Source organism: Streptomyces sp. NPDC089919 (assembly GCF_040684615.1).
GTDB lineage: Bacteria > Actinomycetota > Actinomycetes > Streptomycetales > Streptomycetaceae > Streptomyces.
This window is the reverse complement of record NZ_JBFBGK010000012.1, coordinates 1-56022: the sequence shown is the minus strand read 5'-3', so window position 1 is coordinate 56022 and position 56022 is coordinate 1. Positions and strand designations below refer to the sequence as shown.

Below are 56022 nucleotides of genomic sequence, written 5' to 3'. Positions count from 1 at the left end.
CGAAATGGCCGCGCACTCCCTGCGGTTCCTGCGCGATGGAGCGAAGCGATGACCACCCTGTACGCCGAGTACGCGGCCCCGGACCGGGCCACCACACCCCTGGAGGCGGAGCTCGACGCGGACGGCCGCAGCTGGCTCGCGGCGGCCGCCGCCGACGCCCGCTGGGAGCTGCGCTTCGCCGAGGCCGGCCGCCGCACCACCGCCCCGGACGCGGCCCGGGTGCTGCTGCTGGCGGCGGTGGCGCCAGACGCCGCCACCGTCGTACGGCTCTACCGGCAGGGCACCGCCGCCGAGCGGCGGGCCGTCCTGCGCGCCCTGCCCCACCTGGACCTGGCCCCCGCCGACGGGGTGCCGCTGGTCGAGGACGCGCTGCGGGCCAACGACACGCACCTGGTGGCCGCCGCGGTCGGCCCCTACGCGGCCCGGCACCTGGACCCGCACGCCTGGCGGCACGCGGTCCTCAAGTGCCTCTTCGCTGGCGTGCCGGTGGCGGCCGTGGCCGCCCTGGCCGGCCGGGCCGCCGGCGACGGCGAACTGCGCCGGATGCTGACCGACTTCGCCGCCGAGCGCACCGCCGCCGGGCGGCCGGTGCCGGAGGACCTGCGGCACGTGCTCAACCTGACCAGCGAGGAGCTGTAAATGCGTATCTTCGACCCGCACATCCACATGAGCTCGCGCACCACCGACGACTACCAGGCCATGTACGCGGCCGGGGTGCGGGCCGTGGTCGAACCGTCCTTCTGGCTGGGTCAGCCGCGCACCTCGCCGCAGTCGTTCTTCGACTACTTCGACGCCCTCCTGGGCTGGGAGCCCTTCCGCGCGGCGCAGTACGGGATATCCCACCACTGCACCATCGCGCTCAACCCCAAGGAGGCCAACGACCCGCGCTGCACCCCGGTCCTGGAGGAGCTGCCCCGCTACCTCGTCAAGGACCAGGTCGTCGCGGTCGGCGAGATCGGCTACGACTCGATGACCCCGGCCGAGGACACCGCGATGGGCGTCCAGCTGGAGCTGGCCGCCGAGTACGGCCTGCCGGCCCTGGTGCACACCCCGCACCGGGACAAGCTCGAGGGCCTGCGCCGCACCGTCGACGTGGTCCGCGAGTCGGCCCTGGGCATCGAGCGGGCCCTGCTGGACCACCTGAACGAGGGCACCGTCAAGGAGGCCAAGGACAGCGGCGCCTGGCTCGGCTTCTCCGTCTACCCCGACACCAAGATGGACGAGGAGCGCATGGTCGCCGTCCTCAAGGAGTACGGGCCGGAGAAGGTGCTGGTGAACTCCGCCGCCGACTGGGGCAAGAGCGACCCGCTCAAGACCCGCAAGGTCGGCGAGGCGATGCTGGCCGCCGGCTTCGACGAGGACACCGTTGACCTGGTCCTGTGGCGCAACCCGGTCGCCTTCTACTCGCTGAGCGGGCGGCTGCGCCTGGACGCCCCCGAGGCCCCGGCCGGCGCCACCCACGAGGGCAACTCCATCCTGCGCGGGGCCCCCAAGGGCGCCGACGCGGCCGCCCCCGCCGTTCCCGTCGGGGTGTAGCGCGGTGCGCTTCCGCCATCACGACGGCACGACCGTCCACCTCGCGTACTGCACCAACGTGCACCCGGCCGAATCCCTGGACGGCGTGCTGGCCCAGCTGGGCGCGTACTGCGAGCCGGTGCGCCGGCGGCTGGGCCGGGAGCGCCTGGGCATCGGGCTGTGGCTGGCCGTGGACGCCGCCCGCAGCCTCGACGCCGACCCGCGCGCCCTGGCCGGGCTGCGCGCCGAGCTCGAGCGCCGGGGCCTGGAGGTCGTCACCCTCAACGGCTTCCCCTACGAGGGCTTCGGCGCCGAGCAGGTCAAGTACCGCGTCTACCGGCCCGACTGGGCCGAGCGGGAGCGCCTGGAGTACACCCTGGCGCTGGCCCGGGTACTGGCCGCACTGCTTCCCGAGGACGCGGCGGAGGGCACCATCTCCACCCTGCCGCTGGCCTGGCGCACGGTCCACGACGAGCAGCGCGCGGCCCGCGCGCACGCCGCCCTGGCCGAGCTCGGCGGCCGCCTCGACGACCTGGCCGAGGCCACCGGCCGCTCGATCCGGGTGGCGCTGGAGCCGGAACCGGGCTGCGCGGTGGAGACCACCGCCGAGGCGATCGGGCCGCTGACGGCGATCGGCCACGAGCGGATCGGCATCTGCGTGGACACCTGCCACCTGGCCACCTCCTTCGAGGAGCCGGCCGGGGCGCTGGCCGCGCTGGCCGCCGCCGGGGTGCCGGTCGTCAAGAGCCAGCTGTCGGCCGCCCTGCACGCCGAGCACCCCGGCCGGCCCGAGGTGCGCGAGGCGCTGGCCGCCTTCGCCGAGCCGCGGTTCCTGCACCAGACCCGCACCCGGGCCGCCGACGGGCTGCGCGGCACCGACGACCTGGGGCCCGCGCTGGCCGGCGGGGCGCTGCCCGACACCGGCCCCTGGCGCTCGCACTTCCACGTGCCGCTGCACGCCGCCCCGGCCGCCCCGCTGACCTCCACCCTGCCGGTCCTGAAGGAGGCCCTGGGGTCGCTGGTCGGCGGCGAGCGCCCGCTGACCCGCCACCTCGAAGTGGAGACGTACACCTGGCAGGCGCTGCCGCCCGCGCTGCGCCCGCACACCGACGAGCAGCTCGCCGACGGCATCGCCGCCGAACTGCTGCTCGCCCGCGACCTGCTGACCGACCACGGCCTGAAGGAACTGCCTTGAGCCCCGACGCGAGCCCGCACTCCGACGCACGTCCCGCCCCGCTGCTGGTCCTGGACGTGGTGGGCCTCACCCCCCGGCTGCTGGAGCACATGCCGAACCTGGCGGCCCTGGCCGACGCGGGCTCCAGCGCCCCGCTGGCGACCGTGCTGCCCGCGGTCACCTGCTCCGTGCAGGCCACCTTCCTGACCGGCGCCACCCCCGCCGAGCACGGCATCGTCGGCAACGGCTGGTACTTCCGGGAGCTGGGCGAGGTGCTGCTGTGGCGGCAGAGCCACGAGCTGATCGAGGGCGAGCGGGTCTGGGACGCGGCCCGCCGCGCGCACCCCGGTTACACGGTCGCCAACGTCTGCTGGTGGTACGCGATGGGCGCGGACACCGACTGGACGGTCACCCCGCGGCCGGTCTACTACGCCGACGGCCGCAAGGAGCCCGACTGCTACACCCGGCCGGCGGCCCTGCACGACGAACTGACCGCCAAGCTCGGCACCTTCCCGCTCTTCACCTACTGGGGCCCCACCGCCGGCCTGCCCTCCAGCGAGTGGATCATCGGGGCGACCCGGCACCTCATGGCGACCCGGGACCCCGACCTCACCCTGGCCTACCTGCCCCACCTCGACTACGACCTCCAGCGCTTCGGCCCCGACGACCCGCGCTCGCACCGGGCCGCCGCCGAGCTGGACGCGGCGATCGGCCCGCTGCTGGCCGACGCCTACGCCCAGGGCCGCACCGTGGTCGCGCTGTCCGAGTACGGCATCACCAACGCCCGCCGGCCCGTCGACATCAACCGGGCGCTGCGCCGGGCCGGCCTGCTGGAGGTGCACACCCAGGACGGCATGGAGTACTTGGACCCGCACGCCTCCCGGGCCTTCGCCGTCGCCGACCACCAGATCGCGCACGTCTACGTCCGCCGCCCCGAGGACCTGGCCGCCACCCGGGAGGCGCTGGCCGGGCTGCCGGGCCTGGCGGCCCTGCTGGACGAGGACGGCAAGAAGGCCAACGGCCTGGACCACCCCCGCTCCGGCGAGCTGGTGGCCCTCGCCGAGCCGGACGCCTGGTTCACGTACTACTACTGGCTCGACGACGCCATGGCGCCGGACTTCGCGCAGCTGGTGGAGATCCACCGCAAGCCCGGCTACGACCCCGCCGAGCTCTTCATGGACCCCAACGACCCGTACGTGAAGCTGAAGGCGGGCCGCGCGCTGGCGCGCAAGAAGCTCGGCCTGCGCTACCGGATGGCGGTGGTCCCGCTCGATCCGGAACCGGTGCGCGGCAGCCACGGCCGGCTGCCCGCCGACCCGGCCGACGGCCCGCTGCTGCTGTGCTCGCGCCCCGGCGCGGTGGCCGCGACGGTCGCCGCCACCGAGGTCAAGGGCCTCCTGCTGGACCTCGCCGGCCTGCCCGCCGCGACGCCGCTGCGCGCCGTGGCGGGGTAGCGGGCCCCTGGTCGCGCCCCCGCCGGCCCGTTCGCAAAAGGGCGAACGGGCCGGCGGCCGCTCCTCCTCGCCGAGGCGGTGGACGCGTAGCTCGTGCCCGCGCCCGACAGGCAGCCGCTCCGACGCCGCAGCTCGGACGACGGTGAGTCAGATCACCGGGGGGCGTCCCAGTCGGGTCATCCGCCATACGGTCCGCCACCGCATGGGCCGTCGGGGCGGGCAGGGCACCCGTACGCCTTCGAAGAAGCCGGCCCACCAGGCGGTCAGGCCCGACAGCGGTGGCCGCTGCGCGAGCGTGTACGCGGCCCATGCCCCCAGGTAGACCGGGACCAGGACGGCCGGCAGGTGTCGTTTGGCCAGCCAGACCCGGTTGCGGCCGGTGTTGCGGTAGTACACCGCGTGCCGGGAGGCCTCGGTGCGTGGGTGTTGCAGCACCATGTCGGCCCGGTAGTCGATGTCCCAGCCGGCGTCCAGGGCCCGCCAGGCGAAGTCGGTTTCCTCATGGGCGTAGAAGAACGGGGCGGGGAAGTCGCCGACCTGGTCGATCACGCTCATGCGGATGGCGTGGCCGCCGCCGAGGAAGGTGGTCACCGGCCCGGACGCCATGGGGTTCTTGCCGCCCAGTCGGGGGACGTGACGGCGCTGACTGGCTCCGGTCTCGTCCGCGATGCGGAAGCCGGCGACGCCCAGGCGCGGCCTGGCGGCGAAGGCTTCCCGCACCAGGCGGAAGGTGTCGGTGCGGGGCAGCAGCCCGTCGTCGTCCAGGACCACCACGACGTCCACGCCGCCCCTTTCGCGCAGCCATGCCACGCCGGCGTTGCGGCCGCCGGGGATGCCCAGGTTCTCCGGCAGCTCGACGCCGTCGACGCCGTCGGGCAGCGGGGGGAGGGGCACGCCCTGACCGAGGATGACGACGGTGGCCGGGTCTCCTTCCTGGGCGGCGACCGAGGCGAGGAGGTCTGCCAGTTCTGCGGGCCGATCGCCCATGGTCAGGACCACGACCCCGATCTTCGGCATGGTGCTGTTGTTCCTTTCAGGTGCTGAGCAGTTCGGTGGCGCGCTGGTTCAGGCCTGCCGCGCCGCTCACGCCGCGCTTGCGATAGCCGGCCGTCACGGACTGGATCCCCCGGAGGGCCTTGCGGTTGCGGTCGGAGGCCGCGCCGCCCATGAAGTCCAGGGCCTTGGCCCACAGGCCCACGGCTTCTTCGTACCGGTGCTGTCCGGCCACCGAGCGGCCGAGGTCGGCCATGGTCAGGCCGTGCTTGAGCTGGTAGGTGTCCGGGGTGCGGCCTGCCAGGGACCGCCGGTAGTGCCGTTCCGCGGCGGTGTGGTCCTTCAGCAGGGTGAGCGTCTTGCCGATGTGGGAGGCGACCGTGGCAGTCACCGGGCCTGACGCAGCGGCGTAGGCCGGGACGGCCTCGCGGGTGTCGGTCACCGCGTCCTCGGCGGCCAGCAGCGCCCGTGCCGCCCTGGCGCCCTGCCCGTTGGCACCGTACGCCCGGGCGCACGTCACCAGCAGCAGAGCCTCGGTCTGCCGGTCGATCTTCCCCACCGCCCGGAACGTGGCGGCGACCGCCTCGTGGTCGTAGGCCAGCGGCAGGCCGACAGCGGCGGCCGTGAAGGCGGCGCCGAGGAAGGCGCGGCGATGTTGCATGACGGACCTCCCGAGATCGGCGACGGCGGCCAGCGGATCGGCTTCCAGGGCCGCGCCCTCGGCAGCGGAGCCTAGACCGATCTCGGCGACCGTCACGCGCCGCTTCATCCTGCGGGTGAGGGCTTCAGCGAGGTAGAGCGGAGTCTGTCCGGAAGGGGTGCCGCCGGCGACCCAGTAGGCGATGGCGGACGGTCCGGTGCTCAGCTTCTGGCCGGCCTCGGCTGCAACGGAGCGGATCTCCCTGGCCAGCGACAACGTCCAGACCGGCAGCATGATCACCCTCGGACCGGGCATCGCCGTCGGCCGGCACTCCGTCATCGCGGCGAGCGTCTGCCTGGGCAGTAGCGTCATCCCCGCCGGCAGCGTCGTCCGCTCCGCCACACCCGAGGCGGTGATCGAACCCCGCCGCATGTGAGTGGGTGCCGCTGACCGGTCCGCACGGTGACGCGGACGACGCTCGCCGGGGCGGCCGCCCCGGTGCCGCGGGTTGCCCGCCGCTGCCGGCGCCGGCCTCCGGCGCAGGCCCCGTCCCGGCCACGAGGCCGTGGCTGTGAGCAGTGCCTTCGCCCCTGTGCAGCCCGTTCACGATCAAGGGTGACGGCCGCTTCGAGTGGCCGTCATCGGGCGCCTCCAGCAACTGTCCAGCAGCGCTCTGGGGGTGGTCCAGAGCACGGTCTGAGGATCGACAGGTGTAGTTCTGCTGTGGCCGAGAAGACGCCAAAGGGGTCCCTGCCCGTGAAGAAGATGCCTTCGCCGGCCGCGCTGTCCGAGCGCGCCGGTCGGATTTCCGAGCGCACCCGCGCCGAGAACTGGAAGAAGCCTCCGCGCCGCATCGAGAAGTCGGAGTGCATCACGTGCGACACGTGCCTGCGCGCCTGCCCCGAGGAGTTCGGGGCCATCTTCGATCGCGGCCTCGACGTGGTGATCATCCCTGAGCTGTGCTCGGGCTGCCCCGCGTGCGTCCTCGAGTGCCCCGTCGACTGCATCTACATCGACGAGGACTGGAGCCCCACCGACGACTCGATGTGGAACCACATCGAGCTGACCGCCGAGGGCACGTCATGAGCGCCCCCAACGAGCGCGGCCGCACCCGCCGCCAGATCAACGCCGAGAAGCGGATCAGCCGCCGGCCCAGCCGGCTCGGCACCATCGCCGGCGCCACCCGCAAGCCCGACCGCGAGGCCGAGCCCGACGCCGGTTTCCCGGGCCTCCTCAAGCGCGCCTGGCTGCGCGCCGGGGAGGAAGCCGAGCTGCGCGACTTCGTCGAGTCGCTGCTGACCCTCGACGGCTACGTCCCCGCCGACGTCCAGCTGCGCGCCCTGTCCACCACGGACGAGGCCGCGCTCAAGGCCCTGACCGGTCTGAGCTGGCGCGCCGAGGACCCGGCGGCCGAGGCCCCGTACGTCGGCGAGAACCCCGACGAGGTCCTGCACCTGGGCGAGATCGGCCTCTCCACCAGCGGCCGCATCCTGCTCAGCGTCCCCTCGCAGGGGCCGCTCGCCCCGGAGAAGCTGGTCGGCGGCATCCGCCGGGTGCCGTGGACCCGCGCCACCGTCGCCGCGTACCAGCAGGAGCTGGAGCGGATCGCCGCCCGCACCGCCGAGTCCGTGGCCGACGCCCGGCTGTGGCTCGCCAAGCAGGGCCCCGACGGCCGCTTCGAGCTGCTGGAGCAGGCCAAGGAAGCGGCCCTGCGCAACGCGCCGTTCGTCCTCTACCAGGACGAGAAGCTGTACACGAACTTCCGCGAGCAGAACACGCTCGCCGGCAAGACCCTGTGGCCGGGCCACCCCGACTGCGCGCTCAGCAGCCTGCAGAACCTGCCGCTGCCGCTGTGGTCCGACCACGACGTGCAGGTCGTCGTCTGCATCACGCTGCTGATCCGCTCGGCCGGCCCCGGCCGCGTCGAGGAGGCCAACGGCACCCAGCTGTCGGTCGACCACCTCGGCCACATGCTGGAGCGGGTCCGCACCGGCTACAACGGCATCCCCGGCGGCACCGAGGTGGCCCCGGCCGCCTCCGGCACCGTCCAGGACCTCAGCGACCTCGCGCTCGCCCTCAAGGCCCGCCGCCAGGTCGTCATGACCGAGGGCAGCGCCCAGCTGTACCGCGAGATCCACAGCGCCCTCATGCACAAGATCGAGCGGGTCGCCGAGGCCCCGGCCGAGGGCGCCGCCGCCCACGACGCCGCCCTCGCCGCCCGCCTGACGGAGCGGCTGCCGCTGACCGGCGCCACCCTCGCCGAGGTCGGCGCCGACCTGGCGGCGAACCCCGGCTGGCTGGCCGAGCCGCACGCCGGCTTCGGCACCGGCCTGGAGTCGCTGGTCTACGAGGCGGTGGCCGCCGCGGCCGAGGTCTTCGAGGCCGACTTCGCCATGAGCCGCGGCATGCGCTCGCTGCCCGGGCTGATCGAGGCGCTGCGCGCCGAGGCCTGGGCGGACCTGGTCGACTGGGACATCACCAACTTCTTCTGCTGCGTGGTGCCCGGCCCCAACGCCCGCCGGCACTTCGGCGACTCGCTCGCCGCGGTGGCCGACACCGCCTGGGCGATGTCCTCCCGGATGCAGTACAACTCCTGGCACTTCGTCCCGGGCAACGGGCCGCGCACCCCCGAGGTCGTCGCCCGCGACCACTTCGTGCCGCCGGTCATCCCGGACATCGCCTTCTACTCCGACCAGCACCACCACGGTCACGTCAACAACAAGGTCCGCTTCACGGTCCGCTCCCCGCAGTCCGTCGACATCGACGGGCAGCGCTTCAACGGGTTCATGGACCTGCGCCTGCTGCGCTGCGACGGCACGCCGTACAACGAGCAGGACATGATCGCCGCCCACCGGGTGTCGGCCTTCGTCGCCCACGCCACCACCCTGGCCGCGGAGATGGCCGCGGCCGGCCGCGAGTTCGAGGTCACCGCCTTCGACTCCGCCTGGCACTGGACGGCCGTCACGGGCGCCGAGCCCACCCAGGGCACCGGGGACGGGCCGGTCCGCCGTGCGTCCTGACGCCCACGGCGGGCCCCGCGCCCCACGCCGCTGAAGGGAGAGCCGATGAACGCCCGTGGCCTGGCCCACACCAAGCACCTGCTGCGCAGGGGCGAGCTGTCCGTGCTGGAGCACGTCCAGTCCGTCCTGACCGCGATCCACGAGCAGGACGTGCTGGGCGCGTACGTCGCGGTCGCGGGCGACTCGGCCCTCCGGGCGGCGGAAGCGGCCGACGCCCGCATCCGGGCGCGCGGCGTCGAGGCGTGGTGGGACATGCCGCTGCTGGGGGTGACCGTCTCGGTCAAGGACCTCCTGCAGACCCGCGACCTGCCCACCACCCGCGGCTCCCTGCTGCCCAACGACCGTCCCCGCGAGGACGCCCCGGCGGTGGCGCGGCTGCGCGCCGCCGGGGCGGTCGTGGTCGGCAAGACCACCACCTCCGAGTACGGCTGGAGCGCGTCCACCGTCGGCCGCCTCGCCCCGCCCACCCGCAACCCGTACGACCCGCGGCTGTCCGCCGGCGGGTCCAGCGGCGGGGCCGGGGCGGCGGTGGCCGCCGGGCTGTGCGACGGCGCGCTGGGCACCGACGGCTCCGGCTCCATCCGCATCCCGGCCGCCTTCTGCGGCGTGGTCGGCTACAAGCCGTCCTTCGGCCGGGTCCCCTACTACCGGGGCGGCGCCGAACGGCTGGCCCACCAGGGCCCGCTGGCCCGGTCCGTCGCCGACGCCGCGCTGCTGGGCCAGGTCATCTCGGGACCGCACCCCGACGACCCGGACTCCGGCCTCGGCTCCCTGGACGCCCCGCGCGACCTGCGGGCGCTGCGGATCGGCTGGATCGAGTACCAGGGCACCACCGACGAGGTCCGCAAGGTCACCGAGCGGGCCAAGGACGCGCTGGCCGCCCAGGGCCACCGCATCGAGCACGTCGAGGTGCGCTGCAACGACATCTACCCCGCGCTGGTCGACATCGTCGCCGCCTCCGAGGCCGCCGGCACCCCGCCGGAGCACGAGGAGTTCATCGACCAGGGCCGCCTGGAGGTCGTCCGGCACGGCCGGACCGTCAGCGGCGCCGCCGTGATGCGCGCCGAGGAGGTCCGCCAGTCGCTGCGCACCACCTTGCGCTCGGTCATGGACCGCTACGACCTGCTGGCCATGGCGACCGTGCCCGAGGAGCCCTTCGAGGCCGGGGCCATCGGGCCGGCCTGGGCGGCCGACCCGCGCGACCTGCTGTGGCTGGCCTGGGCGCCGGCCTCGTACCCCTTCAACATGACGGGCCAGCCGGCCGTCTCGCTGCCCGCCGGGCTCACCGCCTCCGGGCTGCCGGCCGGGGTCCAGCTCGTCGCCCCGGTGGGCGCCGACGACCTGGTCCTGACCGTCGCCCGGCGGCTGGAGGAGGAGCTGGGCCCGCTGCCCGCCCCGCCCCCCGCTCTCACCGCGCTCTCCCTCGCCGAAAGGACCAGCTGAACCATGTACGCCAGGTCATGGTCGACCCCCGCCGTCGAGGGCAGCGTGGGGAGCCATTCCTTCGTCGCCGGGCACGGCCTGTGGACCGAGGAGCAGACGGCCGCCGCCGCGCAGATCGAAGCCGGCCTGGGCGAGCTGGACTTCGTCCGCCTGGTCTTCGGCGACCCGCACGGCCTGGTCCGCATGAAGACGCTGACCGCCCGCGCCTTCGCCGGGGTGCTGCGCAACGGCATGAACTTCAGCCCGGGCCCCTTCCTGAAGGACACCGCCTGCACCACCGCCGTCAACTACCGGGCCGACGAGCCCGGCATCGGCGTCGAGGAGATCGCGGGCCTGGGCAACTTCGTGCTGGTCCCCGACCCGCTGACCTTCCTGCCGCTGCCCGGCGACGGCCCGCGCACCGCCTGGGTCATCGGCGACGAGTACCTGCGCGACGGCACCCCGCACCCGCTGTCCTCCCGCGGCGTGCTGCGCCGCACCCTGGCCCGGTACGCCGACCGCGGGCTGGCCCCCGTCCTCGGCCTCGAGGTCGAGTGGTACCTGACCCGCCGGCTCGACGACGACCCGGGCAACGCCGGCAACGGCTTCGGCCGCCAGGGGCCCGCGCCCCGCGTCGCCGCCATGAACTCCGGCTTCCAGTTCAACTGGGAGTCCGCCTACGACTCGGTCGCCCACCTCACCGACCCGCTCGCCCTGGACCTGCTGCGGCTCGGCCTGCCGCTGCGCTCCATGGAGCACGAGATGGGCCCCGGCCAGGTCGAGACCACCTTCGACCCCATGTCGGCGCTGGACACCGCCGACGCCATGCTGCTGCTGCGCACCTACACCAAGCAGTGGTGCGCCCGCCGCGGCCACCACGCCTCCTTCATGTCGCTGCCGCTGATCGACGGCGCCGACCCCAGCGGCTGGCACCTGAACCAGTCCGTGGTGGAGAGCGCCACCGGCCGCAACATCTTCAGCGCCGAGGGCCCCGCCACCGGCATGTCCCCGAACAGCAAGGCCTACTCCGAGGGCCTGCTGGACTGGCTGCGCGACCTGTTCATCCTCTCCGTGCCCTCCGTCAACGGCTACCACCGCCTGGGCACCGGCCACGCGCTGTCGCCCACCAAGGTCGGCGTGAGCCTGGAGTCGCGCACCGCGATGCTGCGGATCGTCGGCAGCGGCAACGGCGCGCACATCGAGAACCGCATCGGCGAGCCCTGCGCCAACCCGTACCTGAACATCGCCGCCCAGCTCTTCGCCGGGCTGGAGGGCCTGGACGGCCCCTCGGGGGCGGCGGCCGACGGCCCCCGCGAGGGCTCGGACACCGTCCCGCAGTCCCTGCGCGAGGCCCTGGAGGCCTTCCGCACCGGGCGGGCCGCACAGCTGCTGGGCGGGCCGCTGGCCACCGTCCTCACCAAGGTCAAGGAGAGCGAGGTGCGCCGCTACGAGGCCTGGGCGCTGGGCGCGTCCCCGGTGCCGGGCCAGGTCACCGAATGGGAGCAGCGCGAGTACTTCGCGGCCTTCTGACCCCCGGCCGGCGCCGCCGTGCCGGGAGGCCGGCCCGGCGCCGGTCCCGGCCGGGCCCGGTCTCCCTCACCGGCCCGCCCGCCCGTGTCCCACCGTTCCCTCCGACGAAGGCCTGTGATGATCCCTCGTTTCACGCTCCCCGAGATGGCGGCGCTCCTCTCGGACGAATTCCGCTACGAGACCTACGTACGCGTCGAGATCCTCGCCACCGAGGCCCAGGTCAAGCTGGGCCGGGTGCCCGCCGAGGTGCTGGACGACATGCGCCGGGCGCCCGTCCCGACGCCCGAGAAGGTCATCGAGATCCAGCGGCAGCGCGACCACGAGGTGCTGTCCTTCCTGGCCGCCTACTGCGAGGACATGCCCGAGTCCTCGGCCCGCTGGGTGCACCTCGGCATGACCAGCTACGACCTGGTCGACACGGCCCTCGGCCACATCCTGGCCGGCGCCTCCGACGTGCTGATCACCGCCGTCGAGCGGCTGCGCCGGGTCCTGACCGACCGGGCCGCCGAGCACTGGGACACCCCCACCGTCGGCCGCACCCACGGCATCCACGCCGAGCCCACCACCTTCGGCCACAAGCTCGCCGGCTTCGCCTTCGCGATCGACCGCTCGCTGGCCCGCCTGCGGGCCGCCCGCGAGGCCGTGGCCGTGGGCACCGTCTCCGGCTCGGTCGGCACGTACGCGCTGATCGACCCGGCCGTGGAGGCCTACGTCTGCCAGGAGCTGGGCCTGGGCATCGAGCCCTGCCCCAGCCAGGTCGTCGCCCGCGACCGGCACGCCCAGCTGATCCAGGCCGTCGCCCTGCTCGGCGCCTGCGTCGAGCAGATCGCCCTGGAGTTCCGGCTGCTGCAGCGCACCGAGGTCCGCGAGGTCGAGGAGCGCCGCACCGCCGCCTACCAGGGCTCCAGCGCCATGCCCCACAAGGCCAACCCGTCCGGCAGCGAGATGCTGGTGGGCCTGGCCCGGCTGCTGCGCGGGTACGCCACCACCGTCCTGGAGGACGTCGCGCTCTGGCACGAGCGGGACATCGCCCACCAGGCCGTGGAGAAGGTCGTGCTGCCCGACGCGCTGACCGTCGCCCACTTCCAGGTCACCAAGGCCGCGGACATGATCGAGAACCTGCACGTGGACACCGGCCGGATGCGCGCCGGCATCGACCACACCAACGGCCTCGTGTGGAGTTCGTCCGTCCTGGTAGAGCTCCTGGAGCGGGGCGTGGAGCGGGAGCAGGCCTACCGCGCCGTCCAGGCCGCCGCCCGCCGCACCGCCGAACAGGGCGAGAACTTCGCCGACGCGCTGCGCGCGGAGGGCATCGAGACGGCTCCCCGCCGTCCCGAGGACTTCCTCGTCAACCACCATGTCATCCACAACCGGCTGGAGGAGCTGCGCGAGCAGGCGGGCTGAACCCGCCGGGCGACCGCACTCCCCCCGCCCCAACCACCACGGAGTCAGATCATGAGCTGGGCCGAGAACGCCGCCACCTTCCTGAAGAACGACCACGTGATGCTGACCCCGCTCAGCGCGCCCGACCGCGAGGACATCCGCGCCGTCGCCATGGACCCCGACATCTGGCGCTACTTCACCGTCACCGTCGGGGACGACGCGGACTTCGAGAAGTTCTTCGACTCGAACCTCGCCGAGCACCGGGCCGGCCGCCGCGCCGTGTACGTGATCCGCGACCGCAAGACCGGCAAGGTCGCGGGCAGCATGAGCCTGCTGAGCTTCGCCGAGAAGGACCGCCGCCTCGAGATCGGCGCCTCCTGGCTCGGCAAGGACTTCCGCGGCCAGGGCGTCAACCACTGGGCCAAGTACGCCCTGCTCAAGCACGCCTTCGAGACCCTGGAGGCGGAGCGCGTCGAGTTCAAGACCGACGTCCTCAACCTCCAGGCCCGCAAGGGGCTCGCCAACATCGGCGCCACCGAGGAAGGCGTGCTGCGCAGCTTCAACTACATGCCCGGCGGCCGCCGCCGCGACGCGGTCTTCTACAGCATCCTGCGCGCCGAGTGGCCCCAGGTCGAGAAGCTGCTCCTGGAGGGTCCGAAGCCGAAGACGGCCTCGGCATGAGAGTCCACCCCAGCGGGCTCGTCCAGCTGGCCGGCACGCCCCGCGAGCTCGGCCGCGCCCACGGCGCGGCCCTCGCGGGGCCCCTGCGGGAGTTCCTGGACGACGGCCTGGCCCGGCTCAACCACCTCAGCGACCAGCCGCTGACCCTGGCCGGGCTGCGGCCCTCGATCGAGGTCTACCGGGCCGAGGTCCGCGCCGCCCTGCCCGACCTCGCCGAGGAGGTGACCGGCCTTGCGGAGGGCGCCGGGCTCACCGAGGACGAGGGCTGGCTGCTCCAGCTGCGCCGCGAGGTCCTGGGGTACACGGGCGTGCCCGCCACCGGCGACTGCTCCTCGTACGCCCGTACCTGCCCCAAGTGCGTGCCGGTGCTGGCCCAGACCGTCGACCAGCCCGGCAACCTCGACACCCACATCAACGTGCTGCGGGTGGCCAAGGACGGCTCGCCGCGCCGGGTGCTGGTGCTCAGCTTCGCCGGACTCCTGGGATTCATGGGGCTCAACAGTGACGGGCTCGCGATCGGCTTGAACCTCGTCACCGACGGGATCTGGCGCCCGGGCGTCCCGCCGTACATGGCGCTGCGCCACCTCCTGGACAGTGCGAAGGACGTGGGGGAGGCGCTGGAGGTGCTGGCCGGGCTGAGGCTGTCCAGCTCCCGGAACCTGATCATGTGCGACCGCGACCGGGTGGTGTTCGTCGAGGCGCAGGGCACCGAGCTGCGCGTCACCGAGCCCCGCACCCAGCGGGCCGCCCACACCAACCACTACCTGCACCCGGACTTCACCGGCCAGGACCGGCAGACGCCCTTCGACCGGATCTCCTCCGACGCCCGGCTGGAGGCCGCGGCCACCGGGCTGGCCGCCCTGCCCATACAGGCGGGCGCCGAGGAGCACTTCGACGTGCTGTGCAAACCCCCGCTGTGCATCCCGGACGACGGGAACATCCGGATGGAGCGCACGGTCGCCGCCGCGGTCCTCCTCCCGGTCGCCGGCGAGCTGCACCTGCGGCCCGGGGACCCCTCCCTGTCGGACACGAAGGTGTTCACCGTCTAGGACGCTGCATCAGGACTCGACCGCCGGTGGGTAGCTTCGTCGCTGGGACGCGCCCCGGTCCGGTCCGACCGGGGTGCACGCCAGGTCCCGCCGACGCACGCCCCCGGTGCCGACGACCGGGCGTGCAGGACTCACGGGGGAGGCATGACTCAGATTCCGTCGCAGGCGCTGCTCGAGCCCCATATATCCGTCCCGATATCCGTCCCACCCGCCCCGCACCCGATCCGGCTGGTCAAGGACGGGGTGCCGGGCGGGTCGCCGGGCGTTCCGGTCCGCACCGCCTCGGTGCCGGCGGGCCGGCGCATCCTGGTCGTGGACGGGGAGGCGGACATGGCCGACTCCCTGGTCACCCAGCTGCGCCGGCACGGCCACGAATCCATCGGGGTCAAGCGCGGCAGCGCGGCCCTCCAGGCGTACGAGGACGTGGACCTGGTCCTGCTCGACCTGGAACTGCCCGACCTCGACGGACTCGAGGTCTGCCGGGCGATCCGCGCGGTCAGCCGGGTGCCGGTCATCATCGTCACCGCCCGCCAGTCCGAACTGGACTGCGTCCTGGGCCTCCAGGCGGGCGCCGACGACTACGTGACCAAGCCGTACGGGCTGCGCGAGCTGATGGCCCGCATCGAGGCGGTGATGCGGCGCGCCCAGTGGCAGCCGGCCGCCGCCCAGGAGATCCGGCACGGCCGGCTGCACATCGACGTCAGCTCCCGCGAGGTGACGGTGGGCGGCGAGGAGGTCGCGCTGACCCGCAAGGAGTTCGACCTCCTGTGCCTGCTGGCCTCCCACCCGGACGCGGTCGTCCCCCGCAAGCAGCTCCTCCAGCAGGTCTGGGGCAACTCCTGGTCCCGCCGCACCGTCGACACCCACGTCTCCAGCCTCCGCGGCAAACTCGGCGACAGCGCCTGGGTCATCACGATCCGCGGCGTGGGCTTCAAACTGGGCATGGCGTAAGGGGCCCTCTTTTTTGTGCCGAAGCCGCACGGTCCCGCAGGGGGCGGTGCGGCTTCGTGCTGCGCGGCCCGGGTCCGGCTCTCCGGCGTGGTGCCGCGCCCGGCTGCCCCTGATCGGCCTGCCGGACCGGGCGGCCCACCGGGCTGAGCGCTGCTGTCGGCCCCGCCGTCGTCCGGAGCATTGCTCCGCTGTCCGCGTCAGCCGACCGAGTGCCCGCTCCTCCCCGACCTCGGCCACAACACGCCCGCCCCATCGATGCCTGCCCTGCGGTACCCGGTGACCGGAGGCACGCCGACCACCCACCGGCCCCGGCCACGCTGATCAGTTGCAGCCCAGGACGGTCCGGCTGCCGCCAGCTGGGGATCAGGCCCCGACGGGGGGCCGCAGCGCCCCCGGGGCGCGAGGACACCACGGCCCCTGCGGCCCCTCGACGGCCTTCAGCAGCCGTCGCCGCTGTGGTGTCACTGCTGCTTGCCGCCCTTCGGATGAACCGCGGTCTGGCAGCTTCCAGCGGCGGGAAACCACCGGGTGGCCCGAGCCCGGCACGGACAGTGCGTTTTCCTTCTTAAGAGGGGGACACGGCGATCCGGGTCCCGACCTGCGGAGATGGCCTTTCCTATCACCGCCCTAGGGCGGTGAAACACCGCTCCAGGGCGGTGACGACTCAACTAGAAGTGCATCTTGCACGACGATCCTCCTGAAAAGTCACGTAGCTCGTTCGGGTATGCACTCAGAGTGGATTCGTCACCCCTGCCGAGGTACGTTGACTAAACATTCTGTGCATTCAGGCGGGGGTGTCGAGCGTGCCGGAAGACAGCCGTAGATGAGCGGTGCCACCCAGGGCGAGCCCGGAGGCCAACGCCCCACCGCCCCCTACGCGTACGGTGGCCGGCACAGCACGCTGTCGCAGACCTACGTGGGGGCCTTCCTGGAATGCCCCTCCTTCACCGCCGCTGACAAGCAGGTCGCCTGCTGGTACCTCACGCAGTCGACGGGCCACGGTGAGCCGGTCGAGGAGACCCAGGCTCGGATAGCCGAGCGGCTGGGGCTGAACGCCAAGGCACTGCAGAAGATCGTCGCCAAGCTGACGGCGCACCGGATACTCGGAGCGCGGGGGAGTGTCGGGCGCACCCGCTTCTACGCCGTCAATCCCTTCCTCGGCGGACACGGGCCGGGCCGGCAGCAGCGAGAAGTCATCAAGGCGTGGCGGCCGCCGGTCATTCCGGGCTTCTGCAACGGCGACGTGGACCCGGGCGCCGCCCCAGTGCCCGAGGACGTCGCGGCCCCTACGATCCGTCCCATGGAACACCGGGAGTCGGCGTGAACATGGACCGAGGCGAGAGCGTCATCGCCATGCTCCGCATCACCAGGGAACTCACCCCCAGCCAACGCCTGGTCGTCATGCAGTACGCGGCGGAGGTCCAGGACCCTGGCGGAACCGTCCGCAGGAAAGGCCAGGACCTCGCCGCCGACATCGGCATGGCGCCGCAGATGTACTCGCGCGTCCGCCTGGAGCTCGTCAGGGCCGGCTGGCTCCGGGAGGACGAGAACGCCCGCATCGGGAACGTGCGCTACTACCGGCTCACCGCGAAGGCCGACGGGCCCGTGTCCAACGTCGTTCCACTGCAGCCCGCGTGATGCCGGGCGCTGCAACGGGACCCGAGCCGTAGAGCTCGGCGTCTGCTACCCCTTGAGGGACGCCACCCGGCGGGCTCTGGTGCCGAGGGTTCGGACGGCGGGTACGCGGGCGTGTGGCTTCAGGCGGCGGAGCATCAGGTCGAAGTGTTCGTCGCCGCGGGCGGAGGACAGGCCTTCGTACTCGTCGAGGAAGCGGCCCCAGGACTCGCAGGCCGCCTCGACGTGGCCGAGGGAGAGCTGGCGCTGGGCCAGCACGCCGTACGCGTGCAGGCGGCCCTGCCTTTCCTGTGGGACCTGGAGGCGGATGGACTCGCGCAGGGTCCGCACCGAGCCCGTCACGTCCTTCGTCTCGTTCTGGACGTGCGCGACGTGGAACAGGTACGCCGTCCGGTCGTAGCCGCCGATCGAGTCGCGCCGGTCGTCGGCGCGGGACAGGGCGCCCTCGGCCTCGCGCAGGCGCGTGAAGGCCTGGCGGCGGTCGCCGACCATGGCCGCGCCGTGCGCCTGCTGGCCGCGGAGGAAGGCGACCAGCCGGGGCCCGGCGGCGGGTGCGGCCTCGGCGGCGGAGTCTGCGAGTTGCAGGGCGCGTCGGCCGTAGCCGAGGTTCGAGGCCTGCAGCGACATGCCGCGCAGGGTGCGGCAGTACGTGAGGTGGTCCTCGGCCTCACCGGCCAGCTTGAGGGCGGAGACGTAGTACTGCTGGCCGAGCCGGTGCTCCCGCTCGTACATGGCCATCCAGCCGGTCAGGTAGACGAGGTCGGCCGCCGCGGCCAGCAGGCTCCGGCGGACGGGGGCTGCCGCCTCGGCCTTCAGCCACGGCCCGACCGTGTTGACGAGGAACGCGGCGGCCATCGGCCGGGCGTGCCCGGCGCCGAGTTCGTCGAGGATGTCGGCGATCCGGTCCGTCATCGACCGCACGGCCGCTACCTGCCCCTGTCCGACCCGGGTGGTGGCCTTCCCCGGGCGGACCGGCTCCGGCCCGTCGGCCCGGGCGAGGCCCGGGAAGAGCGGTACGGCCAGTGCGGCGGCGAACACCCCCGCAGCGATCACCCGGCGGCGGGCCGGGTCCATGTCGGCCCGCCCGAGGTCCACCAGCTCCCGCACGCTGTCCGCCTCCTGGCCCGGCGGCTCGGCGAACCCGGCCTCGGCGAAGGTGACCGGCCGCTTCAGCTTCCGCTCGAAGGCCTCGATCACGAGGGCTCTGACCTGCGGCCGCGGCTGGTGCCCGGCGACCCACTGGGAGACAGCCGGCTGACCGTACATCAGGGCCAGCCCGGCCTCGGCGCCGATCCGGTTGACGATCGAGGCGAGCTGGCTGCGCGACCAACGGGCCTGCTCGAGAAGAGCGGCCAAGCCGTGGTTGGGCGCAGGCGTGCGTCGTGCCATGAGCAACTCCCGGCGGTGTGCATGGCATGCATGGAGTTCCGACCTCTCCACGGTACTCGCGGAGGGTGATCGTGCGGTTACCTCTTCGCAAGCACCCGTATCCGGGCGGGGACGCGGGCGCACGTCCGAGAGGCAGGAGAGCACAGGTATGAGCACGACCGGTGGCGAGGGGGCCGAAGGGGTGGCGCTCGTGGCCAGGGCGTTGGTGCCGTACGGGCAGAAGCCGGGGGCGGAGGCGATCGTGGGGCTGACGGACGCGCTGTTGCGGTACGGCGGCGGGCTGCTGCCGGCGGTGGCCGGGCTGGAGCCGGACGACCGGCTCCGGGGAGCGCTGAAGGACTGGCGCACCCTCACCGGCCGCGGCCCGGCCGACGAGGCGCTGGGCAGCTGGAACTTCTGCCGCGGCGTCGCCCGCACCGTCCGCACCTTCCACCAGGCCCTCGGCCTTCCGGTCCCCCGGCCGGGGGCGGTGGCGGGCAGTGGTCCCGCCCAGCCCGACGTCCGGCCGGTGCCCGGCACCGGGGTACCCGCCCTGCGGGCCGCCATCGCGGCCCACGCACCGCAGCTCCTGGCGGAGTTCGAGGCCGACTGGCGGGCCCGGGTCGCCGACACCTACGACGTCGACGCGGCGCCCGGCTTCCTGGCCCGCTGGCGGGACGCCTACGCCGCGGCCGCTACCAGCCCCGTTCCGTAGGCGGCAAGGCCGTTGAGTGGTGGGATTCGGCGGCGCGGAGTTCTTCGGCGAAGAGTTGCCAGAGTTCGGCGTGGCCGCTCATGAGTTCGGCCATCTGGCCCGTGCAGTGGGGCGGGAGGTTGGCGATGATGCGCTGGCGGTCGCGGGCCAGCTGCTGGCAGGCGTCGAGCATGCGCAGGATGGAGCGGCCGACCTCGTTGAGGCGCAGGGACGGGTCCCGGCGCAGTGCGTCGAAGATCATGAAGAGTTCGCCGGGGGAGCGGGATTCCGCGCCGGTCCGGGCGTCCTCCTCCTCGCGCGGCGCGGCCGGTGCCGCCCCCCGCTGGCGCGGCGGTACCGGGTCGTCCCCGCGCAGCAGCCGGTCGCGTACGTCGGCCACGGTCGCCGGGGAGATGCCGGCCTGCCGGGCGATGGTGCGCAGCGAGGCCTTGGGGTCGCTGCGCAGCAGCTGGCCGGCGAGCTCGCGGCCCTGCGCGGTGCTCAGCGGCCGGGCCCGGCCGTCCAGGCCGACCCGGCGTTCGCAGTGCGGCAGCCCCTGGGTGCCCAGCCGGATCTCGGAGACCTTCTTGGCGGAGAGCCCGGCGACCACCGCGATCGCCCGGTCCGACCAGTGCGGCCGGGCGGTGACGATCCGCTCCGCCGCGGCGAAGCGGTCGGCCTGGGACAGCGGCCGGCCCTGCGTCACGTTCATCGCGACGGCGAGCAGGGCCGCGTCCTCCCTGGTGCCGTCGAAGTAGCGGGCCTCGATGGTCTCGCGGCCCTTGAGGGCGGCGGCCCGCAGCCGGTGCAGGCCGTCGATGACGGTCATGGTCGGCCGGTGCACCACGATCGGCGGCAACCGGGTCTCCAGGCCGGCGAGGGTCAGCGCCCACTCGCCGTCCACCCCGGCCGTACGCGGCGTGAAGGACACGGTGAGGTCGGCGATCAGCACCTGCTCGACGGGTGCCTCGCGCAGGACCGCGTCGCGCAGTGCGAGCAGCCGCTCCGAGCTGTTGTCGTGGGGTATGCCCAGAACCTGGTTGGCAAGCACCGCGGCTCCTCGTTGACACAAGCGGTCGGGCAGCCCGGTCGTGTCCGCAAAGTACCGCCGTCCGCCCGAAGGGCGGGCCCCGCGACTCCCCCAGCTACCGCTGGGAGGTGCCCCCAGGTGCCGTGCATCGCAAGGCGGAGGGTCGCCCGATTACTGGACGTACTTGGGCGTGCCCGACAACGCAGCGAGGTGCGGTGCCAGGCGTCGCGGGGCAGGCGGGACTTTGCGGACACGACCGAGGCTGGCGGGCTGAAACGGGCCCGCCACGGACCTTGTCAAGTCGCGCTGACGTGCCGCTGACGCACGGCTGACGCCGGCCCCGCGGCCAGCGCTTTGCCGCCGCCGCGAGCGAGACGCGAGTCCCCCCTGTTGGACTGAAGCTTGAACTGTCCGCGAGTTGTGCGAACTTGGTTGAAGGGGGAGCGATAGTGGCGACTACCGCAGAGGCGGTGAGCAAGCCGCAGGAGGGGGTGCGCCAGTTCAGCGTCCGTCTCTTGATGCTCCCGCTCTTGATCGCGATGCTGCTCGCTCAGATGGACAACATGATCGTGGGCACGGCCATGCCCACCGTCGTCAGCGATCTCGGCGGTTTCGAGCACCTGTCGTGGGTGGTCACCGCGTACTCCCTCGCCACGGCGGCCGCCACGCCCATCTGGGGCAAGCTCGGGGACATGTACGGCCGCAAGAACATCTTCATGGCCGCGATCGTCATCTTCCTGATCGGCTCCGCCCTCAGCGGCATGGCCCAGGACATGAACCAGCTGATCGGCTTCCGGGTCCTCCAGGGCCTGGGCGCGGGCGGCATCTACGCCGGCGTGCTGTCGATCATGGGTGACCTGGTGCCCCCGCGCGAGCAGGGCAAGTACCAGGGCATGATGGCCAGCCTGATGGCGGTGGCGATGATCGGCGGCCCGACCGTCGGCGGGGCGATCACCGACCACATGGGCTGGCGCTGGGCGTTCTACATCAACATCCCGCTGGGCCTGGCCGCCCTCGCGATGATCAGCACGATGCTGCACCTGCCCAAGCGGAAGGCCAAGGCCCGGGTCGACTATCTGGGCGCGGCCCTGCTCACCGGCGGCATCACCGCCCTCGTCCTGACCACGACCTGGGGCGGCAACGAGTACGCCTGGGGCTCGGGCCAGATCCTGGGCCTGGGCGCCGCGGGCGTGGTGGTCCTGGCCGGCTTCGTCTTCTGGGAGACCAGGGCGGCCGAGCCGATCATGCCGCTGTACATCTTCCGCAACCGCAACTACTCGCTGATGGCGGTCATCGGCACGGTGATCGGCTTCGTGATGTTCGGCGCGGTCCTCTACCTGCCGCTCTTCCAGCAGACCGTGCAGGGCGTCAACGCCACCAACTCCGGCCTGCTGCTGATGCCGATGCTCGGCACGATGATCATCGTCTCCTCCATCATCGGCAAGGTCACCACCAGCAACGGCCGCTACCGGATCTACCCGGTCCTGGCGGGCGTGCTGATGGCCATCGGCATGTACCTGCTCTCCGAGATGGACTCCGGCACCTCGCAGTTCGAGTCGGGCGTCTACATGGCGGTCTTCGGCGCCGGCCTCGGCTGCGTGCTCCAGCTCGTCATGGTGATCATCCAGAACAGCGTGGAGATGAAGGACATGGGCGTGGCCTCGGCCTCGGTCATGACCTTCCGGATGCTGGGCGGTTCGATCGGCGTGGCCGTCATGGGCTCGCTCTTCAACCGCGAGGTGAAGGACGCGATGGGCGGCCAGAGCGGCGCCTCGGTCAACCTGGAGACCGCCCGGGTGGACGCCGACAGCCTGGCGAAGATGTCCGCCCCGGTCCGCGAGGCCTACCGGCACGCCACCGCCGCCGGCACCCACACGGCCTTCCTGGTCGGTGCGGTCGCCGCCCTGGTGGCGCTGGCGGCCGGGCTCTTCGTCAAGCAGGTGGCGCTGCGCCAGAGCAGCGGCCCCTCGCTGGAGAGCCTGCACTGACCAGAGGTCACCCCCGAGAAGGCGCCCCCCGCACGGGGGGCGCCTTTTTCGCGGCCGCCGCCGGCCGTCGGGCCGGTGCTCCAGCAAGAGCCCAGTCCGGGTTGAGTGCGGCCGCCGAACGTAGCCCGAGAAGGAGACCCCAGTGGCCGTCATGCGCGGGGCGAGAGTCGGCGTCCCCGCCGCACCCCGTGGGGGCCGCCGCCGACGCCGCCGCGCTGTGCCGCCCGGCACACCGGGAATCCACCAAGACTTCGGGGACGCTGCCGGAGACCCCGGCGCTGCCGGCACGGGACGCCGGCCGCCCAGGCGTCCCCGTCTGCCGAGCGGAGTGTCCTAGTGAGCAGCGGACGTATGGAAGTGTGCCTGGTCGGCGCCGGACCGCGCGGGCTGTCGGTGCTGGAGCGGCTGTGCGCCCAGGAGCGGAAGTCGCCCCGCTGGGACCGGCTGACCGTGCACGTGGTCGAGCCCGACCCGCCGGGCTCCGGACGGGTGTGGCGCCCCAGCCAGTCCCGCCACCTCCTCATGAACACGGTCGCCTCGCAGGTCACCGTGTACACCGACGCCAGCGTGAGCATCGACGGACCGCTGGAGGAGGGGCCGAGCCTGTACCAGTGGGCCAAGGCGCTGGGCCCCAGCGCCCTGGGCTCCGGCTCCGGCGCGGCGTACGACGACGAGACCCTGGCCGAGGCCCGCGACCTGGGACCGGACACCTACCCCACCCGCGCCCTGTACGGCCAGTACCTGCACTGGGTGTTCCAGCAGGTCACCGCCAACGCGGCCGGGCACACCGAGGTCGTCGTGCACCCTGTGCGCGCGGTCGCCGTCGAGGACGAGGACGAGGAGCTGGGCGGCGCCGGCCCCCAGAGCGTGGTCCTCGAGGACGGCACCCGGCTCACCGGCCTGTCGGCCGTGGTCCTCGCCCAGGGCCACGTCCAGGTGCACCTGACCGACACCGAGCGGGAACTGACCGGCTACGCGGAGCGCCAGGGCCTGAGGTACATCGCCCCGGCCAACCCGGCCGACGTGGACCTGAGCGGCATCGCGCCGGGCGAGAGCGTGCTGCTGCGCGGCCTGGGGCTCAACTTCTTCGACTACATGGCCCTCTTCACGCACGCCCGCGGCGGGGTCTTCGAGCGCGTGGCCGGCGGCCTGGTCTACCGGCCCTCGGGCCGCGAGCCGCGCCTGTACGCCAGCTCCCGGCGCGGCGTGCCGTACCAGGCCCGCGGCGACAACGAGAAGGGCGCCCACGGCCGCTACTTCCCCCGCCTGCTGACCGCCGAGTACATCGCCGGGCTGCGCGAGGGCGCCGCCGGCCGGGGCATCGGCTTCGGCACCGAACTGTGGCCGCTGATCTCCAAGGAGGTCCGCTGCGTCTACTACGAGACGCTGCTGGCCCCCCGCACCGCCCCCGCGGACCTCGCGCGCTTCGCCGAGGGCTTCCTGGCCGCCGACGCCGACGCGGAGGAGGAGCTGCTGGCCGCCGCCGGGGTCGGCGAGGACGAGCGCTGGGACTGGGACACCGTCGCCCGCCCCTACGGCGAGCGGGTCTTCCGCGACCTGGCCGAGTTCCGCACCTGGCTGCGCGACTACCTCGACGAGGACGTCCGCCGGGCCCGCCAGGGCAACGTCTCGGGCCCCTTCAAGGCCGCCCTGGACCTGCTGCGCGACCTGCGCAACGAACTGCGCCTGGCCATCGACCACGGCGGCCTCGACGCGGACTCGCACCGCGTGGAGCTCGACGAGTGGTACACCCCGCTCAACGCCTACCTCTCCATCGGCCCGCCGGCCTCCCGCATCGAGGAGATGGCCGCCCTGATCGACGCGGGCGTCCTGGAGGTGACCGGCCCCGGCCTGCGGATCAGCGCCGACCCGGAGCACCCCGAAGGCGCCTGCTTCACCGGCGTCTCCACCGAGATAGCGGGGCTGACGGTGCGCGCCACCGTGCTGATCGAGGCCCGGCTGCCGGAGATCGACCTGCGCCGCACCTCCGACCCGCTGATGGCCCGGCTGCTGCGTTCGGGCCAGGCCCGCAGCTACCGGATCCCCGGCACCGGCGGCGCGGCCGACCACGAGACCGGCGGCCTGGCCGTCTCCGAGCGGCCGTACCACCTGCTCGACGCGCAGGGCGTGGCGCACCCGCGCCGGTTCGCGTACGGGGTGCCCACCGAGTCCGTGCACTGGGTCACCGCGGCCGGCATCCGGCCCGGGGTCGGCTCGGTCACCCTGGAGGACTCCGACGCCATCGCGGCCGCCGTCCTCGCCCTGCCGCGGGTCCCGGCCACCGCCGGGGAGCTGACGGCCCGCCGCGAGCGCGCCGCCCTGGGCGGCAGCGCCGGCGCCGGCACGGGGGCGGCCGCATGACGCTCCCGCAGGAGGGCGCCGCCGCCGCGGCGCCCGCCCCCGGGTACGCGGACGCCGGGCTGCTCTCCCCGGTACGCGCCGGCACCCCCGTCGAGGCGGCCGTCGGCGACCCCGCCTGGCTCCAGGCGATGCTGGACGCCGAGGCCGCGCTGGTGCGCGCCCAGGCGGGCTGCGGCACCGTCCCGGCCGCCGCCGCGGCGGCCGTCACGGCCGCGGCCCGCGCCGAGCTGCTGGACGTCCGGGCCCTGGCGCTGGCCGCCCGCGAGACGGCCAACCCGGTGGTCGGCCTGGTCAAGGCCCTCACCGCGGTGGTCGCCGACCGCTCGCCCGACCACGCCGAGTACGTGCACCGCGGCTCCACCAGCCAGGACATCCTCGACACCGGCGCGATGCTGGTCGCCGCCCGGGCGCTGCGGCTGATCACCGCCGACCTGCGGGCCACCGCCGAGGCGCTGGCCCCGCTGGCCGCCGCCCACCGGGACACCGTCATGGCCGGCCGCACCCTGGCCCTGCACGCCGTACCCGTCACCTTCGGCCTCAAGGCGGCCGGCTGGCGCCAGCTGGTCCTGGAGGCCGCCGACCGCCTCGAGCGGGTCGAACTGCCGGTCTCCCTGGGCGGCGCGGCCGGCACCCTCGCCGGCTACCTCCAGTACGCCGGCCAGGACGCGGACCCCGCGAAGGTGCTGCCCGACCTGCTCGCCGGCTTCGCGCGCGAGACCGGCCTGGCCGAGCCCGTCCTGCCCTGGCACGCGCTGCGCACCCCGATCGCCGACCTGGGCGCCGCCCTGGCGCACACCACCGGCGCGCTCGGCAAGATCGCCGCGGACGTGCTGGCGCTGACCCGCACCGAGACCGGCGAGGTGGCCGAGCCGGCGGTGAGCGGCCGGGGCGCCTCCTCCGCGATGCCGCACAAGCGCAACCCGGTGCTGGCCACGATGATCCGCTCGGCCGCCCTCCAGGTGCCCGCGCTGGCCGCCGTCCTGGCCGCCTGCCTGGTCACCGAGGACGAGCGGTCCGCGGGCGTGTGGCACTCCGAATGGCAGCCGCTGCGCGAGTGCCTGCGGCTGACCGGCGGGGCCGCGCACACCGCCCTCGAACTGGCCCGGGGCCTGGCCGTGCACCCCGGGCGGATGCGCGCCAACCTGGCCGCCACCGCCGGCCAGATCGCCTCCGAGCGGGTCTCGGCGGTACTGGCCCCCCGCCTCGGCAAGGCCGAGGCCAAGGACCTGCTGGGCCGGGCCTCCGTCGAGGCCGACCGCACCGGCCGTCCGCTCGCGGACGTCCTGGCGGCCCGGCCCGAGCTGGCCGGTGTCCTCACCCCGGCCGAACTGGCCGCGCTGCTGGACCCGGCCGGCTACACCGGCATGGCCGGCGCACTGGTCGACCGGGCGCTTTCCGGCCACCGGCCGGCCGCCGGCGCGGCCGATGACCGGAATCTCGCCGACCGGAGGACGGGCGGTCGAGTGCCGGTCGATCGGGGGCCGGTAGACCGGAAGGCGACCGGGCGACCGGCGCCGGGCGAGAGCCGCGACACCACCGTTGACTACCAAGGGGCGACAGGGACATGAGCCAGACGGACACCGACGTCATCATCGTGGGAGCCGGCCCCGTGGGGCTCATGCTGGCCTGCGAACTGCGACTGGCCGGGGTCGAATGCCTCGTGCTGGAGAAGTCCACCGAGCCGACCGACCAGTCGCGCGCCCTGGGCTTCACCTCGCGCACCATCGAGACCTTCGACCAGCGCGGCCTGCTGCCCCGCTTCGGCGGCTTCGACACCATCCAGTACGGCCACTTCGGCGGCGTGCCGATGGACTTCACCGAGGTCCCGGACAGCTCGTACGGCGCCAAGGGCGTGCCCCAGTCGCTGACCGTCGCGGTGCTCAACGCCTGGGCCGACGAGCTGGGCGCCCCGGTGCGCCGCGGCTGGGAGGTCACCGACCTCGAGGACGGCGAGGAGCGGGTGGCGGTGGAGGTGACCGGCCCCGAGGGCCCGGCCCGGCTGACCGCGAAGTACCTGGTGGGCTGCGACGGCGCCCGCAGCACCATCCGCAAGCGGACCGGCATCGGCTTCCCCGGCCACGACGCGGCCATCGAGCTGGACTTCGCCGAGGTCGTCGGCGTCCAGGTGCGCCCGCGGCCCAACGGCGAGCGCAGCGAGGACGGCCTGGTCCTGGCCTTCCAGCAGGGCCCGGACATCTTCCGCGTCACCTACTACGACCGCCACCTGGTGCCCCGCAAGGCCGACGAGACGCCCTCCTTCGAGGAGGTCAGCGACACCTGGAAGCGGCTCACCGGCGAGGACATCAGCCACGGCACCCCCCGCTGGATCGGCAAGTTCACCGACGCCACCCGGCAGGCCGCCGAGTACCGGCGCGGCCGGGTCTTCCTGGCCGGCGACGCCGCCCACATCCACCTGCCCATCGGCGGGCAGGGCATGAGCGCGGGCGTGCAGGACGCCGTCAACCTCGGCTGGAAGCTGGCCGCCGCGATCCACGGCACCGCCCCGGCGGACCTGCTGGACACGTACCACTCCGAGCGGCACCCGGTCGGCGAGCGGGTCATCACCAACACCCTCACCCAGCGGATGCTCTACATCTCCGGCTCCGAGATGCAGCCGATGCGCGACCTCTTCGGCGAGCTGGCGCAGTTCCCGGCGGTGCGCAAGCACCTCATCGACATGATCACGGGGCTGGACATCCGCTACGAGACCGGCCCCGGGGAGCACCCGCTGCTGGGCCGCCGGCTCCCGGACGCCGAACTGACCGAGGTCGCCGGCCGGGACGGCGCCGCCGGCGAGGACGGCACCAGCAGCACCTTCGCGCTGCTGCACCCGGCCCGCCCCTTCGTCCTGGACCTGACCGGCGACGCGCAGGTGCGCGCCGCGGCCGCCCGCTGGGCCGGTCGGGTCGACACCGTCTCGGCCCGCCCGGCGGGCGGCGCCGAGGGACTTTTCGGGGGTGTGAGCGCGCTCCTCGTCCGCCCCGACGGATACCTCGCCTGGGTCGGTACCACCGGCACGGGCGCCGAGGGCCTCACCGAGGCCCTCACCCGGTGGTTCGGCGTCCCCGTCGCCGACTGAACACCCAAGGAGCACCACCATGTCCGCACAGAAGATCGCCCTGGTCACCGGGGCGAACAAAGGAATCGGTCTGGAGATCGCCCGGCAGTTAGCAGTCCAGGGAGCCACCGTCGTCCTCGGTGCGCGCGACCTCGAGCGGGGCCGCCGGGCCGCCGAGCAGCTGGCGGCCCGGGGGGTCGAGACGATCCCCCTCCAGCTGGACGTGACCGACGCCGAGTCGATCGCGGCGGTGGCCAAGGAGATCGAGGAGCGGTTCGGGCGCCTCGACATCCTGGTCAACAACGCCGGGATCACCGGCGGCTTCTTCGGGCCGCCCAGCCAGGCGACCCCGGAGCTGCTGAAGGAGGTCTACGAGACCAACGTCTTCGGCGTGCTGTCGGTGACCAACGCCATGATCCCGCTGCTGCGCCGCTCGGAGGCCGGACGGGTCGTCAACATGTCCTCGACGGTGGGCTCGCTGGCCCTCAACGCGGACCTGCACGGCGAGTTCGGCGGCTACAACATGCTCACCTACCAGTCCTCGAAGACCGCGGTGAACGCGATCACCATCGCGCACGCCAAGGAACTCAAGGACACCAACATCAAGGTCAACTCGGCGAACCCGGGCTTCACGGCCACCGACATGAACAACCACCGCGGCCACCAGACGGTCGAGGAGGGTGCGGTCATCGCCGTGCGGCTGGCCAACCTGGGCCCTGACGGGCCCACCGGGACCAACCAGGACGACAGCGGAACGGTCCCCTGGTGACGCCCGTCCTCCGGTGACCAACCGAGGCAGTGCGGCACTTGGACAGGTCCGTCAGGCCCCCGCCACCGGATCCCCGCCGACGCGCGAGAGCGTGCCGGCACCGTGGTCCACGCGTCAATTCCAGTCAATTCCCCGTGCTCAGGTGTCCGAATTCGAACCCCGAATCGGTGAATTCATTGCAAAGGCAGAAGTCTATGACCTCCAAGATCCGCACTGTCCTCGTCATCGGGGGCGGCATCGCCGGTTCGACTGCGGCGATGGCCCTGCAGAAGGCCGGTATCGAGGCCACCATCTACGAGACCTGGGAAACCACCGCCGTCGGAATCGGCGGCGAGATCCGGCTGGCCCCGAACGGAATGGACGCACTCGACGCCATCGGGGCCGGCGACACCATCCGGGAGATCGCCCGGCCCATGCGCGGCACCCTCCTGCACTCCGCGGACGGCACCCCGCTCGGCGAGATCGACAGCCCGGACCACCTGCCCGCCTGGCAGGCGGTGCGGCGCGACGAGCTCCAGCGCCGGCTCTTCGAGGAGGCCACCCGGCGCGGCATCAAGACCGTCCCCGGCAAGCGGCTGGTGGACGCGGTGGAGACCGCGGACGGCGTCACCGCGTACTTCGCCGACGGCACCGAGGCCAGCGCCGACCTGCTGCTGGGCGCCGACGGCATCCGCTCCACCGTCCGTGGCCTGATCGACCCGGACGCCCCGCAGCCCGAGTACGCCGGCCTGCTCGGCTTCGCCGCCCCCGTCCAGGGCGACGGCTTCGAGCCCACCGGCGGCAAGCTGTACATGTACTACGGCAAGGTCGCCGCCTTCGGGTACATGGTCGCGCCGGACACCAAGGCGCAGTGGTTCATCAACCTGCCGCACCCCGAGCTGGTGACCGTGGCCGAGGCCATGGAGACCGGCAACGCCTACTGGCTCGAGAAGCTGACCGCCGCGGTCGCCGACGACGCCTCGCCGGCCCTGGAGATGCTGCGCCGCACCGACGCGGCCGACCTGCTGATCACCGGCCCGCTGGAGACCATGCCGGCCCTCAACTGCTGGAGCCGGGGCCGCATGGTGCTCTCCGGCGACGCCGTCCACGCCACCTCCCCCAGCGCCGGCCAGGGTGCCTCGCTGGCCATGGAGAGCGGCGTGCAGCTGGCCCGCTGCCTGCGCGACCTGCCGTACCAGGAGGCCTTCGTCGCGTACGAGGGACTGCGCCGCGGCCGGGTCGAGCGGATCATCGAGGAGGCCCGCGGCACCAACCGCAGCAAGGCCAACCCGGCCGAGCGCAAGCTCAGCGACCTCAAGCCGGCAGACACCGACTGGCAGTTCACCCACCACATCGACTGGGACGCCCCGGCCGTCACGGAATCCTCCGTCGCCGCTTGAATTCCCCTTGAATCGAAATCCATGGCGCCTTGAATTCCGCCTGTCCGGCGCCATGGTTGACGGCAAAATTAGGTAATGAGCCCCATGAGTCCTGTCGGGCGCCGAATCGGAGTGCCATGATGGCCGCTGAACCGGTGCTCGATGCCGCTCGCAGCCTTTCCTCACACGGGAGATCGGGAAATTGAAAACTCGCGTCATAGTTGTCGGTGCCGGCCCCGTCGGATTGATGCTCGCGGGTGAAATCGCACTCGGCGGCGGAGACGTCGTCGTTTACGACAAGGAGCCCGCCGCACACCGTGAGTCCCGCGCGCTCGGCTTCACCAAGCGCGTCGCCGAGATCCTCGACCAGCGCGGTCTGCTGACCCGCCTGGGCGAGTACCGGCGTGGTGAGAAGGGGCACTTCGGCGGCATCCACGTCGACCTCGACTTCCTCGACGAGCGGCACAACGGCGTGCTCGGCCTGCCCCAGTGGCGGACCCAGGCCACGCTCACCGAGTGGCTGACCGAGCTCGGCGTGGAGATCCGCTGGGGCCACGCCGCGGTGGACTTCACCGAGGACGAGGACGGCGTCAGCGTCGTCTTCGAGGGCCCCGAGGGCCGGGTCGAGGAGCGCGCCGGCTACCTCGTCGGCTGCGACGGACCCAAGAGCCTCATCCGCAGCCGCGGCGGCTTCGCCACCACCGGCTGGGAGTCCACCCGCGGCATGTACATGGCCGACGTGACCAACATCCAGGTGCGCCCGCGGCCCACCGGCGAGTACGTCCCCGGCGGCCACATGATCCTCGCCACCCCGCTGGGCGACGGGTACTACCGGATCCTGATCCACGACGGCAGCCTGCCGGCCAACCCGGACACCGCGACCATGACCTTCAAGGACGTGGCCGACGCCTGGGAGCGGATGACCGGCGACTCCATCCACCACGGCGAGACCCGCTGGATGGCCGCCTTCGACAACAGCGCCGCCCTGGTCACCGAGTACCGCCGCGGCCGGGTGCTGCTGGCCGGCGACTCCGCCCACGAGACCCCGCCGCTGGCCGGCTGGGGCCTGGCCACCGGCATCCAGGACGCGGTCAACCTCGGCTGGAAGCTGGCCGCGGTGACCACCGGCGCCGCTCCCGAGGCGCTGCTGGACAGCTACCACGACGAGCGGCACCCGCTCGGCGAGCAGCTGATGCGCAACACCCACGCGGCGACCATGCTCTACCTCAGCGGCGAGGAGATGGAGCCGGTCCGCAAGGTCCTGCGCGAGCTGGTCACCGACAAGGACGCCGCCACCCACTTCGCCGGCATGGTCAGCGGCCTGGGCATCCGCTACGAGGTGGGCGCCGGCGAGCACCCCGAGCTCGGCCGCCGCCTGTCGCCCGACCGCGAGATCGACCTGGCGGACGGCACCCGCACCCGGGTCGGCGAGCTGCTGCGCGCCGGCCGGGGCCTGCTCATCACCACGGACGGCGAGGCCGGACCGGCCGAGGCGGCCGCCGCCTGGGCCGACCGGGTCGAGGTGGTCACCGGTACCTGGGTGCCCGCCCCGGACACGGTGGCCCTGAGCATCCCGTTCGGCTCCGTCCTGGTCCGCCCCGACGGCTACATCGCCTGGGCCACCCCCGGCGGCGGTGACCCGGCCGAGGCGCTGGACCGCTGGTTCGGCCCCGCCCGGGCCGGCGTCAGCGCCTAGCCACCCCCGAAGCGACCGAGGGCGCCGCCGGCCGACGCGGCGGCGCCTACCCCGCACCACACCCCCAATTACCCCTTGCGCAAGGGAAGAGGAGACGAGGGCACAATGACCTCAACGATCTTGGTGACCGGTGGCACCGGCCGGCTGGGCAACCACCTGGTCCCGATGCTCCGCGGCGCCGGCGAGACCGTGCGCGTGCTGAGCCGCAGCGCCAAGGAGCCCAAGGACGGCGTCACGTACTTCGCCGCCGACCTGATCGAGGGCAAGGGCATCGACCCGGCGGTCAAGGGCGTCGACACGATCATCCACCTCGCCGGTGGCCCCAAGGGCGACGACACCGCGACCGAGAACCTGGTGCGCGCCGCGCAGCGGGCCGGCGTCAAGCACATCATCTACATCTCGGTGATCGGCTGCGACAAGGTGCCGCTCGGCTACTTCGCCGCCAAACACGACTCCGAGAAGATCATCGCCAAGTCGGGCATCCCGTGGACCACCGTCCGCGCCGCCCAGTTCCACGACCTCGTCTGGGACGACGTCGTGACCAAGATGGAGAAGCTGCCGGTCATCCCGATCCCCGGTGGCGTCCGCTTCCAGCCCGTCGACACCCGCGAGGTGGCCTCGCGCCTCTTCGAGCTGTCCCAGGGCGAGCCCAAGGGCATGGTCCCCGACCTGGCCGGCCCCAAGCTCTACGGCATGAAGGACCTGGTCACCAGCTACCTCCAGGCCAAGGGCAAGAAGCGCATCTACCTCCCGGTCCGCTTCCCCGGCAAGGCCGGCAAGGCCTACCGCGAGGGCGTCAACCTGACGCTCAAGGGCGCCGACCAGGGCACCCGCACCTGGGAGGCCTTCCTCGCCGAGCGCGTCAACGCCGCCTGACGGCGACCGCGACGAGGGGGACGCGCAGCGGCGCGTCCCCCTCATCGGCATGTCCGGGGCCGGGAGGTACGGGCACAAGGGCGTACCGGCGTACGGGCCCGGTGGGTACGGGCGTACGCACCCGGCGGGTCCGGCGGGTGCGTACGGGCGCACCGCCCGCGCGTGCCGTCCGCGTCCGGACGCACCAACGCCCGGGAGCCCGGATCCCTCGTACGGATCCGGGCACCCGGGCGCGAAAGACACCCCGCTGCGCGCGTGGCCCCGCGCGCGGCGCTCAGGCGTCCTGGTCGGCCTTCTCGTAGAAGCCGTCGTCGTGGATGCGCTGCACCTCGGCCGCGTCGCCGCCGTTGGCCTTCAGCCACTCCTCGCGCAGCCGCTGCGCCTCGTCGTCCGCCTCGGAGGCCAGCACCAGGCGGCCGTCCGGGGTCAGGCGGTGCGGCTTGTCGCCGGCCGGCCGCCAGTCGAACTTGGCGGCGATCTTGAACAGGTCCTCCTGCGTCAGCGGGCCGCCGTTGTCCTTCTCGGCCTGCAGCGCGGTCGGGTGGTAGTTCTCGTAACCGCCGGGCATGTGCAGCGTCAGGAAGTGCGCGCCCTCGCCGGGCGGGGTGGCCCAGGTGTGCCGGGTACCGCTGGTGATGTGCGCCATGCTGCTCGGGCCGAGCTCCACGATCTCGTCGTCGAGCGCGACGATCAGCTTGCCCGAGACGACGAAGTACGTCTCCGTCGACTCCGCGTGGGTGTGCAGCGGCGGACCGGACCAGGCCGGGCCCTGGCGCGTCTCCACCAGGGAAGCCGCGCCGTTGGTCTTGTTCGTCGACAGCACGATCTCGAACCCGCGGCGGCCTTCGGGCCGGTCCCCGGGGTGGACTACGTGGGTCATGGAGGCCTCATTTTCCAGCTTGGACATCTACGCGTCAGACGATCTAACCGAGACCTCGCACTGTTCGAGTGCGGACGGGTGCCGGTTGAACGGAGCGGCACTGGTGGGTGACATGGGCGCTGCGCGAGGATGCGGCCCCGGTCACATCAGGGGGCCCGGCCTCGTCAAAGAGACGACGGACACGACCGGAGGATGGCCCATGGAAGAGCACGAGTTTCTCGCCCGGCGTTTCGAGGAGCTGCGCGGCCACTTGCTCGACGTGGCCACCCGGATGCTCGGCTCGCGGCGCGAGGCCGACGCCGCCGTGGCCGAGGCCCGGCGCCGGCTCTTCGCGGCGGACGGGGAGCTCGGCGACCCCGCCGGCTGGCTGACCACCGTCGTGGGCCGGGTCTGCCTGGAGGAGCTGCGCCGCCGCCGCGAGCGCCGCGCGGACCTGCCGCCGGGGGAGGCCCCCGCGCCGGCCGCCGCCCCCGCCACCCCGGCCCAACAGGGCCGGCTCGCGGACTCCGTCGGCATCGCCCTCTTCGTCGTCCTGGAGACCCTGGACCCCACCGAACGCCTCGCCTTCGTCCTCCACGACCTGTTCGCCGTGGAGTACGAGGAGATCGCCGGCATGCTCGACCGCACCCCCGCCGCGGTGCGCGAGCTGGCCGCGCGGGCCCGGCGCCGGGTTCAAGGCGGCACCCCGACGCCGGACATCGCCCGACATCGACGCGTCGTCGATGCCTTTCTCACCGCAGCCAAAGGAGGCGATCTCCATGCACTGGTCGACGTTCTCGCCCCCGACGTCGTGGCGCGCAGCGACGCCGATCCCGTACATCAGGGAACCCCGGTCGTGGTCCGTGGAGCCGAAGCGGTCGCGAAAGGTGCCGCGGCCTTCGCGCAAGCGGCCCGAGCCGCCCAGCCAGCCCTCGTGAACGGCTCCCCGGGCGTGGTCGCCGCCCAGGCCGGCGAGGACTACCGCGTGATGGCCTTCGAGATCGCCGGCGAGAAGATCGTCGACATCGAGGTCATCATCGACCCCGCCCGCCTCTCCCGCCTGGACCTGGCCCTCCTGGACTGAGACGCGCCCTGGACGACAGAAAGGTAGAATCAATCTACGTAGATCAGATCTACGTAGATTGATTCTACCTAGGAGCGCGGATGGCTGGAGCCTTCGTCGGCCGGGCGATCGAGCTCGGTGTGCTGACCAAACGCCTGGAACGCGTCACGCGGACGGGCGACGGGGTCGCCGTCGCGATCAGGGGACGACGGCAGGTCGGCAAGTCGCGACTCGTCCAGGAGTTCTGCGACCGGGCCGGTGTCCCGTACCTCTTTTTCACGGCGACCAAGGGCGCCTCCGCCGTGGACGGCGTCGCCGACTTCCACTCCGAGCTGAGGTCCTCCGCGCTGCCCAAGGACCGAGAGGTGCTGCCCGAGACCGTGGCCGACTGGCCGGACGCCCTGCGGGCGCTGGCGGCCGCGCTGCCCGACACGCCCTGCGTGGTGGTGATCGACGAGCTGCCCTGGCTCGCCGAGCAGGACGCGGTCTTCGACGGCGCCCTCCAGACGGCCTGGGACCGGCTGCTGGCCCACCGCCCCGTGCTGCTCCTGCTGCTCGGCAGCGACCTGCACATGATGGAACGGCTCACCTCCTACGACCGGCCCTTCTACGGCCGGGCGGACAGCATGGTGCTGGGCCCGCTGAACGTGGCGGACGCGGGCGAGGCGCTGGGACTGGGTCCGGCCGACGCCATCGACGCGCACCTGGTCTCCGGCGGACTGCCCGGCATCCTGCGCGCGTGGCCGCACGGCACCCCCGCGCTGGAGTTCGTCGAGGCGGAGTGCGCCGACCCCGCCTCCCCGCTCTTCAGCGTCCCCGAGACCACCCTGCTGGCCGAGTTCCCGGCGCCTGACCAGGCCCGCCGCGTGCTGGAGGCGGTGGGCAGCGGGGAACGCACCCACGCCAACATCGCCGCTGCCGCCGGCAGCGTCAGCGGCGCCCTGCCGTCCGGGGTCCTGTCACCGCTGCTGCGCCGCCTGACCGAGGAGAAGCGCGTCCTGGCACAGGACGCCCCGCTGTCGGTCCAGCCCGGTAAGCCGGTCCTGCACCGGGTGGCGGACAGCAACCTCCGCTTCTACCTCGCCGCGCTGCGCACGGCCCAGGAGCAGACCCGCCGCGGCCGGCCCGCCGCCGCCTTCCGCGTGGTGCAGCGCCGTTGGACGGCCTGGCGAGGCCGCGCGGTGGAGCCGCTGGTGCGGGAGTCCCTGGAACTGGCCGCGGCGGCGGGCCGGTTCCCCTGGCCGGACACGGAGACCGTCGGCGGGTGGTGGAACCGCCAGTTCAGCCCGGAGATCGACGTCGTGGGTGCCGACCGGGCGCCGGTGGCGGGCAGGATCTTCTTCGTGGGATCGGTGAAGTGGCTGGCGACCCCGTTCGAGCGGCGGGACCTGACCGCACTCCAGACGGGTGCGCCCCAGATCCCCGGTCTCGACCCCGCGGCCTGCGGCCTGATGGCCGTTTCCCTCTCCGGGGCCGAGCCCGGCCTCGAGCGGGCCGGACTCGACCTGCTGTGGGGGCCCGCCGACGTCGTGGCCGCCTGGCGCGCCTGACCGCCCCGCCCCCTGGACGATCGCGTATGGGGGTGGGTGTCTGGGCCATGGGAAAGGGCTGGTGGCGGGGGTTGAGTGGAGGCATGACACAGCAACCGCACTCCACCAACGGTCCGCTCTCCACCATTCTCGTCACCGGCGGGACCGGCAAGACCGGGCGGCGCGTCGCTCGGCTGCTCGAGGACCGGGGCCTGCCGGTCCGGATCGGGTCCCGGTCCGCGGCCGAGCGGCCCTTCGACTGGGAGGACCCCGGCACCTGGGGGCCCGCCCTCGACGGGGTCGGCGCGGTCTACCTGGCCTACGCCCCCGACCTCGGCTTCCCCGGCGCCGCCGAGACCGTCGGCGCCTTCGCGAAGGCCGCCGTCGCCACCGGCGCCCGCCGCCTGGTGCTGCTCTCCGGACGTGGCGAGGAGGGCGCGGTGGCCGGCGAGGAGGCCGTGAAGGCCGCCGGCGGCGACTGGACCGTCCTGCGGGCCGCCTGGTTCCACCAGAACTTCGACGAGAGCTTCTTCCACGGCCCGGTGCTCGCCGGCGAGCTCGCGCTGCCCTTCGCGGGCGCCCTGGAACCCTTCGTGGACGCCGGGGACATCGCCGAGGCCGCCGTCGCCGCGCTCACCGACGACCGGCACACCGGCCGCACGTACGAGTTGACCGGGCCGCGTCTGCTGGGCTTCGAGGACGTGGCCCGGGAGCTGACCTCGGCCCTCGGCCGCTCCGTCGCCTTCCGCTGGGTCAGCCACGACGCGTACCGGGCGGAACTCGCCGCCCAGCAGCTGCCGGTCGAGCTCGCCGACCTCTTCGCCCTGGTCCTCGACGGCCGCAACGCCCGCCTGGGCAACGACCTCCCGGAGATCCTGGGCCGTCCGGCCCGTGACTTCGCCGACTACGCACGCGACGCCGCGGCGGCCGGCGCATGGCGGCACTGACCGGCCGGAGCCCGGCACTGACCTGCACAGCGGCACTGCCGGGCCGGACGGAGCCGCCGTACAGTGGGCCGGTGGACACCCTGACCGGCCTGCTGGACGGGCCCAAGGCGCGCGGCGCGTTCCTGCTCAAGTCGGTGTTCGGGCCCCGCTGGTCGGTGCGCATCGAGGACCGGGCGCCGATCTCGGTCTTCACGCTGGTGCGCGGTGAGGGCTGGGTGGTGCCCGACGAGGGCGAGCCGGTCCGGCTGGTGCCCGGGGACGTGGCGGTGGCCCGGGGCCCGGTACCGTACACGCTCACCGACACCCCGGGGCTGCGGCCGCAGGTGACCGTCGGCCCCGACCAGCGGTGCAGCACCCCCGAGGGCGCGGACGTCAGCGAGTCGATGCTGCTGGGCGTGCGCACCTGGGGCGATGCGGACCCGGGCGAGGACGCCACGGTGCTGCTCAGCGGCACCTACCTGGAGCCCGGCGAGATCGGCCGCCGGCTGCTGGCCACCCTGCCGCCGCTGCTGGTGCGCCGGGCGGCGGGCGCCGACGCGGCGCTGGTGGGGCTGCTGGCCGAGGAGACCGAGAAGGACCTGCCGGGCCAGGAGCTGGTCCTGGACCGGCTGTTGGACCTCCTGCTGATCGGCCTGCTGCGGGGCTGGCTCGCCGATCCCGCCGGGTCCGCGCCCGGCTGGTACCGGGCGTACGCGGACCCGGTGGTGGGGCCCGCGCTGCGGCTGCTGCACGCCGACCCGGCGTACGCCTGGACGGTGGCCTCGCTCGCGACGAAGACCGGGGTGTCCCGCTCGGCGCTGGCCCGCCGCTTCAGCGAGGTGATGGGCGAGCCGCCGATGACGTACCTGACGGACTGGCGGCTCACCCTCGCCGCCGACCTGCTGCGCGAACCGCAGACCACGGTCGCCGAGGCGGCCCGCCGGGTCGGCTACGGCACGGCCTTCGCGCTCAGCGCGGCCTTCAAGCGGGTCCGGGGCATGAGCCCGCAGGAGTACCGCACCCGCGGCTCAGGAGGCGGCGGGCTCTGAGGCGGCGGCCTCGGCCGCCGCCCGGGCGGCGACCTCCGCGTCGGTGCGCGCCTTGTCCAGGCCCAGCCCCGTCAGGGTGCCCGCGCCGTCCTCGAACTCCAGCAGCGCCAGCAGGACGTGACCGGTGCCCACCTGCTGGTGCCCCAGCCGCAGCGCCTCGCGGAAGGTCAGCTCCAGGACCTTCTTGGCCCCGGCGTCGAAGGGCACCAGCCCGGGCACCTCGGCCGCCGCGGCCGGCAGGGCAGCCGTCAGGGCCGTGCGTACGGACTCCAGGGACACGCCCTGCGCCAGGACCGCGGCCGCGCCGGCGTCCGCGGGCGCGGAGAGCAGGCCCAGGGCCAGGTGCGCGGGCGAGATCTCGGTGTTGCCGGCGTCCTGCGCCTCGGTCTGCGCGGCCACCACGGCCTTGCGGGCGGCGGGGGTGAAGCGGCCGAAGTTCTGGTCCGCCTCGACGTCCACGTCCTCCTTGGGCACGAACCGCTTCTGCGCGGCCTGCCGGGTCACGCCCATGCTCTTGCCGATGTCGGTCCAGGAGGCGCCGGAGCGCCGGGCCTGGTCCACGAAGTGGCCGATGAGGTGGTCGGCCAGCTCGCCGAGGTGGTCGGCGGCGATCACCGCCCCGGACAACTGCTCCAGGGCGTCGTCGTGGACGTTCTTGATGGCGTCGATGAGGTCGTCCAGGCGGACGGGCTGCACGAGGGGCTTCGTCATGGCGCAACCCTAGGTTGACACCCGACGGGTGTCAACCTAGGGTTGACATCGAACTCCTGCGCCAATGTACTTACTTGACGTTGACGGCCTTCCAGGCCGCGGCCACCGCCTTGTACTCGGTGCTGGTGGCGCCGTACAGGTCCTTCGCCGCCGACAGGGTCGCGGTGCGCGCACCGGCGTAGTTGGTGGTGGAGGTCATGTAGGTGGAGAGCGCCTTGTACCAGATCTTGTACGCCTTGACCCGGCCGATGCCGGTGAGGGTCGAGCCGTCGTAGGTCGGCGAGTTGTAGCTGACGCCGTTGACGGTCCGGGCGCCGCTGCCCTCGGAGAGCAGGAAGAAGAAGTGGTTGGCCGGGCCCGAGGAGTAGTGCACGTCGAGGCGGGCGACCTTGGTCGACCAGTAGTCGGCGGAGCCGCCGTCCTTGCTGGGCTTGTCCATGTAGCGCAGCGGGGTGCCGTCACCGTTGATGTCGATCTTCTCGCCGATGAGGTAGTCGCCGGGGTCCGAGGGGTTGTTGGCGAAGAACTCGACGGAGGTGCCGAGGATGTCGGAGGTGGCCTCGTTCAGGCCGCCCGACTCCTTGCTGTAGTTCAGGCCCGCGGTGGAGGCGGTCAGGCCGTGGCTCATCTCGTGGCCGGCCACGTCCAGCGAGGTCAGCGGGTCGGCGTTGCCCTCGCCGTCGCCGTAGGTCATGCAGAAGCAGCTGTCGTCCCAGAACGCGTTGACGTACGCGTTGCCGTAGTGGACGCGGGAGTAGGCGGCGACGCCGTCGCCGCGGATGCCCAGGCGGCCCAGCTCGTTCTTGTAGAAGTCCCAGGTGACGGCCGCGCCGTAGGCGGCGTCCACACCGGCCGTCTGGCGGTTGGTGACCGAGCCGTTGCCCCAGGCGTCGTCGGCGTCGGTGAAGAGGGTGCCCTTGCCGGAGGTGCCGCCGTTCAGGTCGTACGTCTTGTGGCCGCCGCGCGCGCCGTCGTTGAGCTGGTACGTCGAACCGCTCAGCGTGGTGGTGAGGTTGACCGTGCCGCTGTACTGGCTGGTGCCGGTGCCGGCGAAGACGCTGTCGAAGGAGTACAGCTTCTTGCCCGTGCGGGCGTCGGTGATGGTGTGCACCTTGCTCGGGGTGCCGTCGGCGTCGGTGCCCTTGACGACGGTCTCCCAGGCCAGGACCGGGGTGCCGGAGGCGGCCCAGACGACCTTGCGGGCGCCCTTGGGGGCGGCCAGGGAGGCGGGGGCGGCCGTCGTGGCCAGGGATATCTTCGCGTTGTTCGCCCGGGTGGTGGTGGGCGCGGCGCCCTTCTTCTGGTGCACGACCAGGTCGCCGCCGAGGACCGGGAGTCCGGCGTAGGTGCGCTCGTAGCGGGTGTGCACGGTGCCGTCGCCGTCACGGATGACGTCCCGGGCGACCAGGGCCTCGGCGGAGCCCAGGCCGATGGCCTTGGCGGTCGCGGCCGCGCCGGCCTGCGCCTGGGCGATCGCGGCGGCGCGCTGCGGGCCGCTCTGGACGACCGCGCTGGCGCCGGCCTCGCGCTCGGGCGCGGCGGTGGCGGAACCGCTCTGCAGGCCGACGACGACCATGGCGGCCGAGGCGGCCAGCGCGCCGACGCGGGCGATACGGGTGCGGGACGAAGACGAGGACGTGGGGTTCACTCTTGCTCCTTCGCGGGTGCCGTGGGGGATTGGCTGCGAGCGTGCCAGCGAAGTGATCTTTTTGACAGGTATCCAACAAGGATTTGACCTGCTGTTGTCCGAAGGTCGAACTCCGTTGTCCGAATGCCGGATCCGTCCGGTTCGCGACCGTAGGTGTTGACCGATAGTTGAACCGGCAGGGAACGGCAGGTACTTGACGGGGCGTGGGGGGCTGCTGGTATGCGGGTTACCGGGGCCGGCCGGCGATCAGCGACCAGGTGAGGCCGGCGACCCGCTCGGTGCTCATGCCGTCCGCGCGGTCCCGGCCGTCCCCGGCGCTGGTGTCGAAGTCGCCGCGGGTCCAGCGTCCGATGACCGAGAGCACCGCCCCGCTCAGGAAGTGGGCCTGCACCAGGAGGGCGCCCTCGTCCGGCCGTCCGGAGCCGGCCTCCGCGCGCAACTGCTCCGACCAGGCCTGGGCGAGCAGGCGCTCCAGCCGGGCGGCGAACCGGGGGCTGCCGTCCTCGCCGAGCATCCGGCGGTAGACGGCCCGGTGCCGGTGGACGTGGTCGAAGAGCCTGACCAGGTGCACGGGGGTGGCGTCCGGCGAGAGCTCCTGGGCGTCCGCCGTCAGCCGGCAGGCCCTGGCCGCCTCGAGCACGCCCTCCATGGTGCTCTCGGTCGCGTCAAGCAGTAGGTCCTCGCGGTCCTTGTAGTGGAGGTAGACCGTGGCCCGGTTGACCTGCGCCCGCTCGGCGATGTCGCCCATCGTGATGCCGTCCAGGTCCTTCTCCATCGCCAGTTCCAGCACGGCGGTCCGCAGGAGCGCCCTGGTCCGCCGGACTCGGGGATCGCGCGAGGAACCCCTGGTCGTGGAGGTGTCGGCGCTGGTCGAGCTGGTGGGGCTGGTCGGCATGCGGGTCAAGGTTCCACACCCCGTGCGGTGAAAGCAACGCGTGTCGGATAAGCGACGGGAGTCGTGGCCCTGGCGGGCCGGTCGGCCGGTTCCTCGGGCCGGTCGGCCGGGGCCGGTCGGCCGGTCGGCGGTCGGCCCGGTCAGCCGGTCTGCCGCCCGTACGCCGGCTCCATGGCGCGCGCGATGCGCAGGTGCGGGGCGGCGGCGTCCGGCAGGCCCTGGCGCTCCAGGACCCGGCCCAGTACCAGCCGGACGTACGCGTCGTCAGGGACCTCGGCGGCCAGCGACTCCAGCGTGCTGCGGGCGTTGCCCAGCTGCGCCGAGCGGAAGTACGCCCGCGCGGCCAGCAGCCGTACGGACCGGTCCTGCGGATGGGCCGTCAGCAGCGGGCCCAGCAGCGTCAGGCAGCCCAGCGGGTCGCTCCGGTCCAGCAGCGCCTCGGCCAGCCGCAGCCGCTCGACCTCCTCGGGCAGCTCGCGGCGGGGGCCGCCGGCGGCCGCGTCCGCGAGGAAGCGGGCGATCACCTCCGGGGCGTGCGCCCCCGCCAGCGCCTCGGTGCCGACCACGATCGTCGGCGAGGTGGTGACCCCGATCGCCTTGGCCCGCAGCAGCAGTTCGCGGACCTCCCGCTCGGCTCCGCCGCCGCGTAGCAGCCGGCCGCCGTCGGCGAACCCGGCGGCCCCGGCGACCTCCTCGAGGGTGGCGGCCAGGCTGATGTCGCGGCCTTCGGTGAAGTGGGCGCGCAGCACGCCCTCGACGACCGCGTCCTGGAGGGCCGCGCCGCCCTGCGCGTGGGCGAGGGCGATCAGCCGGTGCGCGTCCTGGCTGGACGCCCGCCAGGCGGCGCCCCAGCGCGGGCCGAGCCCCTCGGCCGCGGCGATCTCGGACACCCGGACCCGGTTCTCGGCGGCCGACAGTCCCGGCGCGCACTGCTGGAGGGCGGCGTCCACCAGCGGGTCCCGGAGCACCTCGGCCAGCGGCGCTGCCTGCGCGGGCGCCATCGGGTCGATCCGGAACGGCCGCCACACCACCTCGACCGGCTCGCCCCGCCAGGTGCGCAGCGCGGCCTCGACCCGCCGCTTGCCGATGTACGCCCAGGCGCAGACCACGTCCGCCCACACTTCGATTCGGATCATGCGGCGAAGTTATGCGACAGCTGTCGTCTAAGCAACAGCTGATGCGAAAATCGGCCAGCGGCCGGGACGGCGGCCCGTGGTGCCATCTCCCGTGCGGCCGCCGGTCGTTCTCCGCCGGGTGAGATCATCGGATCGGCCGGTCACCTCCGTGCGGCCCCGTCGACGAAGGACACCGCATGACCAGCGCGCCCGCCGCCCCCGTCCCCTCTTCCGTCCCGCTGCCCGGCTCACTCGCCGGGGTCACCGTGCTGATCGTGGGCGGGAGTTCCGGGATCGGGCTGGCCGCGGCCGGGCTGCTGGCGTCGGTCGGGGCCCGGCCGGTGCTCGCGGGGCGGGACGAGGCGCGGCTCAAGGCCGCCGCCGAGTCGCTGGCCGAGCGGTGCGCGGCCGGCGGTACGGACGTCCGGACCTACCCGGCGGACGTGCGCGACGAGGAGCGGCTGGCCGAGGTCCTGGACGAGCTCGGCACCGTCGGGCACGTCCTGGTCACCGCCGGGACCGTCACCCGCGCCCCGCTGGCCGAGGCCGGCCGCGAGCTGGTCGCCGACAGCGTCGAAGGGCGGCTGTGGGGCGGTTACGCGGTGGCCCGGGCCGCCGCCCCGCGGCTCGCGCCCGGCGGCTCGATCACGTACCTCTCCGGCATCTATGTGGCCCGCCCGGTGCCCGGCGGCGCGGCCGTGATCGCCGCGGCCGCCGCCACCGAGGGGCTGGCCAAGGCCCTCGCCGTGGAGCTGGCGCCCCGCCGTATCCGGGTCAACGCGGTCCGCTCCGGCACGGTCGACACCCCGATGCTCCGGCGCCGGCTCCCCGACGACGAGGCGGTCGCCGCGGCCGGCCGCGCCATGCCCCTGGGCCGCTACGGCACCGCCGAGGAAGCCGCCTCCGCCGCCCTCTTCCTCATGTCCAACCCCTACGTCACCGGCTCGGTCCTCACCATCGACGGCGGCCAGTCCCTGTTCTAGGCCCCTACGGGCGGACGAACCCCCAGGTCAGAGGCCTGGGGGTGTGTTCTTGTTTGACATGCAGGTATTTGCCTGCATGATGGAGATGTGACCAGCGAGATGGACCGGGTCTTCAAGGCCCTCGCCGACCCGACCAGGCGGTTCGTGCTGGACCGGCTGCGCGAGCAGAACGGGCAGACGCTGGGCGAGCTGTGCGAGAGCGTGCAGATGGCCCGGCAGTCGTTGACCCAGCACCTCGGGGTGCTGGAGGCCGCGAACCTCGTCAGCACGGTCCGCCGGGGCCGGGAGAAGCTCCACTACCTCAACCCCGTACCGCTCCACGAGATCCAGGAGCGGTGGATCAGCGCCTTCGACCGGCCCCGGCTGAGTGCGCTGCACACCCTCAAGCAGAAAGCGGAATCCCTCATGAGCGCCGACCCGACCACCGACGCCGCCGCGGACCCGAACGCCGGGCCCCGCCCCGAGTTCGTCCACACCACCTACATCGCCGCGACGCCGGAAAAGGTCTGGCAGTGCCTGATGGACCCGGAGGCCACCGCGGCCTACTGGCACCACCACAACGTCTCCGACTGGCAGCCCGGTTCGTCCTGGGCGCACCGACGCCTCGACGGGTCCGCGGACGACGTGGTGGGCGTGGTGGTCGAGTGCGAGGCGCCCCGCCGCCTGGTCCTCACCTGGGCCGGCCCCGACGAGGACCGTCCGAACGGCCCGTCCCGGGTCACCTTCGAGCTCAAGCCGTACGGCGAGTCGGTCCAGCTCACCGTGACGCACGTCAACCTGCGCGACGACCAGGAGCACCGCCAGATCTCCGGCGGCTGGAACTTCGTCCTCGCCAACCTCAAGACCTACGCCGAAACCGGCCGCACCATCCCGGTCCCCTCCTGGGGCTGACCCCGCGACCGTTAACGCCGTTAACGCCCGCGCCATGAAGTCGCGCACCCGTTAACGGCGTTAACGCTCCCGGGCGTGCGGCCGGCCCCCCGACTACGCTCGCGGCATGGAGATCACCGTAGAGACCGTCAGCTCGGCGAGCCCCGAGCTGGTCCGTGCCTTCGAGCTGCTGCTCCCACAGCTGTCCGCCACGGCCGCCCCCCTCGACCGCGCGGCCGTGGAGCGGCTGGTGACGTCCGACGCAACCCGGGTGCTCGTGGCCCGGACGCCGGAGGGGATCGTCGGCTCCCTGACGCTGGTGCTGCTGCCGCTGCCCTCCGGTGTCCGGGCCCGCATCGAGGACGTGGTCGTCGACGCCGCCGCCCGCGGACGGGGCGTGGCCGGCCTGCTCACCCGCGAGGCCCTGCGGCTGGCGCAGGAAGCCGGCGCCCGGACCGTGGACCTGACCTCCCGCCCCGACCGCGAGGCCGCCAACCGCCTCTACGAACGCCTCGGCTTCCGCACCCGCGACTCGACGGTCTACCGCTTCGTGCCGGATGTTCGAGCAGAATAGTATCGCCAGAGATAGTATCGCTGGCGATACTATTCTTTGTGGGAGGCTTGGTGCGGCGTTTCATCGGGCGGGACCTGGAGCTGGACGTGCTCGGCAACGCGTTGCGGTCGGTGCACGAGGCCGTCGGCTCGCCGAAGCCGGGACAGTGCATCCTCATGCGCGGACGGCGGCGGGTCGGCAAGTCCAGCCTCGTCGAGGAATTCCTCCGGCGCACCGAGGTGCCCCACGTGTTCTTCACCGCGGCGGGTGGCACAGCGGAGGACGAGCTGGCGGAGCTGGCCGACACGGTCGCCGGCTCCACCCTGCCCGAGCGGACGCTGTTCTCGCAGGAGGCTCCGACACAGTGGAACGCCGCGTTCAGGCTGCTCGCGGAGATCCTTCCCGACGACAGGCCGAGCGTGGTCGTCATTGATGAGGTCCCGTACCTGATGGACCGCATCGACGCCTTCGAGGGCATGCTCCAGCGGGCGTGGGACCGACTGCTGTGCCGTAAACCCGTACTCCTCCTCCTGGTCGGCTCGGACCTGTCGATGATGGAGGCGCTGAACGACTACGACCGCCCCTTCCACCAGCGGGGCCGGGAAATGGTCGTGGGGCCCCTGACCCCGGCCGACATCGGCGAGATGCTCGAGCTCGAGCCGGCCGCGGCCCTGGACGCCACCCTGGTCACCGGCGGCCTCCCGCTGATCTGCGCGGAATGGCGGCCCGGGGCCGGGCTCTGGGACTTCCTGCGCGACTCGCTCGACAACCCGATCTCGGCACTGCTGGTCTCCGCCGAGCGCTCGCTCGCAGCCGAGTTCCCCCCGCAGGCCATGAGCCGGGAGGTACTGCGGGCCATCGGGAGCGGCGAGCGGACCTTCACCAACATCGCGCGCGCGGCCGGCGGCATCTCCCACACCACCCTGACCCGGGCTGCCGACCTCCTGACCGAGAAGCGGGTGGTGGCGGCGGAGCTGCCGCTCTCGCTGACGCCGTCGAAGGAACGCCGCTACCGCGTGGCCGATCCGTACCTGCGGTTCTGGCTCGCCTTCCTGGATCCGCACATGGCGGAGATCGAGCGGATGCGGGGGGACATCACCCTGAGCCGCATCAAGGAACAGTGGACGAGCTGGCGGGGTCGGGCGATCGAACCGCTCATCCGGGAATCGCTCGCGCGGATCCTGCCGGACGGGCTGCTGCCCGCCGCGCCGGCGATCGGCGGCTACTGGACCCGCAGCAACGACGTCGAGATCGACCTGGTCGGCGCCGACCGGGGGCCGGTGGCGAAGAAGCTGCTCTTCCTCGGTTCGGTCAAGTGGCTCGAGAACTCCGCGTTCGACGCCCACGACCTGGCCGCGCTCCAGAAGCACCGGGCCGCGATCACCGACGAACCGGTACCGCTCGTGGCGGTCTCCCGCAACGGAACCACCGGCTCCGTCCTCGGTCTCCAGGCGGTGTACGGACCCGAGGACCTGGTGGGCGCCTGGCGCCGGGGGTGAGGGGCCGATAGGGGCCCTGACCTGCGGAAGCGCAAGAAAAGCTCAAGTCTCTTGGTGGTGGGGGGCGGGGCGTTTAGCTTCCTCGCATGGAGATCACGTGGCATGTCATCGTCGAGGAGACCAAGGCCGAGTCGGCGGTCGTCGCCGGGGGGCCTGAGGGGTACGTGCAGGAGCTGTGGACGCTGTCGGTGTCCGAGGTGGTGGACGGGGGCGCGGAGCAGGCGCGGGCGCTGGCCGAGGAGTTGGCGCTGACGTACGTCCCCGAGTGGATGTCGTACGGCGACCGGGCCGGGGCCGCGCCGCAGCGCACCGCCTACCTCGAGGAGGGCGGCGGCTGGCTGGTCAGCCTCAAGCACCACCGCGGCCTGGACCGGGCGCACCTGCGCATCAGCGCCGCCCGCCGGATGCACCACGAGGCCGAGGCGCTGCCGCCGCGCAGCAGGTTCCTCTAGAACGGCACCAGGGCGCCGGGCTCCGGCCACGCGAGCGGGCCGGCCGCGGCCTCCGGCTCGTAGCGGCCGCCCAGGTGGGTGGCGAGGAAGCGCTCGGCCGCCGCGTAGAAGCGGAGCCGGTTCTCGGGGCGGGCCATGCCGTGGCCCTCGTCCGGGAAGAGCAGGTACTCGTGGGGGATGCCCTTGGCCGCCAGGGCGGCCACGATCTGCTCGCTCTCCGACTGCTTGACCCGCGGGTCGTTCGCCCCGTGCACGATCAGCAGCGGGATCCGGATGTCGTCCACCCGTGACAGCGGCGAGCGGGACCACAGGAACTCCGCGTCCGTCTCCGGGTGCCCGACCCGGCTGTGCATCTGCGCCAGCGCCGGGGCCCAGTACGCCGGGATCCCCTCGATCAGCGTCGCCAGGTTCGAGGGCCCGACCACGTCCACCGCGCACCGGAAGCGGTCCGGCGTGAAGGCCGCCCCCACCAGCGCCGCGTACCCGCCGTACGAACCGCCGTAGATCCCCACCCGGGCCGGGTCCGTGTACCCCTGGGCGATCGTCCAGTCCAGGGCGTCGATCAGGTCGTCGTGCATCCGGCCACCCCACTCGCGGTCGCCGGCGTTGACGAAGTCCTTGCCGTAGCCGGTGGAGCCGCGGAAGTTGACCTGGATGCAGAGGTAGCCGCGGTCGGCCAGCCACTGCGCCTCGCTGTCCAGCCGCCAGCTGTCCCGGGTCCAGGGCCCGCCGTGCACCTTCACCACGGCCGGCAGGTGCCGGCGCTCGGTGCGGGTGGGGAAGGTGAGGTAGCCGTGGAGGGTGAGGCCGTCCCGTGCGGTGAAGGAGAACGGCTCGATCCGGGTGAGCCCGGCGTCCTCCAGGGCGGGGCGGTCCGAGAAGAGGTACGTGCCGGTGCGGGCGGCCCGGTCGTACGTGTAGAAGCGGGTCGGGCCGCCGGAGTGGTCGTACGCCACCAGCCAGGTGCGGTCCGCGCGGTCGCGGGAGACCAGCCGCAGGTCCCCCTCGTCGAGCCGCCGCAGCGCGTCGAGTTCGGGCCCGGCGGCCGGGTCCAGCACCTGCCAGCGGGAGCGCTCCCCGGCGAAGGAGACCAGGGTGGGGCGGCGGGCGGCCCGCTCGCCGATGACCGAGGCCACGTCGTGGCACGGGTGCTCGGCGACCACCTCCAGTGCGCCGTCCGCCAGGTCCAGCCAGACCAGGCGGGTGGTGTTGGCGCCGGCCGAGGTGGTCAGCAGCAGCCGGGTGCCGGTGACATCGAAGCGCAGCGGCACCGTGGACAGACCGTCCTCGTGGTCCACCGCCAGCAGCGGGCGCCAGGGGGCGTCGGGGCCGCCGGCGTCCCGGACCATCACCGTCCGGCCGCCGTCGCGGCGGGTGGCGATCGCGGCCCGCACCTCCAGGTGGCGGTCGGCCACCAGGGCGGCGAGGCCGGGGTTGGGCAGCACCTTGGTCAGCCCGCCGTCCGCGATGCGCAGGGCGTACACGTCGTGGGCGCGGGGGTCGTCGAGGTTCAGGCCGATCAGGATGCGGTCCGGGACGTCCAGGTCGACGCCGACCAGCTGCGTCTGCACGCCGGGGAAGGGGGTGAGGTCGCGGATGTCGCCGGTCAGCGGATCGATGTCGTACAGCCGCCAGTTCTCGTCCCCGGCGCGGTCCTGGAGGTAGCCGAGGCGGGAGCCGTCGGGGGTCCAGAAGCAGGTGCGGATGCCGCGGCCTTCGTCGTGGGTGACGGGGCGGGCGTCCGCCGTGCCGAGGGTGGCGGTCCAGACGTTGAGGACGCCGTGGTGGGGGGCGATCCAGGCGAGGCGGGTGCCGTCGGGAGAGAGGGCGGGGGAGATCCGCTCGGGGTTGCCGAAGAGAGCGGCGCGGGGGATCGGCTCGGGCTCGGTCACCCCTGCGACGCTAGCCCCGCCGGGCCCTCGCCGCCCGCCGCCGCCCGGTCGGTTGAACGCCGCCGGCTCCGCGCGACCGCGCGTACCCGACTCCGCGTACGCCGCGCCTGTGCCTTGGGCCGGGCCCAGGCTTCGGGGCGCTGCCCCGGACCCCGCGCCTCAATCTCCCCCAGCTACCGCTGGGAGGTGCCCCCAGCGGGGCTGGATATGCGGGTCCCCCGCCCAGCGGGACGCAATGGGCGGGCCGGGCCCAGGCGTCAAGGGCCCTCGCAGGGACCCGTGGTCGTTCAAGTGATTCTTGGCGGCTGTTGAACAGGAAACGGTTCGGTTGAACGCGCAACTGGGGAGTCGGACGCTCAACGGCCGGTGGGCCGGGCGGTGTCGGAGGCCGTCCGGGACGGGGCGGGTCAGCGTTCGGGAGGGAGGAGGCCTTGTTGGACGGCTCGGACGCCGGCCTCGAAGCGGCTGCGCGCGCCCAGGCGGTCCATCAGTTCGGCCGCGACCCGCCGCACCGTCCGCGAGGAGACGCCGAACTTCTTGGCGATGGCCTCGTCCGTCAGGCCGTTGGCCAGCAGTTGCAGCACCTCCGCCTCCTGCCGCGGCAGCCCGCAGGGGTCCGGCGCGGGCCGCAGGCCGAACGGCGTGGCCGCCGCCCAGGTGGCCTCGAACAGCGCGCACAGCGCGGCCACGTTCCCCTCGCTCTCCACCAGGTCGGCCCCGGAGGCCGCGTCGGAGAGCTGCGCCGGCAGGATGGCCATCTTCCGGTCGATGATGATCAGCCGGGTCGGCAGCGTCGGCACGGTCCGCACCTCGCCGCCCTTCTCGTGCAGCCAGGTCACGTGCTCGACCATCGGCTGGTGGTTGCGGACGCTGTCCAGGTAGATCGTGCGCATCCGGATCCGCCGGCTCAGCAGGTCCTCGTTGGGCCCGCGGCTGGCCGCCAGGTCCTCGGCCCGGTGGGCGCCGCCCGGCGCGAAGGTCATGACCTCGGACTCCGCGGCCTGCCCCAGCTGCGCCAGGCGGCGGCGTATCTCGTCCACCCCGGTCAGCCGGTCCGCGGCCGAGGCCTTGCTGCCCACCGCCGCGTACTCGGCGATCAGTTCCGCGGCGGCGGCCTTCGAGGCCTCCACTCTGGACTGCTCCTCCGCGAGCCGGGCCTGCTGCCGGGCCAGCAGCAGCTCCATCGCCAGCCGCGGGGCCACCGGGCTGTAGCCGATGTCGGCACTGTCGGTCGGCCGGATCAGGGAGAGCTCGCTGAGCCGGTCCAGGGCCAGGCAGATCTCCTGCTCACCCGTGCCGTGCCGCACGGCCAGCTCCCGCACCCCTTCATCGGGATTCGCCAGCATCGAGCGGTAGACCTTTTCTGAAAGGGAATCAATTCCCAGGTTCACCAACACGCGCGCCCCCTGCATGGTGCTTGTGTGAAGTCGACAATGGCCGCCAGTGGGCGGCAGCCTAGCCCCCGTCGTCCACCACCCGGCAGTCGTCTCACGGCATTTGCTCGCAAAGCTTCCCGGTGGCTGAAATGCAGCGCCGGTGAAGAAGGCGCGGAAACCGTGCGGAGGCCGGCACCGGCCGCCGAATGGCCGCCCGCCGCGGCGTCCCCTTGTTGCCGTGTCATAAAGCGGACCGGTCGGTCACCGGCGGAGGGCGCGCCACCGGGCCAATGATGGGCGTATGTATCTCATCCACGCGCACCTGACCGCGAGCAGCGGGGCGTTCCTGCCCGGCGGGGCCGCCGCCATCGTCCGGGGGTACGCGCGCCCCGAGGAGCGCGTCGAGTACGTCTCGGCGCACCCGGAGGGCTTCCCGCAGCCGGTCCTGGGGCTCTACCTGCTCAGCGGCAGCCAGCAGGAGGCCGAGCGGGCCGCCGAGGCGGTGTGCAGGCGTGCGCTGTCGGCCAGTCCGGAGCTGCGCGACTTCGTCCTGCTGGCCTGCCGGGCGGCCGCGCCGCGGGCCCTGCGCGAGCCCTCCGCCGAGCGGTAGCCGGCCGCCGGCGGCGCCCCCACCTGCGGGGCAGGCCCCTGATCGGTCCTGTCCACAATGTGACACTTCCCGTTCAGGACAGGCGGAACCCCTTCCGTGCGGCAGTCGACTTTCGGCAGAGTTCCCCTCGTCGAAGCGACCACATTCGACACAGAGTGGCTAGAGGATCGCACGGCCCCATCGGGCCGCCGGCCCTGGATCGTTAACGGAGGGAAGTCCCCTTGTCTGCAATTCGCCGCCTCCTCGTCCTGTCCGTGCTGTGCATGGGCCCGCTGACCTCCGTGGCCGTAGCCGAGGGAACCTCGGCCGCCAGCGTCAAGGTCGAGGCCGCCGTCGCCGTGACCACCTCCGGCACCACCGGCGAAGCCCCCGACGACCTGACCTGGGGCCCCTGACCTGCACCCGAGGGCCGAGCGGCGTACGCCGCGGCCCGCTGCGCCGGCTCCCGCCGCGCCCCCGTCCGCGGGCCCGTTCCCCGGTCCTCCCGATTCTTCCGATTCTTCCGGCCGTCGCCGCCGGACCGCGGAGGAATTTCCCGGGCGCCGCGATGAATTGAGGATCGCCGAATTCCACGGCGAACTCGGTCGTATTCGGTTCTGCCTCATCGAGGAGTCGGCATGAGAAATCTTGAGCAGGCGGAGGGGACCGACACCGGGAATCCGGACCACCTGATCGCACTGCGGGACAAGGCCCTCCGGGAATTCCCCGTCGAATGGGTCCCGATCGACGACCTCACGGTCTCCTCGACCCCCCGCGTGGAGGGCGAGGACCCCGCCTACGCCCGCTCCCTGGCCGAGGCGGAGGCGGTGCTGCCGCCCATCCTGGTGCACCGCGCCACCATGCAGGTCCTCGACGGCGTGCACCGGCTGCGGGCGGCCCGCCTCCAGGGCCGCGACTGCGTCGAGGTCCGCTTCTTCGACGGCACCGAGGCGGAGTCCTTCCCCCTCGCGGTGGCCGTCAACGTCGCCCAGGGCCGGCCGCTCTCCTCGGCCGACCGCACCGCCGCCGTCACCCGCATCCTCGCCTCCCACCCGCACTGGTCGGACCGGGGCGTCGCCGCCATCGTCGGACTCTCCCCGCAGAAGGTCGGCCACATCCGCCGCCGCACCCTGGACCCCGCCCGGCAGGCGCCCACCCGGCTCGGCCGCGACGGCCGGGCCCGGCCGCTCAACTCCGCCCGGGCCCGCACCCTGGCCGGCGAGCTGATCCGGGCCAACCCCGCCGCCTCGCTGCGCCAGATCGGCCAGCAGGCCGGCCTCTCCCCGGCGACCGTGGCCGACGTACGGGCCCGGCTCGAGCGGGGCGAGGACGTCGTACCGCCGCAGCAGCGCGGGCCGGCCGCCGTACCGCCGGCCGAGCACCGCCGGGCCCCGGCCCCCGCGCCCCGCGCCGCGGACACCGTCCCCAAGTCCACCGGCCAACTGCTCGCCCTCTACGACAACCTGCGCCGCGACCCGTCCCTGCGCTTCAACGACAGCGGCCGCGCCCTGCTGCGGATGCTGGAGGTCTGCGCCCTGGTCGCCCGGGACCGCCAGCGCATCGCCTCCACCGTGCCGCACCACTGCAAGGGCCCGGTCTCGGAGCTGGTGCACGGCTTCGCCGACGTCTGGGCCGGGCTGGCCGAGCAACTGGCCGGGACGGAGCTGCTGGAGACCCGGTCGGTCTGACCGCCGCCGGCCGCGCGCCCCCCGAAGCCGTCCGCCGGCCCGCGTCGCGAAGCCCGCCCGAAGCGCCCCCCGATCTCCCCGCCCCCCGCCGTACCCCAAGGACCGAGGACCCCAGATGACCGTCGTCGACGCCTCCCCGCTCGCCGCCTCCCCGATCACCGCCGTCCCGCCCGCGCCCCGCCCCGACGCCCCGCAGCCCCAGACCGCCCAGGAGCGGGCCTGGATGGAGCAGGCGCTGGACCTCGCCGCCGCCAACGTCGCCGCCGGCGGCGGCCCCTTCGGCGCGGTCGTGGTGCGCGACGGCCTGGTGCTCGGCCGCAGCGGCAACCGCGTCACCGACTCCCACGACCCGACCGCCCACGCCGAGATCATGGCCATCCGCGCCGCCTGCCGCACCCTCCGCGACTTCCGGCTCGACGGCGCCCTGCTGATCAGCTCCTGCGAGCCCTGCCCGATGTGCCTGACCGCCGTCCTGTGGGCCCGGGTGGAGCGGGTGCTCTTCGCCGCCGACCGGCACGACGCCGCCGACGCCGGCTTCGACGACCTGGAGTTCTACCGGCTGCTGGAGCGCCCCCGCTCCAGCTGGACGGTGCCGGTGGCCCGGATGTCCCACGAGAAGGCGCAACTGCCCTTCGAGGCCTGGTCGGCCTGCGCCGACCGGATCGACTACTGACCCGCCCCCGTCCCCGGAGTACCGACCGCCGAGCCCGTGTGAGAAGGACGTTCCCCTCATGACCAGCCCCGTACCCGAGACCCCGGCCCGGCTGCGCGGTGTCGCCGCGCAGGAGCGGACCCTGGCCGCGGCCGACCCGATGACCGAGTGGTGGCACCCGGTCGGCTGGGCCGCCGAGGTCGGTGACCGCCCGCACCGGACCGTCCTGCTCGGCCGCCCCCTGGTCCTGTGGCGGGACGCCGACGGCACCGTCCGCTGCCTGCGCGACCTGTGCGTGCACCGCGGCACCGCGCTCTCCCTGGGCGAGGTGCACGACGGCCAGATCGTCTGCCCGTACCACGGCTGGCGGTTCGGCGGGGACGGCCACTGCACCGCCATCCCGCAGCTGCCCCGGGACCGCCCGGTGCCGGCCGGCGCCGCCGTCCCCGCCTTCGCCTGCGAGGAGCGGTACGGGCTCGTCTGGGTCTGCCTGGCCGAGCGGCCCCGGGCGCCGATCCCCGACTTCCCCGAGTGGGACCGGCCCGGCTTCCGGCACGCCCCCTGCCCGCCGTACACCTGGCGCTCCAGCGCGGCCCGGATGGTGGAGAACTTCACCGACTTCGGGCACCTCGGCTGGCTGCACGACGGCCTGCTGGGCTCCCGCGACGACCTGGTCGTACCCGAGCACACCGTCCGCCGGCGGGGTCACGAACTGCACTACGCGCTCTCGATGGACGTGCCCTCCGCGGACGGCGTCAACGACACCGGGGAGGACGGCGGCGGCGCCATGACCAACACGTACGTGCTGTCCCTCCCGCACGCCATCCACCTGCGCAGCCACTACCCCGACACCGGCCGCAGCCGGGTCCTGTTCTTCGCCGCCCAGCCCGTCGACGCCCACACCTCCACCGGCTACTGCTACCAGTCCAGGGACTTCGACCTCGACGGCGACGACCGGCGCTACACCGACTTCCAGGAGCTGCTGGCCGAGCAGGACCGGCTCGTGGTGGAGAGCCAGCGGCCCGAGCAGCTGCCGATGGACCTCGCCGACGAGCTGCACCTCAAGTTCGACCGGGTGGCCGTCGAGTACCGCAAGGCCCTGGCCGACCACCACTACCCCGCGACCGGACCGGCGCCCGCCTGCGAAGGGGCGCGAGAAGGGGACCTGGCATGGACGTGATGACGGCGATCCTGACCCGCCGCAGCGAGCAGGTGCTGTGCGAGCCGGCGCCCGGCGAGGCGGAGTTCGGCTACCTGCTGCGCGGCGCGGCGGCCTTCCCCGACCTGACGGGGCCCGGCCGGCCCGACCCCTGGCGGTGGATCCTGCTGCGCGGCGCGGACCGGTCCCTGCTGGCCGGCCGGCTGACCGGCGCGGGCACGGCGGGAGCGGGTACGGACCACCCGGCCGGAGCGGGTACGGACCACCCGGCGGTGCCGGGTACGGACGGCCGGGCCGGGGGCGTCGGGGAGGTCGCCCCCGGCCCCGGCGACGCACCGCTGCTCGCCGCCCTGGTGCACGCCCCGCGCCCCGGCGGCCCGCTCACCGCATGGGAACACCTGTCCGCCACCAGCGGGATGGTGCACGCGCTGATCCTGCTGCTGCACGGCCGCGGGTACGGCAGCACCTGGCACCTCGCCCGCCCCGCGGCGGCCGCCGGCCCCGCCGCCGCGCTGGGCCTGGCGGCCGGGGAGCGGCTGCTCGGGGGCCTGGCCGTCGGCACCCCCGCGGCCCGCCCGCCGGCGCGCCGGACCCTGCCCGACATCGCCGCCCGGCTCTCCGTCCTGACCCCCGCCGCCCCCGCGCACGCCCGCTGACCTCGTACCCCCGGTCCCCGCCGGGGCCGCCGGGGACCGCGGCGGGCGGTACGGTGGCCTACCAACTCGGCCGCGACGCAGGAGAGTCGGCGGGGGTTGGCAGCTCGTACCCATGTGAAAGGCGCCCGATGCCCGGCATCACCCGTGACGAAGTCACCCATCTCGCCCGGTTGTCCCGGCTGGAACTCAGCGAGCGGGAGGTGGGGCACTTCACCGGTCAGCTGAACGCCATCGTCGAGGCGGTGGCCCGCGTCGCCGAGGTCGCCGACCGGGACGTGCCGCCGACCTCCCACCCGCTGCCCCTGACGAACGTCGTGCGGGCGGACGAGGTCCGCGCCTCGCTCCGGCCGGAGCAGGCGCTGTCCGGCGCTCCCGCCCAGGAGCAGCAGCGTTTCAAGGTGCCGCAGATCCTGGGGGAGGAGTAGGCGATGACGGAGATCATCAAGCTGACCGCGGCCGAGACCGCGGCGAGGATCGCCGCGGGCGAGCTGACGGCCGTCGAGGTCACCGAGGCCCACCTGGCGCGCATCGAGGCCGTGGACGAGAAGGTGCACGCCTTCCTGCACGTGGACCGCGAGGGCGCGCTGGCCCAGGCGCGGGCGGTGGACGCCAAGCGCGCCCGGGGCGAGGAGCTGGGCCCGCTGGCCGGCGTCCCGCTCGCCCTGAAGGACGCCTTCACCACCGTCGGGGTGCCGACCACCGCGGGCTCCAAGGTCCTGGAGGGCTGGATCCCGCCGTACGACGCCACCTTGACGCGCAAGCTGAAGGAAGCCGACGTCGTCATCCTCGGCAAGACCAACATGGACGAGTTCGCCATGGGGTCCTCCACGGAGAACAGCGCCTACGGCCCGACCGGCAACCCGTGGGACCTGACGCGGGTGCCCGGCGGCTCCGGCGGCGGCTCGGCCGCGGCCCTGGCGGCGTACCAGGCCCCGCTGGCCATCGGTACCGACACCGGCGGCTCCATCCGCCAGCCGGCGGCGCTGACCTGCACGGTCGGGGTGAAGCCGACCTACGGCGCGGTCTCCCGCTACGGCCTGATCGCGTACTCCTCCTCGCTGGACCAGGGCGGCCCCTGCGCGCGCACGGTGCTGGACACCGCGCTGCTGCACGAGGTGATCGCCGGTCACGACCCGCTGGACTCCACCTCCATCGACGCGCCGGTGCCGCCGGTGGTCGAGGCGGCCCGCAACGGCTCGGTGGCCGGCATGCG

53 protein-coding genes (1 of these 53 only partly in view) are annotated in these 56022 nt (G+C 73.5%); 42 read left to right on the top strand and 11 right to left on the bottom strand.

Going from position 1 to position 56022, the window contains the following annotated elements:
• The 5 genes in view from AB0O40_RS07990 to AB0O40_RS07970 are tightly spaced (at most 4 nt apart) and all read left to right on the top strand, a layout consistent with a single transcriptional unit that may run on beyond the window.
• Nucleotides 1-52, top strand: partial view of a sugar phosphate isomerase/epimerase family protein gene (locus tag AB0O40_RS07990; RefSeq protein WP_365036838.1) — the final stretch only. The gene continues 803 nt to the left of window position 1, outside the view; only the last 52 of its 855 coding nucleotides appear in the window; the start codon falls outside the window, past its left edge; it ends in the stop codon at nucleotides 50-52.
• Nucleotides 49-639, top strand: coding sequence for an EboA domain-containing protein (locus AB0O40_RS07985; RefSeq protein WP_365036836.1), 591 nt, complete (start codon nucleotides 49-51; stop codon nucleotides 637-639). The genes AB0O40_RS07990 and AB0O40_RS07985 overlap by 4 nt, the downstream gene beginning before the upstream one ends.
• Nucleotides 640-1536 (top strand): TatD family hydrolase, encoded by an 897-nt coding sequence (locus tag AB0O40_RS07980; protein WP_365036834.1) that lies wholly within the window; start codon nucleotides 640-642, stop codon nucleotides 1534-1536. It abuts the gene before it with no gap.
• Between the two features lie 4 nt (nucleotides 1537-1540).
• Nucleotides 1541-2710, top strand: a complete 1170-nt coding sequence (eboE, locus tag AB0O40_RS07975) for a metabolite traffic protein EboE (RefSeq protein WP_365036832.1) — start codon at nucleotides 1541-1543, stop codon at nucleotides 2708-2710.
• Entirely contained in the window at nucleotides 2707-4143 is a 1437-nt protein-coding gene (locus AB0O40_RS07970; RefSeq protein WP_365036830.1) for a nucleotide pyrophosphatase/phosphodiesterase family protein, read from the top strand. The genes eboE and AB0O40_RS07970 overlap by 4 nt, the downstream gene beginning before the upstream one ends.
• Nucleotides 4144-4290: 147 nt before the next feature.
• Here the strand turns inward: AB0O40_RS07970 and AB0O40_RS07965 are convergent, their stop codons facing one another.
• Both AB0O40_RS07965 and AB0O40_RS07960 read right to left on the bottom strand, forming a co-directional pair.
• Complete coding sequence (locus AB0O40_RS07965; RefSeq protein ID WP_365036828.1) at nucleotides 4291-5160, bottom strand: glycosyltransferase; 870 nt, start codon at nucleotides 5158-5160, stop codon at nucleotides 4291-4293.
• A 16-nt stretch (nucleotides 5161-5176) separates the two neighbouring features.
• Nucleotides 5177-5893, bottom strand: a complete 717-nt coding sequence (locus tag AB0O40_RS07960; protein WP_365036826.1) for a tetratricopeptide repeat protein — start codon at nucleotides 5891-5893, stop codon at nucleotides 5177-5179.
• 85 nt (nucleotides 5894-5978) lie between these two features.
• Here AB0O40_RS07960 and AB0O40_RS07955 point away from each other — a divergent pair, with 85 nt between their 5' ends.
• The 11 genes from AB0O40_RS07955 to AB0O40_RS07905 all read left to right on the top strand — a co-directional run bounded on the left by AB0O40_RS07955 (nucleotide 5979) and on the right by AB0O40_RS07905 (nucleotide 17450).
• On the top strand, nucleotides 5979-6212 hold the full coding sequence (locus AB0O40_RS07955) for a hypothetical protein (protein ID WP_365036824.1): 234 nt from the start codon (nucleotides 5979-5981) through the stop codon (nucleotides 6210-6212).
• A 329-nt stretch (nucleotides 6213-6541) separates the two neighbouring features.
• Complete coding sequence (locus AB0O40_RS07950; protein ID WP_365036941.1) at nucleotides 6542-6862, top strand: 4Fe-4S dicluster-binding protein; 321 nt, start codon at nucleotides 6542-6544, stop codon at nucleotides 6860-6862.
• On the top strand, nucleotides 6859-8796 hold the full coding sequence (locus tag AB0O40_RS07945; protein ID WP_365036822.1) for a hypothetical protein: 1938 nt from the start codon (nucleotides 6859-6861) through the stop codon (nucleotides 8794-8796). The genes AB0O40_RS07950 and AB0O40_RS07945 overlap by 4 nt, the downstream gene beginning before the upstream one ends.
• A gap of 45 nt (nucleotides 8797-8841) precedes the next feature.
• Nucleotides 8842-10239: an amidase family protein gene (locus tag AB0O40_RS07940; RefSeq protein ID WP_365036820.1), complete on the top strand. Its 1398-nt coding sequence runs from the start codon at nucleotides 8842-8844 to the stop codon at nucleotides 10237-10239.
• A 3-nt stretch (nucleotides 10240-10242) separates the two neighbouring features.
• On the top strand, nucleotides 10243-11748 hold the full coding sequence (locus tag AB0O40_RS07935; protein WP_365036818.1) for a glutamine synthetase family protein: 1506 nt from the start codon (nucleotides 10243-10245) through the stop codon (nucleotides 11746-11748).
• 117 nt (nucleotides 11749-11865) lie between these two features.
• Nucleotides 11866-13152, top strand: a complete 1287-nt coding sequence (gene purB / locus AB0O40_RS07930) for an adenylosuccinate lyase (protein WP_365036816.1) — start codon at nucleotides 11866-11868, stop codon at nucleotides 13150-13152.
• A gap of 51 nt (nucleotides 13153-13203) precedes the next feature.
• Entirely contained in the window at nucleotides 13204-13812 is a 609-nt protein-coding gene (locus AB0O40_RS07925) for a GNAT family protein (protein WP_365036814.1), read from the top strand.
• Nucleotides 13809-14861, top strand: coding sequence for a C45 family peptidase (locus AB0O40_RS07920; RefSeq protein ID WP_365036812.1), 1053 nt, complete (start codon nucleotides 13809-13811; stop codon nucleotides 14859-14861). The genes AB0O40_RS07925 and AB0O40_RS07920 overlap by 4 nt, the downstream gene beginning before the upstream one ends.
• Nucleotides 14862-15005: 144 nt before the next feature.
• The gene (locus AB0O40_RS07915) at nucleotides 15006-15812 is read left to right on the top strand and encodes a response regulator transcription factor (RefSeq protein ID WP_365036810.1); all 807 of its coding nucleotides are present in this window, start codon (nucleotides 15006-15008) and stop codon (nucleotides 15810-15812) included.
• A gap of 823 nt (nucleotides 15813-16635) precedes the next feature.
• The gene (locus tag AB0O40_RS07910; RefSeq protein ID WP_365036808.1) at nucleotides 16636-17136 is read left to right on the top strand and encodes a MarR family transcriptional regulator; all 501 of its coding nucleotides are present in this window, start codon (nucleotides 16636-16638) and stop codon (nucleotides 17134-17136) included.
• A complete protein-coding gene (locus tag AB0O40_RS07905; RefSeq protein WP_365036806.1) occupies nucleotides 17133-17450 on the top strand; it encodes a replication initiation protein, RepL2 in 318 nt (105 codons plus the stop codon). The genes AB0O40_RS07910 and AB0O40_RS07905 overlap by 4 nt, the downstream gene beginning before the upstream one ends.
• Before the next feature lie 45 nt (nucleotides 17451-17495).
• Here the strand turns inward: AB0O40_RS07905 and AB0O40_RS07900 are convergent, their stop codons facing one another.
• A complete protein-coding gene (locus tag AB0O40_RS07900) occupies nucleotides 17496-18836 on the bottom strand; it encodes a hypothetical protein (protein WP_365036804.1) in 1341 nt (446 codons plus the stop codon).
• 148 nt (nucleotides 18837-18984) lie between these two features.
• Between AB0O40_RS07900 and AB0O40_RS07895 the strand changes: the two genes are divergently transcribed.
• Nucleotides 18985-19530: a DUF6415 family natural product biosynthesis protein gene (locus tag AB0O40_RS07895; protein ID WP_365036802.1), complete on the top strand. Its 546-nt coding sequence runs from the start codon at nucleotides 18985-18987 to the stop codon at nucleotides 19528-19530.
• Here the strand turns inward: AB0O40_RS07895 and AB0O40_RS07890 are convergent.
• The gene (locus tag AB0O40_RS07890; protein WP_365036800.1) at nucleotides 19511-20560 is read right to left on the bottom strand and encodes a ParB N-terminal domain-containing protein; all 1050 of its coding nucleotides are present in this window, start codon (nucleotides 20558-20560) and stop codon (nucleotides 19511-19513) included. The two genes, AB0O40_RS07895 and AB0O40_RS07890, sit on opposite strands and share 20 nt — an antisense overlap.
• A 428-nt stretch (nucleotides 20561-20988) precedes the next feature.
• On the opposite strand from AB0O40_RS07890, the gene AB0O40_RS07885 reads away from it, so the two are divergent.
• From AB0O40_RS07885 to AB0O40_RS07850, 8 genes are all read left to right on the top strand, one after another.
• Nucleotides 20989-22527 (top strand): MDR family MFS transporter, encoded by a 1539-nt coding sequence (locus AB0O40_RS07885; protein WP_365036798.1) that lies wholly within the window; start codon nucleotides 20989-20991, stop codon nucleotides 22525-22527.
• Nucleotides 22528-22863: 336 nt separating this feature from the next.
• Complete coding sequence (locus tag AB0O40_RS07880; RefSeq protein ID WP_365036796.1) at nucleotides 22864-24888, top strand: FAD/NAD(P)-binding protein; 2025 nt, start codon at nucleotides 22864-22866, stop codon at nucleotides 24886-24888.
• Entirely contained in the window at nucleotides 24885-26456 is a 1572-nt protein-coding gene (locus AB0O40_RS07875) for an adenylosuccinate lyase family protein (protein ID WP_365036795.1), read from the top strand. Before AB0O40_RS07880 ends, AB0O40_RS07875 begins: the two co-directional genes overlap by 4 nt.
• Nucleotides 26453-27967 (top strand): FAD-dependent monooxygenase, encoded by a 1515-nt coding sequence (locus AB0O40_RS07870; protein ID WP_365036793.1) that lies wholly within the window; start codon nucleotides 26453-26455, stop codon nucleotides 27965-27967. Before AB0O40_RS07875 ends, AB0O40_RS07870 begins: the two co-directional genes overlap by 4 nt.
• A gap of 19 nt (nucleotides 27968-27986) precedes the next feature.
• Entirely contained in the window at nucleotides 27987-28715 is a 729-nt protein-coding gene (locus AB0O40_RS07865; protein WP_365036791.1) for an SDR family oxidoreductase, read from the top strand.
• A 194-nt stretch (nucleotides 28716-28909) separates the two neighbouring features.
• Nucleotides 28910-30094, top strand: coding sequence for an FAD-dependent monooxygenase (locus tag AB0O40_RS07860; RefSeq protein ID WP_365036789.1), 1185 nt, complete (start codon nucleotides 28910-28912; stop codon nucleotides 30092-30094).
• A gap of 181 nt (nucleotides 30095-30275) precedes the next feature.
• Nucleotides 30276-31769, top strand: coding sequence for an FAD-dependent monooxygenase (locus AB0O40_RS07855; protein ID WP_365036787.1), 1494 nt, complete (start codon nucleotides 30276-30278; stop codon nucleotides 31767-31769).
• A 105-nt stretch (nucleotides 31770-31874) separates the two neighbouring features.
• Nucleotides 31875-32645: an SDR family oxidoreductase gene (locus AB0O40_RS07850; RefSeq protein WP_365036785.1), complete on the top strand. Its 771-nt coding sequence runs from the start codon at nucleotides 31875-31877 to the stop codon at nucleotides 32643-32645.
• A 274-nt stretch (nucleotides 32646-32919) separates the two neighbouring features.
• Here AB0O40_RS07850 and AB0O40_RS07845 read toward each other — a convergent pair whose 3' ends face one another.
• Nucleotides 32920-33525, bottom strand: a complete 606-nt coding sequence (locus tag AB0O40_RS07845) for a cupin domain-containing protein (RefSeq protein WP_365036783.1) — start codon at nucleotides 33523-33525, stop codon at nucleotides 32920-32922.
• A 199-nt stretch (nucleotides 33526-33724) separates the two neighbouring features.
• Between AB0O40_RS07845 and AB0O40_RS07840 the strand changes: the two genes are divergently transcribed.
• The 4 genes from AB0O40_RS07840 to AB0O40_RS07825 all read left to right on the top strand — a co-directional run bounded on the left by AB0O40_RS07840 (nucleotide 33725) and on the right by AB0O40_RS07825 (nucleotide 38071).
• The gene (locus tag AB0O40_RS07840; RefSeq protein ID WP_365036781.1) at nucleotides 33725-34588 is read left to right on the top strand and encodes a sigma-70 family RNA polymerase sigma factor; all 864 of its coding nucleotides are present in this window, start codon (nucleotides 33725-33727) and stop codon (nucleotides 34586-34588) included.
• An 80-nt stretch (nucleotides 34589-34668) separates the two neighbouring features.
• The gene (locus AB0O40_RS07835; protein ID WP_365036779.1) at nucleotides 34669-36117 is read left to right on the top strand and encodes an ATP-binding protein; all 1449 of its coding nucleotides are present in this window, start codon (nucleotides 34669-34671) and stop codon (nucleotides 36115-36117) included.
• A gap of 83 nt (nucleotides 36118-36200) precedes the next feature.
• Nucleotides 36201-37043, top strand: a complete 843-nt coding sequence (locus AB0O40_RS07830) for an NmrA family transcriptional regulator (RefSeq protein ID WP_365036778.1) — start codon at nucleotides 36201-36203, stop codon at nucleotides 37041-37043.
• 71 nt (nucleotides 37044-37114) lie between these two features.
• Entirely contained in the window at nucleotides 37115-38071 is a 957-nt protein-coding gene (locus tag AB0O40_RS07825; RefSeq protein WP_365036776.1) for an AraC family transcriptional regulator, read from the top strand.
• Here AB0O40_RS07825 and AB0O40_RS07820 read toward each other — a convergent pair.
• The 4 genes from AB0O40_RS07820 to AB0O40_RS07805 form a co-directional block, all read right to left on the bottom strand.
• Nucleotides 38051-38782: a Clp protease N-terminal domain-containing protein gene (locus AB0O40_RS07820; protein ID WP_365036774.1), complete on the bottom strand. Its 732-nt coding sequence runs from the start codon at nucleotides 38780-38782 to the stop codon at nucleotides 38051-38053. The genes AB0O40_RS07825 and AB0O40_RS07820 overlap by 21 nt on opposite strands.
• Nucleotides 38783-38852: 70 nt before the next feature.
• The gene (locus tag AB0O40_RS07815) at nucleotides 38853-40358 is read right to left on the bottom strand and encodes a M4 family metallopeptidase (protein ID WP_365036939.1); all 1506 of its coding nucleotides are present in this window, start codon (nucleotides 40356-40358) and stop codon (nucleotides 38853-38855) included.
• 298 nt (nucleotides 40359-40656) lie between these two features.
• Nucleotides 40657-41325: a TetR/AcrR family transcriptional regulator gene (locus AB0O40_RS07810; protein ID WP_365036772.1), complete on the bottom strand. Its 669-nt coding sequence runs from the start codon at nucleotides 41323-41325 to the stop codon at nucleotides 40657-40659.
• 140 nt (nucleotides 41326-41465) lie between these two features.
• Complete coding sequence (locus AB0O40_RS07805; protein ID WP_365036770.1) at nucleotides 41466-42461, bottom strand: DsbA family protein; 996 nt, start codon at nucleotides 42459-42461, stop codon at nucleotides 41466-41468.
• Between the two features lie 176 nt (nucleotides 42462-42637).
• Between AB0O40_RS07805 and AB0O40_RS07800 the strand changes: the two genes are divergently transcribed.
• From AB0O40_RS07800 to AB0O40_RS07780, 5 genes are all read left to right on the top strand, one after another.
• On the top strand, nucleotides 42638-43423 hold the full coding sequence (locus AB0O40_RS07800; protein WP_365036769.1) for an SDR family oxidoreductase: 786 nt from the start codon (nucleotides 42638-42640) through the stop codon (nucleotides 43421-43423).
• Nucleotides 43424-43522: 99 nt separating this feature from the next.
• Complete coding sequence (locus AB0O40_RS07795; protein WP_365036937.1) at nucleotides 43523-44314, top strand: metalloregulator ArsR/SmtB family transcription factor; 792 nt, start codon at nucleotides 43523-43525, stop codon at nucleotides 44312-44314.
• Nucleotides 44315-44420: 106 nt separating this feature from the next.
• The gene (locus AB0O40_RS07790) at nucleotides 44421-44867 is read left to right on the top strand and encodes a GNAT family N-acetyltransferase (RefSeq protein WP_365036767.1); all 447 of its coding nucleotides are present in this window, start codon (nucleotides 44421-44423) and stop codon (nucleotides 44865-44867) included.
• Nucleotides 44868-44917: 50 nt separating this feature from the next.
• The gene (locus AB0O40_RS07785) at nucleotides 44918-46345 is read left to right on the top strand and encodes a DUF234 domain-containing protein (protein WP_365036765.1); all 1428 of its coding nucleotides are present in this window, start codon (nucleotides 44918-44920) and stop codon (nucleotides 46343-46345) included.
• Nucleotides 46346-46431: 86 nt separating this feature from the next.
• The gene (locus AB0O40_RS07780) at nucleotides 46432-46797 is read left to right on the top strand and encodes a hypothetical protein (RefSeq protein ID WP_365036764.1); all 366 of its coding nucleotides are present in this window, start codon (nucleotides 46432-46434) and stop codon (nucleotides 46795-46797) included.
• Here AB0O40_RS07780 and AB0O40_RS07775 read toward each other — a convergent pair.
• Both AB0O40_RS07775 and AB0O40_RS07770 read right to left on the bottom strand, forming a co-directional pair.
• A complete protein-coding gene (locus AB0O40_RS07775; RefSeq protein WP_365036762.1) occupies nucleotides 46794-48689 on the bottom strand; it encodes a S9 family peptidase in 1896 nt (631 codons plus the stop codon). The genes AB0O40_RS07780 and AB0O40_RS07775 overlap by 4 nt on opposite strands.
• Nucleotides 48690-49096: 407 nt before the next feature.
• On the bottom strand, nucleotides 49097-50035 hold the full coding sequence (locus AB0O40_RS07770) for a helix-turn-helix transcriptional regulator (RefSeq protein ID WP_365036760.1): 939 nt from the start codon (nucleotides 50033-50035) through the stop codon (nucleotides 49097-49099).
• Nucleotides 50036-50366: 331 nt separating this feature from the next.
• Between AB0O40_RS07770 and AB0O40_RS07765 the strand changes: the two genes are divergently transcribed.
• The 8 genes from AB0O40_RS07765 to AB0O40_RS07730 all read left to right on the top strand — a co-directional run.
• Nucleotides 50367-50675: a hypothetical protein gene (locus AB0O40_RS07765; RefSeq protein ID WP_365036758.1), complete on the top strand. Its 309-nt coding sequence runs from the start codon at nucleotides 50367-50369 to the stop codon at nucleotides 50673-50675.
• A 221-nt stretch (nucleotides 50676-50896) separates the two neighbouring features.
• Nucleotides 50897-51070, top strand: coding sequence for a hypothetical protein (locus AB0O40_RS07760; RefSeq protein ID WP_365036756.1), 174 nt, complete (start codon nucleotides 50897-50899; stop codon nucleotides 51068-51070).
• Between the two features lie 222 nt (nucleotides 51071-51292).
• On the top strand, nucleotides 51293-52342 hold the full coding sequence (locus AB0O40_RS07755; RefSeq protein ID WP_365036754.1) for a ParB N-terminal domain-containing protein: 1050 nt from the start codon (nucleotides 51293-51295) through the stop codon (nucleotides 52340-52342).
• Between the two features lie 115 nt (nucleotides 52343-52457).
• Nucleotides 52458-53015, top strand: coding sequence for a nucleoside deaminase (locus AB0O40_RS07750; RefSeq protein ID WP_365036752.1), 558 nt, complete (start codon nucleotides 52458-52460; stop codon nucleotides 53013-53015).
• Nucleotides 53016-53073: 58 nt separating this feature from the next.
• Nucleotides 53074-54174, top strand: coding sequence for an aromatic ring-hydroxylating dioxygenase subunit alpha (locus AB0O40_RS07745; protein WP_365036750.1), 1101 nt, complete (start codon nucleotides 53074-53076; stop codon nucleotides 54172-54174).
• Nucleotides 54165-54809: a nitroreductase gene (locus tag AB0O40_RS07740; protein WP_365036749.1), complete on the top strand. Its 645-nt coding sequence runs from the start codon at nucleotides 54165-54167 to the stop codon at nucleotides 54807-54809. Before AB0O40_RS07745 ends, AB0O40_RS07740 begins: the two co-directional genes overlap by 10 nt.
• Before the next feature lie 128 nt (nucleotides 54810-54937).
• Nucleotides 54938-55234, top strand: a complete 297-nt coding sequence (gene gatC, locus AB0O40_RS07735) for an Asp-tRNA(Asn)/Glu-tRNA(Gln) amidotransferase subunit GatC (RefSeq protein ID WP_365036747.1) — start codon at nucleotides 54938-54940, stop codon at nucleotides 55232-55234.
• A gap of 3 nt (nucleotides 55235-55237) precedes the next feature.
• Nucleotides 55238-56022: amidase family protein (locus AB0O40_RS07730; protein WP_365036745.1), on the top strand; the 785-nt coding region annotated here is incomplete at its 3' end.

Coding starts and splice junctions, on each gene's coding strand:
- AB0O40_RS07795 (WP_365036937.1), top strand. CDS start 43,523: ATGGACCGGGTCTTCAAGGCCCTCGCCGACCCGACCAGGCGGTTCGTG.
- AB0O40_RS07955 (WP_365036824.1), top strand. CDS start 5,979: ATGGCGGACGGTCCGGTGCTCAGCTTCTGGCCGGCCTCGGCTGCAACG.
- AB0O40_RS07925 (WP_365036814.1), top strand. CDS start 13,204: ATGAGCTGGGCCGAGAACGCCGCCACCTTCCTGAAGAACGACCACGTG.
- AB0O40_RS07850 (WP_365036785.1), top strand. CDS start 31,875: ATGACCTCAACGATCTTGGTGACCGGTGGCACCGGCCGGCTGGGCAAC.
- AB0O40_RS07790 (WP_365036767.1), top strand. CDS start 44,421: ATGGAGATCACCGTAGAGACCGTCAGCTCGGCGAGCCCCGAGCTGGTC.
- AB0O40_RS07805 (WP_365036770.1), bottom strand. CDS start 42,461: ATGATCCGAATCGAAGTGTGGGCGGACGTGGTCTGCGCCTGGGCGTAC.
- AB0O40_RS07860 (WP_365036789.1), top strand. CDS start 28,910: ATGACCTCCAAGATCCGCACTGTCCTCGTCATCGGGGGCGGCATCGCC.
- AB0O40_RS07985 (WP_365036836.1), top strand. CDS start 49: ATGACCACCCTGTACGCCGAGTACGCGGCCCCGGACCGGGCCACCACA.
- AB0O40_RS07845 (WP_365036783.1), bottom strand. CDS start 33,525: ATGACCCACGTAGTCCACCCCGGGGACCGGCCCGAAGGCCGCCGCGGG.
- AB0O40_RS07755 (WP_365036754.1), top strand. CDS start 51,293: ATGAGAAATCTTGAGCAGGCGGAGGGGACCGACACCGGGAATCCGGAC.
- AB0O40_RS07830 (WP_365036778.1), top strand. CDS start 36,201: ATGACACAGCAACCGCACTCCACCAACGGTCCGCTCTCCACCATTCTC.
- AB0O40_RS07810 (WP_365036772.1), bottom strand. CDS start 41,325: ATGCCGACCAGCCCCACCAGCTCGACCAGCGCCGACACCTCCACGACC.
- AB0O40_RS07950 (WP_365036941.1), top strand. CDS start 6,542: ATGCCTTCGCCGGCCGCGCTGTCCGAGCGCGCCGGTCGGATTTCCGAG.
- AB0O40_RS07920 (WP_365036812.1), top strand. CDS start 13,809: ATGAGAGTCCACCCCAGCGGGCTCGTCCAGCTGGCCGGCACGCCCCGC.
- AB0O40_RS07820 (WP_365036774.1), bottom strand. CDS start 38,782: ATGACGAAGCCCCTCGTGCAGCCCGTCCGCCTGGACGACCTCATCGAC.
- AB0O40_RS07935 (WP_365036818.1), top strand. CDS start 10,243: ATGTACGCCAGGTCATGGTCGACCCCCGCCGTCGAGGGCAGCGTGGGG.
- AB0O40_RS07865 (WP_365036791.1), top strand. CDS start 27,987: ATGTCCGCACAGAAGATCGCCCTGGTCACCGGGGCGAACAAAGGAATC.
- AB0O40_RS07910 (WP_365036808.1), top strand. CDS start 16,636: ATGAGCGGTGCCACCCAGGGCGAGCCCGGAGGCCAACGCCCCACCGCC.
- AB0O40_RS07875 (WP_365036795.1), top strand. CDS start 24,885: ATGACGCTCCCGCAGGAGGGCGCCGCCGCCGCGGCGCCCGCCCCCGGG.
- AB0O40_RS07815 (WP_365036939.1), bottom strand. CDS start 40,358: ATGGTCGTCGTCGGCCTGCAGAGCGGTTCCGCCACCGCCGCGCCCGAG.
- AB0O40_RS07915 (WP_365036810.1), top strand. CDS start 15,006: ATGACTCAGATTCCGTCGCAGGCGCTGCTCGAGCCCCATATATCCGTC.
- gatC (WP_365036747.1), top strand. CDS start 54,938: ATGCCCGGCATCACCCGTGACGAAGTCACCCATCTCGCCCGGTTGTCC.
- AB0O40_RS07800 (WP_365036769.1), top strand. CDS start 42,638: ATGACCAGCGCGCCCGCCGCCCCCGTCCCCTCTTCCGTCCCGCTGCCC.
- purB (WP_365036816.1), top strand. CDS start 11,866: ATGATCCCTCGTTTCACGCTCCCCGAGATGGCGGCGCTCCTCTCGGAC.
- AB0O40_RS07940 (WP_365036820.1), top strand. CDS start 8,842: ATGAACGCCCGTGGCCTGGCCCACACCAAGCACCTGCTGCGCAGGGGC.
- AB0O40_RS07770 (WP_365036760.1), bottom strand. CDS start 50,035: ATGCTGGCGAATCCCGATGAAGGGGTGCGGGAGCTGGCCGTGCGGCAC.
- AB0O40_RS07980 (WP_365036834.1), top strand. CDS start 640: ATGCGTATCTTCGACCCGCACATCCACATGAGCTCGCGCACCACCGAC.
- AB0O40_RS07900 (WP_365036804.1), bottom strand. CDS start 18,836: ATGGCACGACGCACGCCTGCGCCCAACCACGGCTTGGCCGCTCTTCTC.
- AB0O40_RS07780 (WP_365036764.1), top strand. CDS start 46,432: ATGGAGATCACGTGGCATGTCATCGTCGAGGAGACCAAGGCCGAGTCG.
- AB0O40_RS07945 (WP_365036822.1), top strand. CDS start 6,859: ATGAGCGCCCCCAACGAGCGCGGCCGCACCCGCCGCCAGATCAACGCC.
- AB0O40_RS07965 (WP_365036828.1), bottom strand. CDS start 5,160: ATGCCGAAGATCGGGGTCGTGGTCCTGACCATGGGCGATCGGCCCGCA.
- AB0O40_RS07740 (WP_365036749.1), top strand. CDS start 54,165: ATGGACGTGATGACGGCGATCCTGACCCGCCGCAGCGAGCAGGTGCTG.
- AB0O40_RS07840 (WP_365036781.1), top strand. CDS start 33,725: ATGGAAGAGCACGAGTTTCTCGCCCGGCGTTTCGAGGAGCTGCGCGGC.
- AB0O40_RS07765 (WP_365036758.1), top strand. CDS start 50,367: ATGTATCTCATCCACGCGCACCTGACCGCGAGCAGCGGGGCGTTCCTG.
- AB0O40_RS07895 (WP_365036802.1), top strand. CDS start 18,985: ATGAGCACGACCGGTGGCGAGGGGGCCGAAGGGGTGGCGCTCGTGGCC.
- AB0O40_RS07750 (WP_365036752.1), top strand. CDS start 52,458: ATGACCGTCGTCGACGCCTCCCCGCTCGCCGCCTCCCCGATCACCGCC.
- AB0O40_RS07870 (WP_365036793.1), top strand. CDS start 26,453: ATGAGCCAGACGGACACCGACGTCATCATCGTGGGAGCCGGCCCCGTG.
- AB0O40_RS07835 (WP_365036779.1), top strand. CDS start 34,669: ATGGCTGGAGCCTTCGTCGGCCGGGCGATCGAGCTCGGTGTGCTGACC.
- AB0O40_RS07745 (WP_365036750.1), top strand. CDS start 53,074: ATGACCAGCCCCGTACCCGAGACCCCGGCCCGGCTGCGCGGTGTCGCC.